Here is a 55,485-nt window from a genome sequence, read left to right as displayed (position 1 = left end):
CGTTCAGCTCGCCCGACAGCGCGTCGTCGATGGCCTTCTTGTCGGCGAGCGTCTTCAGCACGCCCGGCTTGCGCGTCTCGACGAAGCGGTAGAGATCCTCCTCGTAGCGGTGCACGTCGCCGAGGGGCACGCCGTCGAGGTACCCGTTGCCGCCCGCGAAGATGATGAGTACCTGCTTCTCGATGGGCAGCGGCTCGTACTGCGCCTGCTTGAGCACCTCGACCAGCCGGCTGCCGCGGTTCAGCTGCGACTGCGTCGCCTTGTCGAGGTCCGAGCCGAACTGCGCGAAGGCCGCCAGCTCGCGGTACTGCGCCAGGTCCAGCTTCAGCGTACCGGCCACCTGCTTCATGGCCTTGATCTGCGCCGCGCTTCCCACGCGCGACACCGAGAGGCCCACGTTGATGGCGGGACGCACACCGGCGAAGAACAGGTCCGTCTCGAGGAAGATCTGCCCGTCGGTGATGGAGATGACGTTCGTCGGGATGTAGGCCGACACGTCACCGGCCTGCGTCTCGATGATGGGGAGCGCGGTCAGCGAGCCGGCGCCCTCCTCGTCGGACAGCTTCGCGGCGCGCTCCAGCAGGCGGCTGTGGATGAAGAACACGTCGCCCGGGTACGCCTCGCGGCCCGGCGGACGGCGCAGCAGCAGCGAGAGCTGACGGTACGCCACGGCCTGCTTGGACAGGTCGTCGTACACGATGAGCGCGTGCATCTTGTTGTCGCGGAAGTACTCGCCGATGGCCACGCCGGCGTACGGGGCGAAGAACTGCATCGGCGCGGGGTCCGAGGCGTTCGCCGTCACCACCACCGTGTACTCCATGGCGCCCGCGCGCGTCAGCTTCTCCACCACCTGGGCCACCGTGGACTGCTTCTGGCCGATGGCCACGTACACGCAGTAAACGTTCAGGCCCTTCTGGTTGATGATGGCGTCGATGGCCACCGCCGTCTTGCCCGTCTGACGGTCACCGATGATGAGCTCGCGCTGACCGCGGCCGATCGGCACCAGCGCGTCCAGGGCCTTGATGCCCGTCTGCAGCGGCTCGTGCACGCTCTTGCGCTTCACGATACCGGGCGCCTTCACCTCCAGGCGGCGCACCTCGGTGGACGTGATGGGGCCCTTGCCGTCCAGCGGCTCGCCCAGGGGGCTCACCACGCGGCCCAGCAGCCCCTTGCCCACGGGCACGGAGGCGATCTGCGAGGTGCGCTTGACCAGGTCACCCTCGCGGATGTCCTTGAAGTCACCCATGATGGCGACACCGACGTTGTCCTCCTCGAGGTTGAGCACCAGGCCCTTCACCCCGTTGGAGAACTCCACCAGCTCGCCGGACAGCACGCCCTCGAGGCCGTAGACACGGGCGATACCGTCGCCCACGGAGAGCACGGTCCCGGTCTCGGCGACGGTGACCTTCTTGCCGTAGTCCTTGATCTGCTCGCGGATGATTCTGCTGATCTCGTCGGCGCGGATTTCCATCTTGCGTCCTTGCACAGGGGCGGCCGGTGGGAATGCCGCCAGAGAAACCTATATGGCGGGGCCCCCTTACCACGCGCACCCCCCCACCGCAACGCGCAAGGGCCCACCCGGGCACCGGTTGTCATCGGCGCTGTAAGCGACACTGGAGGGAGGGGGTTTCCCTCTCAGGAGCCCGGGGCGTGCCGCGGCAGCCACACGATGAAGCGCGTGCCCAGGCCCACTCCGGACTCGACCGAGATGCGGCCTCCATGGGCCACCACGATCTGCCGGGCGATGTAGAGGCCCAGTCCCAGCCCATCGCCACTGGCGCGCTTGCCCCGCTTGAAGGGCTCGAACAAGGTCGCCCGCTCCTCCAGCGGCACCGGCGGGCCCTCGTTGCGCACCGTCAGGGTGATGCCGTCCGGCACCCCCACCGCCTTCACCTCCACCGGCGTGTCCTCGGGGCTGTGCTGCACGGCGTTGCCCACCAGGTTGTCCAGCAGCTGGCCGAGCCTCGACTCGTCCCAGCTCCCCCGCACGTCCCCCTCCACCTTGGAGACGATCAGCCGCGCGGGGTGCGACACCTGGAACTCCTCCACCACCCGCTCCAGCAGCTTGTCGAGCGACAGCGGCACCGGCTTCACCGGAATCCCCCCGGCCAGCCGCGCCCGCGTGAAGTCCAGCAGCTCGTGGATCATCCGCTCCATGCGCCGCGTCGCCGTGGCCACGTGCGTCACCTGCCGGGCCTGGGTCTCGTTCAACCCCCCGCCGCGCTGGAGCGCGCCCGTGCTGAGCTGGATGGCGTAGAGCGGGGTGCGCAGATCATGACCCACCACGCCCAGGAGCTGCTCGCGGAAGGCATCGGCCCGGGACGCGGCCTCCTCGGAGGCCTTGCGCGCGCTGATGTCCCAGACGGCCGTCATCCGCACGGTGCGTCCGCAGAACTCCACCGGCCGTCCCAGCACCTCCAGGAAGAGGCGCTTGCCGTCGGCGCGCAGGCCCGTCAGCTCATACGGGGACTCCACCTGCCGGGACACCGCCCGCTGCACCGCCTCGCGGGACTCGGGCGCCACCCAGCGCGCCAGCGGCTGGCCCACCATCTCCTCCGGCGGGCTGCCGAAGAGGTTGGCCAGCGGACGGCTCACCTCGAGGATGAGGCCCGCGTCATGCAGGAAGTAGCCGTCACACGACACGGCGACGAGGCCACTGAGCCGCTCCTCGCTCTCGCGCAGGGCCAGCTCCCGCTCCACGCGCTCCGTCTCGTCCTCCAGCATCACCCCCACGCCCGTGCGCAGTCCGCCCGAGGACGCCGGCAGCACGGTGAGCCGGAAGTGCCGCACGTGGGCATTCGCGGCGAAGCTCCCCAACTGGCCCGACACCCGCGCCCCCGACACCTGCTCACCAGCCAGGGCGCGCTGCAGCAGCGGCGTCAGCTCCTTGGTCAGCCCGGGCCAGACCTCGCCCGTGGTGCGGCCCTCGTACGCGCTGCCGGGCAGCCCGCTCAGGGTCATCAACGCGGTGCTGACGAAGCGAAAGCGCAGCTCCCGGTCCAGGAAGGCCAATCCGAGGCCCGACGCATGGAGTAGCGCCCCGAAACACTGCTGGGCCTCCTCGGAAAAAGAAGGGGCCATAAGGGCTGCGTGTGAGCGTTGGAGGACGGGCTGCGCCATGGTGATGGACCACGGGCCTGGGACCCGTGTGGTCACACCATAGCCTTTCCCCGGCCCGCTGGGAATACCGGGCTTGCCGGGAAGTGGGGAGGAACCGACAGGACGGGTTCCTCGGGAGTCCAGCGAGCGAGACGGCTAGCGCTGCTTCAGCTCGCGGCGCAGCTGCTCGAGCTGGGTGCGCAGGGTGCCGTCATAGAGGGTGCTGCCGACCTGGGCGGCGACACCGCCGAGGACGGAGGGGTCCACGCGGGACTCCAGCACCACGTTGCGCTGGGTGAGCTGCTTGAGGGTGCCGGCCAGGGACTGGAGGGTGTCGGCGGCCAGGGGGACGGCGCTGGTGACGTGGCCGCGCACGCGGCCGGCCTGGGCGTCCACCATGTCCCGGTAGAGGCGGGCGATGTCCGGCAGGTAGCCCAGCCGGTTGCGGTCCACCAGCAGACGCATGCTGTTGGCCAGCACGGGCTCCACCTGGCCGAGCGCCTTGAGGAGCGACTCCACCACGCGGGCGCGCTGCTCGCGGGTGTAGGCCGGGTTGAACAGGACGTCCGCCAGCTCGCGGTTCTGGCCGACGGCGCTGGAGAAGGAAGTGAGCTGCTCCGACACGGCATCGGCGCGGCCAGCTTCAGTGGCGACGTCGAGGAGCGCGCGGGCGTAACGGCGGGCGATTGACACGTTCACCATGGCGCGGCGGCCCTTAGCACGCCCCCCGGCCGGGGGCAACGCCGCGCCGTGTTCCCCGTCCGGGGTCTCCAATAAGTTCCCCTGGGGCTGTACCCGTCAGGAGGGGTGCACGGGGGGCCTCCGGAACCTCGCATCTCCGGCGTATCATGCACTTCCTTCAATGCGCGACCCCGTCATCGGCATCGATCTGGGCACCACCAACAGCGCCGTGGCCTCCGTGGAGGAGGGACGGCCCCGCATCATCCCCTCACGCTCGGGAGGCCGGCTGACACCCTCCGTGGTGGGACTCACCCCCAAGCTGGCCGAGCGCGTGGTGGGCACCAAGGCCCAGGAGCTCGCGAAGGAGCACCCCGACTGCGTGGTGTGGGCCACCAAGCGCTTCATCGGGCGGCGCTTCACCCCGGAGCTGGTGCAGCAGGCCAAGGCGGTGGTGCCCTACCCGCTGGCGGGCGGCAACACCGGGGACGTGCGCGTGAAGATGGCCGGGCGCACCGTGCCCGTCACCCAGGTGTCGGCGATGATTCTGGGTGAGCTCAAGCTGGACGCCGAGGCCTTCTTCGGGCGCGGGGTGAGCCAATGCGTCATCACCGTCCCCGCCAACTTCGATGACAGCCAGCGCCAGGCCACCCGCGAGGCGGCCACCATCGCCGGGCTGGACGCCATCCGCCTCATCAACGAGCCCACCGCCGCGGCGCTCGCCTATGGGTTGTCTCGCGGCTTCCAGGGCCATGCGCTCGTGTTCGACCTGGGCGGCGGCACCTTCGATGTCACCGTCCTGGAGATTACCGACGGCGTCTACGAGGTGAAGGCCACCGGGGGAGATCCGGCGCTGGGCGGCGAGGACTTCGACCTGAAGATTGTGGAGTGGCTGCTGGCGCAGGTGGACGACAACCACCGCGAGCTGGTGCACCGGGACGTGGTGTCCATGCACAAGCTGAAGGTGGCGGCCGAGCAGGCCAAGCGCGAGCTGACGGAGTACGAGGAGACGCTCATCTCCCTGGAGGGGCTGGGAGACCATACCCAGCCGGCGCGCAAGCTGACGGGCCTGGAGACGGCGCTGACGCGCCACTTCTTCGAGCAGCTGTGCGAGCCGCTGTCCAAGCGCTGCATCGCGGTGTGCGAGTCGGTGATGAAGGAAGCGGGGATGGACCCGCACGCGGTGGACACGGTGCTGCTGGTGGGCGGCATGACGCGGGTGCCGTTGATCCGCCGGCTGGTGACGGACTTCTTCGGCAAGGCGCCCTCCACGGACGTGAACCCGGACGAGGCGGTGGCGCTGGGCGCGGCCATCCACGCGGACGAGCTGGCGCGCCAGTCGGGCGCCGCGCTGCTGCTGGACGTGGTGGGCAACTCGCTGGGCGTGGGGGTGATGGGCGGACGGGTGAAGCACCTCATCCCCCGGAACAGCTCGGTGCCGGTGGTGGCCAAGGACGTCTTCCACCCGGGCCGCCATGGGCAGACGGAGGCTCGCATCCCCATCTACCAGGGCGAGAGCGAGATGCAGGACGAGAACCGCAAGCTGGGCGAGGTGGTGCTGCGCAACCTCCAGGGCGCCTCGCGCGCGGACACGCCGCTGGAGGTGACGTTCGAGCTGTCCAACGAGGGCACGCTGTCGGTGCGCGCCACGGACTTGAAGACGGGACTGAGCGAGGCGGTGAAGCTCGAGGCCCGCCCCCACCTGCCGGGCCAGGAGGCCGAGCGGCTCGTGAAGGAGCAGGCCGCGTACGCGCAGCGGCAGGCCCAGGCGGACGCGAAGAAGACGGAGGAGACGTTCCGCAAGCTGCTGGAGCGCGGCGAGAAGCTGGCGAAGCTGCTGCAGCGCACCGCCGAGGAGAACCCCAGCGACGAGGCGGACGCGGCGATGATCAACGTGCGCTCGCTGCTGGCCACCGGCTACTCCGCCCTGGAGGGCCGCGACGCCGAGCAGTGCGCCCAGGTGGCGCGCCAGCTCACCCAGCTGCTCTCCGGCCGCCGGGACTGAGCTCCTACCGCGCCTGTTTCCCCTCGCCCGAGGGGAGAGGGGATATTGGGCTCAAGGGACGGCTGGGATGCGCACCATCCGGCCCACGGAGGGCACGCCCGCGTCGTTCACCAGGAAGAGCTGGTAGTAGCTCGCCGGCGCCAGGTTGTTGTTGGCCGGCGCGGTGACGGTGAGGACGCCACTGCCTCGCGTGAAGGGCAGGGTGATCAACCGCTGGTTCTGGTCGAAGGCATGCGTCACCGCCCCCAGGGCAATCAGCGTCACCTTCGTCACCCGGCCCGCGTCCGGCGTCGAGATGGTGAACGTCGTGCCCGGTGACACCACGTCCGGCACCGAGCTCACCACCGGCCGTGCCCCCTTGAAGAGGTAGGGCGGCGAGAAGACCTCCGCGGTGTTGGCGTTGCGGCCTCCCGCGCTCAGCACCCGCCCGTCCGGCAGCAGCACCGCCGTGGCGTGATAGCCGCGATAGACCGTGTTGCTGGCGAGCCGCGTCCAGCGGTTGGTCGCGGGGTCATACACCTCGGCCTGGAAGACGGGGCGGGTCTTGTCGTCGAAGCCACTGCCCCGGCTGCCCCCCGTCACCAACACCGTCCCATCCGGCAGCAGCGTCGCGTTGTGCTGCCGCCGCGGCGTGCTCATGGGCGCCATGTACCGCCAGACCGGCGAGGCCACGTTCAGGTCGATCTGCTCCACGGTGGCCGTTGGCGGATCTCCTCCTCCGATGAGGAACACCCGGCCATCCAGGTACACCGCGGGCCCGTAGCTCCGGGTGCCGTAGTTGCTCGAGGGCCCGGAGCTCCAGGCGCCCGTCCCTCCCGGATCCATGAAGCGGCTCAGCCGCTGCGGCCCCGCCAGGAAGAGCCGGCCATTGGGCGCCAGGAACATCCGCGGGTAGTACGGCAGCTTCAGCCGCGCCGTCGTCATGTCCCGCCACGTCCCGGTGGCCGCCAGGTAGCGTTGGGGAATCTCGTTCATGATGCCGGTGCCCACCGTCTCGCCGGAGATCACCATCACGTCTCCGTTGGCCAGCGTCACGTTGGTGGGGTACCAGCGCCCATCGTTCATGTCCGGCAGGCGCGTCCACCGCGAGGTGAACGGGTCCCACAGGCTCGCGTCCTCAAGCCCCACGTGGCTCTCGATGTGTCCGCCCGTGATGAGCAGCCGGCCATCCGCGAGGTAGGAGTGGCCCGCGCAGAAGATGTTGTAGCCCGGCGCGGGCAGCCGGCTGAGGCCTCCCGTGGCGGGATCCCACAGCCCCGGCGGGTCATCGCCCTGGGCGAACTCGCCGAAGAACATCACCCTGCCCGTGGGCAGCAGGCTCGCGTGGGTGGCGGAGAGTGGCCAGGCCATGACGCTCGACCACTGTCCCACCTCCGCGGGAGTCTGCGCCCGGGCCGGGCCCGCCCACATCGCGCATCCCACGAGCCAGAGCGCGAGCACTCGTGGCTGGGAAAGAGTTCTCATGGACATCGCCGCCTCCCCGGATTCCCGCTGTTTCAAGGTAAGAACCTAGGGGGTCGAGGCTGCACGCCAAGCCGGACCCAAGGTGCAAGGCACTGGTGGGTGGTGGGCTGTTCGAGACTGTCGGGTGCGTACTGCTCACCCCGGACTCGCGTGCGGATGGACGTGGGGCCGAGCGCCCCCACCTTGGGGGCCGTCCCACCCTGCCCGGGAGGTTCCCATGAGGTGCTGGCGTCCGTTCGCCGTGCTGCTGGCCCTGTTCTCCGCTCCCGCCCTGGCCCAGGCCGGCGAGCCCCTCCTGGACGCGGGAGGCTGGAAGCCGTGTGGGCGCGCCGCCACTCCCCTGGCGGAGCTCGCTCCCGGCGCGGGCGACTCGGAGCCGGGGAGAGGGGTTCGCGGCGAGCGTGTCCTCTTCTTCGCCTCCGATGATGGCGTGCACGGCCGCGAGCCCTGGGTGAGCACCGGCACCGGAGGCCGTGGCACCTCGCTCCTGCTGGATGTGCGTCCCGGGCCGGAAGGAGCCGAGCCCTCGGGCCTCACCCGCGTGGGAGAGCGGGTCTTCTTCGTCGCCGACGACGGCGAGCACGGGCGCGAGCTGTGGGTGAGCGATGGCTCCTCCCGGGGCACGCACCTGGTGAAGGACATCTGGCCCGGCCCGGATGGCTCGTACCCGCAGTCGCTCGTCGAGCTCGGCGGGGTGCTCTACTTCGCCGCCGGAGACCCCGAGCACGGGCGCGAGCTGTGGCGCAGCGACGGGACGGCCGAGGGCACCTGGCTCGTCGAGGACCTGGATCCCGGCTTCGAGGGCACCAGCCCCTACCTGCTGACGCGCGGGGGAGATGGGGCGCTCTATTTCATCAGCCACTTCCAGGGCTTCTACATGCGGCTGATGCGCAGCGATGGGCGCTCCCGCGCCGTCGAGCTGTTCCGCCGCTCCAGCGAGGGAGGTGATCTGGAGTCGCTGACGGCGGTGGGCAACAAGCTGTTCTTCGTGTCCACCAGCGTCCACGATGACGTCATGGCGGAGCTGCGGGTGACGAGCGGAGGCGCCCCCGTGCTCGTGGGCTCGTTCCCCAGGATTCATGACCTGGTGGCGATGGGCGGGCGGCTGTACTTCAGCGCCAGCGGGGAGGGCGACTCCACCAACGAGGAGCTGTGGCGCAGTGATGGCACCCGGAAGGGGACGCTGCGCGTGAAGGACCTCCGGCCCGGCGCCGAGGGCTCGTCCCCGGGTGGATTCGCCGTCCTGGGCCGCCGGCTCTTCTTCTCCGCGGACGATGGGGTGAACGGGCGCGAGCTGTGGGTGAGCGATGGCACGGCCTCCGGCACGCTCCTCTTCGCGGACCTCGTTCCGGGCTCCGGGGGTTCGTCTCCCGAGGCGCTGACCGCCGTGGATGGGAACCTGTTCTTCAGCGCGGAGACGCCGGGACACGGCCGCGAGCCCTGGGTGAGCAGTGGCTCGAACGGGAGCGCGGCGCCGCTCGATGAGTTGGCCGCCGGCATGGACTCCTCGGACCCGGGTGGCTTCGTGCGCTCGGGCTGGGACGTCTTCTTCCTCGGGCGGGATGCGGCCCATGGCTGGCGGTTGTGGGCCCTGCCGTTCCGTCCCGCCCACGCGTGTGACGACGACGCCCGCTGAGGCCTCTCGGTTTTCCGGCTGCCCGGTGCGAGGGGTCTCGACTTTCCGTGGCCCCTCGCACCACGCGTGCGACTCCAACTCCGCGAAATCCCGGGCGTCCCGTGGGGAGCCCGCCTCCTGGCACACGGGTGGCAGAAGCCCGCCGCATGAACATGAAGACATACAAAGGGCTGGCGCTCGCGCTGCTGGGATTGGCGGCGTGCAGTGACAGGGGCAGCATTCCCGAGAACCAGCCGGTGCAGATGAAGGCGCGGCTGGAGTCCTTCGCGAGCTGCGCGGCGCTCGAGTCCTATATCGAGGACGCCGCGGTGCTCGACATGCGCTCCACCCTGGAGCGCTCCAAGCCCTCCTATTGGAAGGGGCGGGGCGGTTGGTTCGGCGGCCCGGTGGAGTACGCGGACGGCGCGGGCGCTCCGACCCCCACCACGGCGGGCGGCGGCAGCTCCGGCCCGAAGGACCATACCGGCACCAACAACCAGGTGGAGGGTGTGGACGAGGCGGACTTCGTGAAGAACGACGGCACCCGCATCTTCGTCCTCTCCGGACAGAAGCTGTACGTGCACCGCTCCTGGCCGGCCGAGTCGCTGCGCGTGGAGTCCTCGCTGACGCTCGAGGGGTGGCCCCGGCAGATGTTCCTCCACGGGAACAAGGTGGTCGTCTTCTCCTCGGTGAACGCGCCGTATTCGGGCTCAAGCGTGGGCGGCGGCTTCGTGGCGGACTGCGCTTATATGGGCCCCTGCGGCCATGGCGCCTCGACCACCAAGGTGACGACGGTGGACGTGTCCGACCTCGCCGCGCCCCAGGTGACGAGCGAGGTGTACCTGCCGGGCGGCTACCACGACGCGCGCCTGGCGGAGGGCTCGGCGCGGCTGGTGATGCGGGACTCCTTCCGCTGGCCCACGGGCGTGCGCTTCTGGCCCGAGTACTCCCAGGACCTCTGGAACGACCAGGCGCGGCTGGAGAAGGAACTCGACCGGCTGATGGCCCACAACGAGCAGCTCATCCGCGCGGCCGCGCTCACCCAGTGGGTGCCCGAGGGCCGGCGCAAGCTGCCGGATGGCACCGTGGAGACGCTGGGCTACGACTGCCACGACTTCCACAAGACGAACGCGCCCACCCGGCTGGGGCTCGTCACAGTGGCCACGCTGGACCTGGACGCGCAGACGTTCCAGCCGCCGGGCCGCGTCACGCTGGTGACCGAGCCGGGCGAGGTGTACGCCACCGCCGACGCGCTCTACCTGGCCACGCCCCACTGGTGGTGGTGGCCGGAGGCGGGGCAGACGGACCACACCTATGTGCACAAGCTCGACCTGAGCCAGCCGCACCGCGCCTCGTACGTGGCCAGCGCCACGGTGAAGGGCATCCTGCTGGACCAGTTCAGCATGGACGAGCACGAGGGCGTGCTGCGCGTGGCCACCACCATCAGCTCGCGGGTGGCCGAGGCCGGCAACCCGTGGGGCCGCACCGAGACGGCCAACCGCGTCTTCACCTACGGGCAGGAGGGCGGCCAGCTGAAGCTGCTGGGGCAGAGCGAGGAGCTGGCCAGGGGCGAGCGCATCTTCAGCGCGCGCTTCGTGGGCAAGCGGGGCTACGTGGTGACGTTCCGGCAGGTGGATCCGCTCTTCACCTTCGACCTGTCGGACCCCGCGCACCCGCGCAAGGTGGGCGAGCTGAAGGTGCCGGGCTTCTCCTCGTACATCCACCCGGTGGGGGACTCGCACCTGCTGACGGTGGGCCTGCACGTGCCGGAGAACGGCGACTGGCGCACGCGCGCCGTGAAGCTGAGCCTCTTCGATGTGTCGGACATGGCCAACCCGCGCGAGACGTTCACGCAACTGGTGGGCACGGCCTACGGCTGGAGCGAGTCGCTCTACGACCACAAGGCCTTCAACTACTTCCCGGCCAAGGGGCTGCTGGCCATTCCCTTCACGGACTGGACGCCGGTGTACAACGGTGACTACTGGAGCAACTTCGTGAGCGAGCTGCGCGTCTTCCGCGTGGACACGGCCGCGGGCATCACCCCGGTGGGCGCCCTCTCCATGAAGGACGCCTACCAGGTCATCAACTCCAACCAGTGGAGCTGGGTGTACACGCCCTACGTGCGCCGCAGCGTGATGGCGGATGACTACGTGTACGCCATCAGCGACGCGGGCGTGCGCGTGGCCCACGTGAGCAACCTGTCCTCGCCCCTGGCCACCTCGCGCTTCAGTCCCTACACGGCGCAGTGAGGACGAGGGCTGGCCGTCTGCCGGGGGGACAGGCGGCCGGCTGATGGGTCAGGCGAGCGGGGGTTGGCACGTCCGCGAAGGCAGCCGCGCATCCCCGGCGGAAACCCGCTATAGCCCCTCGCGCCCATGTCGCCCGCACCCCTGCCCAACCGCCGCGAAGAGTTCCGAGCGCTCTGGAAGCTCGCCCTGCCCGTCGCCATCGCGCAGGCGGGCCAGTCCATGATGAGCTTCGTGGACACGGCGGTGGTGAGCCGGGCGGGCACCGAGCCCCTGGCGGCCATGGGCGTGGCCACCGCCGTCTACTTCGCCGTCAGCAGCCTCGCCATGGGGTTGATGATGGGGATGGATCCGCTGATGTCGCAGGCCTTCGGGGCGCGCAACGCGACGCGCGCGCGGGCGCTCCTGTGGCAGGGCAGCTACCTGGCGCTGCTCGCGGGCAGCGTGCTGGCGTTGCCGATGGTGGTGGGGGTGCCCTGGCTGTTGCCCCTCTTCGGCGTGGGGGGCGGAGAGCTGCCCCTGGTGCAGGACTACCTCACCTGGCGCGCGCCCAGCCTGCCGTTGATGCTGCTCTTCATCAACACGCGCTCCTATCTGCAGGCGGCGGCGCTCACCCGGCCGCTGGTGGTGGCCACGGTGGTGGCCAACCTCTTCAACCTGGGCGCGGACATCCTCTTCGTCTTCGGCGGCGAGGTGCTGCCCGCGTGGTGCGGACCGCTGCGCCTGATTCCCGCCATGGGCGTGAAGGGCTCGGCCATCGCGACGCTGCTGTGCTGCGTGCTGCAGTGGGCCCTCATCGCGTGGGCGGTGCGCCAGATTCCGGTGTCCGGGGGCAGGCTCTCGGTGCGGCCGGTGCGCGCGGACATCCTCCAGGCCCTGCGGGTGGGCGTCCCCATCGGCCTGCACATCGCGGCGGAGGTGGGGGTGTTCTCGCTGGCGGGCCTGCTGGCGCGGCGGCTGGGGCCGGAGAGCATGAGCGCGCATCAGATCGCCATCTCCTACGCCAGCCTCTCGTTCACGGTGGCGCTGGGCATCGGCAACGCGGGCAGCGTGCGGGTGGGCTGGGCGGTGGGGGCGCGCAACACGCCGCTGGCACGGTTGAGCGGGCTGATGGCCTTCGGCGCGGGCGCGGGCTTCATGTCGGTGTGCGCGCTGGTGTTCGCCTTCTTCCCCGAGACGCTGGCGCACCTCATGGGCACGCCGTCCGAGGTGCTGCCCATGGTGGTGCCGGTGCTGATGGTGTGCGCCGTCTTCCAGATCTCCGATGGCATCCAGGGCGTGGGCGCGGGCGTGCTGCGCGGGGCGGGGGAGACGCGCTTCACCTTCCTGGCCAACGTGGTGGGGCACTACCTGGTGGGCCTGCCCGTGGCGCTGCTGCTGGGCTTCGGGTTGAAGCTGGGCGTGGTGGGCATCTGGTGGGGCCTGTGCGCGGGGCTCACCGCCGTGGCGCTCGCGCTCTTCTGGCGCTTCGAGCGCCAGAGCGCAGGTACCCTCCGGCCCCTGGAGGCGTGAGGGTGCGAAGGCTTCGAGGGTGGGTGTTCGGGCTCCTGCGGGTGGTGTCCAAGCCATGAGTGAGCAAGGTGCTCCACCGGACGCCGCGCCGCGTCCCCATGTCTATCTTCTCGATTATCTGATGCGCTTGCGGCAGCAGAAGACGCGGGGATTGTTGTTGGATATGGGGGAGATCAACGTCATCCGGATGGTGGCCTTCATTGATGGCTATCTTTCTTGCGAAGACGCCAACGGCATCAAGGATGAGGAGTATCGCTGTTTCTTCCAGTGGCTCCGTGAGGTGAAGCACGAATTGCCCACGGAAGGATGGGCCGCGAAGTACCTGCGCGATTGCGAGGGCGACCACGAGCGCGCCATCCGCAAGTTCCTCGACTTCGCCGCCGAGTTCGTCGCCCTGCGCGAGCGCGAGCGTCAGGGCTCCTGAGTCCCGCTCCTCTCCACGGCAGGTCGTGCTGGAGTATCGTGGCGCTGACAGTTGCGCCACGTCCGGCTCTCCTGCGGCTTTCAGGTGTGAAGGACGGACGTGCTACCCTTGCAGCATGCGAAGGCTTCGAGGATGGGTGTTCGGGCTCCTGCTGGTGGTGGGGGCCGCGTCCGGTCCCGTTCAGGCGGCCTCGCCCGCGTCGGTGGCCAGGATGGTCCAGGCCAGTGTGCTGGCCGCGAACACCATCCAGGTCAAGGTGCTGGCGTACCTGGCCCGTGGTGACGTCGCGGGTGCCATCGCGATGTACCAGCTGCAGACAGGGCAGGCGGCACCGGCGTGGTTGATGGACCTGCAGGTGGCCTACAACGTCGCGAATCAGGCGGCCGGTAGGTGCCAGCAGGTGGCCCGCCTCATCCATACCGCGTACAGCAAGCTGGGCCAGACGCCGCAATATGTGGCCATCAGGTCGCTGGGTAGAAAAGACTATATCGCCTTCGACATGGCGAACGGCAAAAGTCCTGGTATCACTTACAATGGCTATCACGTCATCGTCAAAATCGAGGACATGGTCTACGACGCTTATACAGGACCGGCCGGTATGAAATTGACGGAATATCTGTCCCGGCTTCATGCCGAAATGGGAGTCGACTGGAAGGTCGTGTCCTCACCATGAGTGGAGAAGGCATTGCGACGGGCCCGTCCGCGTATCGTCATGTGTATCTGCTCGACTACTTGATGCGCATGCGCGGTGCCATGCAGAAGGGGCTGCTGGCCATGTATCTGGGGGACATCGACGTCACCCGGATGGTGGCGTTTACCGATGGCTACCGCGCCTGCCAGAGCGCCAACGGTGTCGAGGACGAGGAGTACGGTCTCTTCCGTGACTGGCTCCGCGACGTGAAGCAGGAGTTCCCCACGGAGGGCTGGGCCGCGAAGTACCTGCGCGACTGCGACGGCGACCACGAGCGCGCCATCCGCAAGTTCCTCGACTTCGCCGCCGAGTTCGTCGCCCTGCGCGAGCGCGAGCGGCAGGGCTCCTGAGCCCCGCTCCTCACCACGGCAGGTAGTGCTGGAGCATCTCCCGCCACACCGGCCAGTCGTGCGTGCCTCCCCACCAGATGGCCAGGTGGTTGCTGATGTCCTTCGACCACAGCAGCTTCGACAGGTTCTCGTTCGAGGGGCGGCAGAAGTCGTGCTCGCCCACCGCCAGCACCATCTCCACCCGCCGCAGCGCCGCCAGCTGCGCCGCGTCCGACACCCCCGGCAGCCACTGCATGCACGAGTGGTAGTACACGCCGTCGTCCTGGTGGCCGTCGAGGAAGTCCTCCGTCTCGAACTTGCCTCCCATCGACACCAGCCGCCGGAAGGTGTTCGGGTGCCTCAGCCCGATGTTGTACGTGTGGAAGCCTCCGAAGCTGCACCCGCCCAGCGTCAGCCGCCCTCCCGTGCTGCGCGACATCAGCAGCGGCACCACCTCGTGCAACAGGTACTGCTCGTACGCCGCGTGCCTCGCCACCCGCTCTCTCGGGGGGATGGACGTGTTGAACCAGCTCTCCGCGTCCACCGAGTCCGCGCACACCACGACGTAGCGCCCCGCTTGAATCCGGTCGGCGATGGCCCCGATGAGCCCGAAGTCCTCCGCTTGATAGAAACGCCCCTTGCTGGTGGGCAGCAGCAGCACCGGCTCGCCCGAGTGCCCGAAGAGCAGCACCTCCATGTCCCGGCCCAGCCGGGAGCTGTACCAGCGGTGGTATTCGCGATTCATGCGCCTACCTTAGCCACCGTTCCCGGGCCGCGGACGGGCCTCGTGGGCCCGGCACCCGCGCGCCGCGCGACAGTGAACACCTGCGCCCGAGGCTAGAAGCGCAGCGTGGGGCCCAGCAGGATGCTGTGCAGCGGCTTGGCACACGCGTCGAGCGTCGGGCTCGCCGTGCTGTCCACCCGCACGTCACACCACTGCCACGCCGTGGAGGCCGTGATGCCCAGGTGCTCGCCCAGCCACGTGTCCAGCCCCAGGCGCACCGCCGTGCTCAACCCGGCGTGCAGCATCCGCCGCGGAGAGCCCAGGTCATCCAGCGTCAGCGGCGTCGAGCGGCTCTGCGCCACCCTCAGCCCCACCCATGGGTTCACCCCTCCGTCCCGGAGGAAGCGCAGCCGCATCTCCAGTCCCACCGACTGGTAGTCCAGTTGCAACTGCTGGCCATTGATGGTCGCTCCCCACGTCTCGGCACCTTCTCCTACCAGTCCGAGGGACAGCCCGAAGGGCGTCTCCACGCCCACGTAGAGCTGCAACGCACCACCCATGGCCCGGATGCCCGAGGTGTGATCGAGGACGAAGCCGGTGCTGGCCGAGGCGTAACCCCGCCAAGGCCCCGCTGCCGATGTCCCCGCCCACAGCGCCAACACCAGGCCTCCGAGACTCGCAACGTGTCGCATGCGGGGCGGAGTCTAGCGCAGACCCGCCCCGTCAGGTCTACCCATACGGTGGGTACGTTCCGCGGCGGGCGTTCGGCCGTGGACGCGAGCCGGGTAGAGTCCCACTCCATGTCCCTCTCTTTCGACGTGGCTGCTCGCTCGGTTCGCGATGCCCTCACCGGCGCCGGCCAGGGCCTGGTGGAGCGCGAGGCCATGGTGGAGCTCGTGGCGCTGTGCGCCGTGGCGGGCGAGCACCTGCTCGTCATCGGCCCGCCCGGCACCGCCAAGAGCGAGGCCGTGCGCCGCACCGCGCGGGCGCTCGGCGGCGGCTACTTCGAGTACCTCCTGGGCCGCTTCACCGAGCCCTCGGAAATCTTCGGCCCGGTGGACCTGCGCAAGCTGCGCGAGGGCCTCGTGGAGACGGAGACGGCCGGCATGCTGCCCGAGGCCGAGGTGGCCTTCCTCGACGAGGTGTTCCTCGGCTCCACCGCCATCCTCAACACGCTGCTGGGCCTGCTCAACGAGCGCGTCTTCCGACGAGGCCACACCCGCATGCGCTGCCCGCTGCGCGTGTGCGTGGGCGCCTCCAACGCCCTGCCCGAGGACGAGTCCCTCGCCGCCTTCGCGGACCGCTTCCTCGCGCGCACCTTCGTCGCGCCCGTGCCGGACCCGCGGCTGGAGGAACTGCTCGCGGGAGGCGCCTCGCTCTGGAAGGCCGAGGAGGCACGCACCGCGTCACTGGAGGCGCTGGATGTGCTGGCCCAGGCGGCGCGCGAGGCGGACCTCGGGCCGGTGCGCCCCCACCTGGCCCACGCGCTGCGCACCCTGCGCGGCGCGGGCATCGCCCTGAGCGATCGGCGCATGGTGAAGGCCCAGCGGCTGGTGGCCGCCGCCGCCGCGCTCGCCGGGCGCTCCACCCCGGGCCTGGCCGACCTGTGGCCCCTCATCTACGCCGTGCCCACCCAGGAGGCCCAGGCGCTCGCGCGGGATGTGCTGCGGGAGCTGCTCGCGCATTCCGAGAACCCGGCCCTGTCCGCCGCCGCCCTCGAGGCCAGCGCGGGTCCCCTGGCACGGGCCCAGCGAATCGCCCAGGCCGGGCGCACCGTGCTCGCCGCGAGGCCTGGGGATGGTGACGCCGAGGCGCTCGCCTCGTGGCGGCTGAAGCTGGAGGGCGTGGCGCGGGAGATGGACGCGGGCTTCGCCCCCGAGGCCCTCCCCGAGGAGCTGCGCGCCGTGCGCGAGGAGCTGCGTGCGGCCCTCGTGCAGGTGCCACGGACGGAAGCGGCCTGAGGGCCCGCGCTGAGGGCTTCAGGGCAGCGGGTTCTTGCCCGCGAAGGCCTTCAGCCAGGTGTGCTCGTCGTGAATCCGGGGGACGCAGGATTCTTCGTGCAGTGAGGCCAGGGGCCAGCGCTTGAAGCCCGAGCGCTTCAGCGCCTCCTCCCACCTGCCCAGATCCACCCAGAGGTCGATGCTCTCCATCCGCGTCGGGCTGTGACCCGTCAGCTCGGAGCCGTACACCTGCAGCAGCAGCGCCCGCTCCAGCTCCAGGCGCGAGTGCTGCTCGCGCATGCGGGCGCCCACCTCCCACAGCAGCCGACCCATCCACCGCCGCTCGTTCTCGTTGAGGTGGGCCGCGCTGGCCCGCGCGCGCCGCTGCAGCTCCTTGCCCAGCGACACGCCCTGGGCCCACGTGGCCAGCAGGAAGGCATGGTGGCCGGGCAGCAGCAACACGTCCTTCAGTGCCTCACGCATCTCCTGGAAGAAGAGTTCGCTGGCGGGTTGCTTCCACTCCAGGGAGACGAGCGGCTCGAGGGCCTCCAGGTCGCGGCGTTGGAAGGGCGCCTCGGGGGGACGCTCCGCGAGGAATGCGCGCAAGGCCAGTTGGAGGGTGGAGGCCGTGGAGCCGGTGAGCTGAGTGAGCCGCGTTTCCGCCTCGGGCAGCAGTTGCTGGCGCGCGGGTGACTCCGCTCCGAGCAGTGCCAGCCGCTCGCGCAGGGCCATGAGCAGGGGCACGGAGCCGCTGGCGCGCACCTCGCCGGGCCCCCAATCCAGGAAGCCGTCCTGCTCCGGGATGACGGTCAGCAATGGCAATCCCTGGGGACCCTTGAACGGCAGCTTCTCGTCATGCACCAGGGGGAGGAGGTCCGTATCTTCCAGGGGCTCGGGCAGCAGGGGACTCTTGCTGAAATCCGGACGCCCGAGCGCGACCCAGGACTCGAAGAAGGCATGCCGCCAATCCGGGGACTGCGAGCGGCGCTCGGCGAGCGCCAACAACAGGGCCGCCTCCGGCGTGTGCTTCACCTCGGGCCGCCGCAGGTCACGCCGCATCGCGTCCAGCGAGCCGTGCTCCAGGTAGAGACATGCCCGCATCAACCGGGCAGGCGCATTCGTCCTGTAGAGGGGGGGCTGGAGCAGATGGTTCAGGAAGGAGTACGCACCCCTGTAGCCGGCGAAACAGAGCCAGATGCGCTGCTGCGACAGAGCCTCCCAGGGGTTCTCGTCCGCGCTTACCTGTTCTTCCGTACCGAACCCATCCAGGGCGAACTGGCTGCCGGCTGCCGCGGCGGACACCAGCCCCAGGGCTCCCAGCAGCAGACGGCGGCGAGACCAGCGATTGCCTGTCCCTTTCGCTACCATGGAGGGCTGTTCGCTCCCGGGTTCCGCCTCGCCGTCCTCGCGCTTCGTCATGGTGACCTCCATGGTAGCCTCTACACTGCATACCGCAAGAAGTGGGTCCGTGCGGCTGCTGGTACTCCTGGCCGTGCTCCAGGCGGGGTGTCTGTCGGAGACGGAGGAGGCGGTGCTCGGAATTGAGTGCGGCCCACGAGACCTGACTCCGGAGTGCTGTCTCAAGAAGAATCCCGGTCAGTGGGAGCGCTGCACCGGCTCGTCCGAGCTGGCGCGGGTCGCGGAGGCGGCCGCCGGGACGGTGGGGCGCGCTCCCTCGTTGGCGGTCAAGACCGCCGCCGCTGGCATGGCGGGAGTGATGGTGACGGCCGTGCACATCGGCTCCGCCGAGCGCCGGGGCGTGGCGCTGGCGACGGATCTGCTCAAGAAGGTCGAGGAGGAGATCGTGCGGTGCGTGCGCCAGGCGGATCGGGAGGTCAATGCGTACCACTTCGGTGGGAAGAGCCCGACGCGGGAGCAGTGCCAGGAGGTGAAGGTGGGGGAGCGCACGACGTGGGCCGCCTACCTGGGACTCTTCAAGCACGAGACGGCCTGGCCGTGTCTGCGCGAGGCGCTCGATAAGCTGTTGAAGGGGAAATACCTGCTCCACCCGCGCTTCTACGTTGATCCGCGGACGGGCGAGTGGGTGCACATGCCCGAGGACATGATGAGCCAGATCGTGGCGAGGGAGGGCTGGTCGGGTCTGCGCGGAACCATCGAGCCGGACATCGTCCTGCTGGACGCGAACGGCGTCGTCATCCATGCGTACGACCTCAAGTTCCCGTGCCCGGAGAGCAATGGCACTTATTGGGGCAGGTACGTGGATGGACCCTGGAGGTATTGGTCACAGGGCGAGCTTTATGAAAAAGCCCTCCAGGTGCCACTGAGGCTCGTTTCCCCACAAGAGGGAGTTGTCCCGGACATGGAGTAGGATGAACGGCACATTCATGCGCTACCCCAGGTTGCGGTACCACAATGAGCGTAGTTGGCTGAGCGCAAGCGATGCCTTGCTCATCTGCTTCTACATACCTCAGCCCAACGAGCAGATCGCTCCCGCTGTCATCCGCACCGTGGAACTCTTCCGGAACCAGATACGGCCCTATCAGCTCGTCTGGAACGACACGGGGGAAGGACAGGCTGAGCCGCTCGACGACGTTTCCTGGGAAAGAAGCCGTAGGAAAATCCTGGATGCGGAGCCTGGCGAGGGTGGGTTCCTCGGATTGTCGAGCCATACCCATCGGGTGGATGACCTCCTCGTGGACTATCGGGGGCTGTCCCCTGTTCCCCTGCCCTGGCCCGAGCGGAAGGATGACGTCTGTGTCCTGTACCTGCGCCTGCCCACGGCTTATCTGGAGGAGCGGGGACCGGAGCACGTCCATGCGCTCGCCCGCGAGCTGGCGGCCGAGCTTCCCTTCTCCTCGGGCTACGTGGATTTCGTCCTCTGCTCATCCAGTCTTCATGCGGTCGCGGCCCTCGAACTCATCCGCTCGCGCTACCCGGGTGTCCATCTGACCTCGAGCGGCGCCACCATGTACGTGGGCACCCGGGTGGAGGGCGTGCACTGGATGAACTTCCTCGGGCAGCCAGTGCTCGGTGAGCTCGGTGGCGTATCCGGTCTGCGCGAGCGTCTGTCGCTTCCAGACATTTCCCTCCAGGAGATGAGCGGGGACCGGGTGCTCATCACCCTGGGGGAGCGGCCGGAAGTGGGGGATGTGGAGGCGGACCAGCGGCTTGCTCCTCACCGCGCGCTCGCCCGGGTTCTCGAGCCCGTCCTCTACCGGCGCAAGTCCATGTTCGGCCACAAGGTCCCCGAGGAACTGCTGCGCTGGGACCGCCGCTTCCTGGAGTGACGATCCGCCTCCCGGGCGCCATGAGGTAGGCTCCGGCTCGTGGTGAGCCCGTCGTCGACCCCAGACCCGCGCTTCTCTCCCTCCTGGAGTCCCCGGACCTCGCCGCTGCCCGCGCTCGCGGTGGCGGGCGTGGGGCCGGTGGCGCTCGCGCTCGCGCGGCGGGTGCTGGCCGCCGAGGATTCGGAGCTCGCCCGGTGGAGCGGTGTGGCCGGGCCCGGTGTGCTGGTGCTGCTGGGCGACACCGAGTCCCTTCCATGGGTGGAGGGCGTCGTCTACCTCGGGCGCGACACGGCCGCCCCCGCGCTGCTGCTGCCGTGCACGCTCGCTCCGGACGTGGCTCCCGCGCTGCTCGAGCGCGCGCTCGTTGCCCGCGCCCAGGGGAGCACTCCGCTCGCCGTGCTGCCCCGCACCGCGCACCTCGTGCCCGTGGGTGCCGCGCGTCCCGTCTCCCGTGACACCGTGCGCGCCTGGCTCGCGACGCAGGAGGGTGCATGAGCGACCTGCCCGAGTCTCTGCGTCCCTGGGCCGCGCAGCTGTCCCTTTTTCCCGAGGACCTGGCGCTCAGCCTGGGCGCCCACGTGGCGCGGTTGGCCGCGGCGCTCGGCCCGATGCGCGCGCGCAACGAGATGACGGGCGGTGAGCCCCAGGGCTACGACGGCCTCACCCGCCGCGGCTCCCCCGAGCGGCTGCTCATGAGCGAGTGGTTGATGGCCCTGGAGGCCCCGGACGAGTTCGTACGCCGCGCGGCCTTCGGCGAGCAGGCCTTCCTCCGTCCCGCCTTTCGCCAGCCCCAGGGGGGGCGCCGCACCGTGGCCCTGCTGGACGCCGGGCCGGATCAGCTCGGCGCGCCCCGCATCGCGCACATGGCCCTGCTGGTGGCGCTCGCCCGGCGTGCCGAGTCCGTGGGCGCGGCCTTCGCCTGGGGCGTGCTCCAGTCCCCTCCCCGGAAGCAGCCCTTCTCCTCTGTCGACGCCGCCTCCATCGGCCAGTGGTTGAAGGCCGGCACCGCCGCGCCTCCCCTGCCGGCGCAGCTCACCGCGTGGCGCGAGACGCTCGAGTTGGGGCGAGCTCCCGAGGACGTGTGGCTGGTGGGCAGTGCGCGGCTGGCGCGGTTGTCAGGGGCCGAGGGCCTGTCCCTCGTGGCCGTGGACGAGGTGGTGGCGCCCGGTGTCCGGCGGCTCTCCGTGGAGGTGCGGCCCGCGTCCCGGCCGCCGCGTCAGGTGGTGCTGGAGCTGCCTTCCGCGCCCCAGTGCGTGCGGCTGCTGCGCGACCCCTTCGTCACCGCCGTCGCCGCTCCCGTGCGCGACACCCGCACCAGTCCCGTGCACTCCATCCACTTCTCCGCGGATGGCTTGCGACTGCTGATGACGCATGCGAACGGCGCCGCCTCGGCGCAGGTGCTGCCTCAATCCCCGCGCGACACGGTGCCCAGGCCCAAGCGCTTCCATCCTCCCCCCGGCGAGCGGGTGGTGGCCCTGGGCTGGCGCCGCTCCGGCGGGTTGCTCGTGGTGACGTGGCACGGGGAGAAGCGCGTGCTGTGCGTGCATGGCCCTCTGCGCGGGCACTCCACGGGCCGCGACTCGACCATTCTCCTGAGCGCCCTGCCCGAGACGCTGCGCTCCTCGCTGGTCCTCGGAGCCCCGCTGCTGGCCCTGTCCATGGTGCGTGAGGGCCGCGAGGTTCCCCTCGTGCTGGACTCCTCGCGCTCGCTCCATCAGCTCGCCTCGGGCGAGCGCCTCGCCGCGCCGCTCCGCCAGGGTGTCAGCGCGCTCCTCGAGCGCCGGGGCGGCCTCTTCTTCGTGGACCGGGATCGGTGGGAGGACCGGGCCACGTCGGCGCCGCGCACCGGGTGCATCACGCCCAAGACGTTCGATGGATGGTCGCGGACGCTGCCCGTCGAGGGGACGGGCGCGGCGTTCTTCGGCCATATGCGGGACTCCTCGAGGCATACGCCGGGGCCTCCGCTCGCCATCCGTCACAAGCCGGGCCAGTGGTGGGTGACGCGGGACTCCAACGATGAGCAGAAGGGGGAGTGGGTGTCCGTCGCTTCCGGCCTGAGCGTGGTGGGGCTCTGCTGCTGGCCGGTGGATACGCCGCTGCCGGGCCTGGTGGTGCTCGGGGAGGACCAGCGCACCTTCTACCGGGTGACCGGAGACGGGGCCTCCGAGCTCCTGGTGACGGCGTCGGCCCGCGTCACCTCCAGTGGTGTCAGTCCCGCACTGCCCCTGTTGGCCTGGATGACGGACAAAGGCGAGGTCTGCGCCTGGAGCTTCCAGCACCGCGCCCTCGTCTACCGCGCCACGCCGGGAGGAACGACATGAGACCCGCGCGCTCGCCGCGGCCCCGCGTCCATGTCCACCGTGGCTCCGTGGAGGGGGTGGCGCTCTGGTTCGACCCGGTGCTGACAGGCGAGGCCGAGGTGCGCCGGCGCGTGCTGGCCGCGTGGACGCCCGGCGCGGGCGTGTATGCGCTCGAAGGGGGCTTCCTGCTGCGGCTGCCGGCCCCACGCCGCATGGAGTGCGCCGAGGCACCGGGCCTGCCCTTCACCCTGGAGGACGGTGTCCTGCTCTCCGCGCCCCTCTCGCCCTCCGAGCGCGAGCGGCTCGCCCCCTCCTCGGGGAGCGCCGTGCTGGTGCGCGCGGGGACGGCGCGGGTGCATCCGCTCGAGCCCTCGCGGCGGGTGGATGTGTCGGCGTGGCTCGACGTGTCCCACTTCGACGTGGTGCCCATGGAGGGCCTGGGCGCGCCACCGCCGCCCGTGGCCACGCTCGCGCCCGTCGAGGCACCTCCGCGCGACCGCTTCGGCGTCGGACCTCCCGCTTCCGAGGCCGAGGCGATGCGGGCTCGTCTGGAGGGCCGGCCCGTGCCCCAGCGGCCCGGCGCGGCCACCGTGAACGCGGGACCCGCCGCGCGCGCGACGCTGTTCGACCGGCTGCGGTCCTGGTGGAACGAGCCCCCGCCTCCCCAGGGGCCGGGACTGTTCTCCCGGCTCGCCGAGTGGTTCGCCCGCTCCACGCCGTTGGGCTCGCTGCTGGGCCAGCGCAAGGCGGAGTACGTGCGGCGGCTCTTCGACCTCTTCGACGAGGGCAACCTCCAGGAGGCGCTGCGCTACGCCATCCCGCTGGACAAGGGGGCGCCGACGGAGCACACGCGGGTGTCGCTCGGGTTGCCGGGCCCCCGGGAGCACCTCTCCATCCAACCGCGCCGGGGTGGAGCGGCCAGCGTCTTCGGTGGCGGCGCGCAAGTCTACGATGCGTTGCGCGAGCGCTACCGCGAGGCCTTCCGGAAGCTGGAGCGCGAGGGACGCATCGAGGAGGCGTCCTTCGTCCTCGCCGAGCTGCTGCACGAGAACGAGGAGGCCGTCTCCTTCCTGGAGAAGCACGGCCGCCTCCGGCTGGCGGCGGAGCTGGCCGAGGGGCGCAAGCTGGCGCCGGGGCTGGTGGTGCGGCAGTGGCTGCTGGCCAAGGACGTGGCGAGGGCGGTGGACATCGCCCGGCGCGCGGGCGCCTTCGCGGACGCGGTGCTGCGGCTGGAGCGCTCGCACCCGGCGGAGGCCCGGGTCCTGCGGTTGCTCTGGGGCGAGGTGCTCGCGCAGTCGGGCGACTACGCGCGCGCGGTGGAGGTGGTGTGGCCGGTGGAGGACGCGCGGCGGCTCACCCACGCGTGGCTGGAGCGGGGCGTGGAGGCGGGTGGTGTCTCGGGCGCGCGGCTGCTGGCGCGCATGCTGTCGGTGCTTCCCGAGCGCTTCGACACGGTCCGGACGCGGGCGCTCGCGCTGCTCGACTCGGAGGACGCCGAGGGCGCTCCGGCCCGTCAGGCCTTCACCGAGGCGCTGGCGCGCGAGGTGGACAGGGCGAAGGAGGCGGCGATGCCGGGCCAGGTGCTCCTGCGCCCCGCCGTGCGTGCCCTGTTGAGGGACCGGGCGGCCGGCCACCTGCGCCCGACGCCCCGCGAGCTGGAGCGTCTGGTGTTGCTGACGGGAGACACGGCGCTGCGGGCGGACCTGCCCTCGTTGCCGTCCCTGCCCGAGCGCGGGGGCTTCCCGGCGGAAGCGGCGCCCCACGTCTTCGGCGCGGCGGAGGGCGGGCCCTGGCCCATCCACGACGCGGTGCCCTTGTCCGGAGGGCGGCTGCTGGTGGCGCTCGGCGAGGCGGGGGCGCGGCTCGTCACGAGGGACGGCCGGTGCGTGGCGCACTTCGACGTGCCCGCCTTCTCGCTGGTGCTCTCGGTGCACGAGGACCGGGCCCTGGCGCTCGCGCCGCGCGGGGAGCTCAAGCGCCTCTCCCGGTTGGACCTCGTCCAGCGCCGCGCCGAGCCCTGGTGCGACACGCGCGTGGACGCCTTCGCCCCGGTGTACGACGGGAGCCTGTGGTTCTTCGCCGTGGAGCACACGGTGATGGCGGTGGATGCGCTCGCCGCCGAGCCGCGGGCGCTGTGGCGGGTGCCGCAACTGGGCGGGCAGGTGCTGGAGGTGGCGGTGGGCGTGGCCGAGCTGAGCTTCGTCACCTTCAACGCGGCGGGGGAGCTCGAGCGCTGGACCTGCTCGGTGCCGGATCCCACGTTGCGCTCGCGCCAGGTGATGCCTCGCAAGCTGGAGTCGCTGCGTCACCTCTCGCTCGAGGGGGACGGCTCGCTGGTGGCGCTCGACGAGGACGAAATCCGGTGGATGGACTCCTACAGGGCGCCTCCGGTGCGGCCGCCCCTGCTGCCCTGGAATGCGCTGAGGACACTGGTGCTCGGCGGGCCGCACATGGTGGCGGTGGAGCCCACGCCGGTGGGCGAGCGGGTGTGGCTGCTGGAGCGGAAGGAGGGCACGGTGCGCGCGCGGTTCCTCTTCGAGGGGGACGCGCCGGTGTCGGTGCGCTTCCTCCATGCGGAGCTGCTGCTCTTCGACTCCGCGGGCCGGCTGGCCCGGGTGGACCTGTCACGCGGCGAGGTACGGCGGGTGGTGCTGCGCTGAACGCACGCGCGCCGTTCCCCCCACACATACCTGCCCACCAGGTGACAGATTCCGGGCTCGTGAGGCACTCCGCCCACCGCCGTTTCTTGCCGTCTGAGGTTCTTGTGCACACCGTAGGGGCATGGCCCTTCAGTTCACTCTGTCGCAGCAGGTGGCGCGCCTTCTGTCGGGCTGTCCCGCGACCGTGAGGGGCCGCGTCCTGCGCGAGCTGTCCCAGCGGCTCTCGGGCTCCCAGCCGCCCCCGCGCCGGGGGCTGGAGGTGGGAGTGCTGCGCCTGCCCTCGGGCTTCCAGGTCAGCTACCGGCTGGACCGGGAGCGCCAGCGGGTGGAGATGCTCGACCTGGCCGGCGCGCCCGGCTAGCAGCGCCGCGTTGCTTCCTTCAGGAAGTGGCGCAGCGTGTTCAGGTCCACCGGCTTGGGCACGGCACCGAGGATGCCCTCGGGCAGCGGGTGGGCATCCCCCGCGCCGGACACCACCACCACCGGGAGCGAGCGCAGCGCGGGGTCCTCGCGCACGTGCCGCATCAGCTCCCAGCCGCTCATCACCGGCATCATCAAATCCAACACCATCACCGCGGGCCGGGGCTCGCCCCGCAGCCGCTCGAGCGCCTGCAGTCCGTGCTCCGCCACGTCCACCTCATAGCCGAGTGCTTCGAGGAACTCGGCGAGCAACTCCCGGCTGTCCGCATGGTCCTCCACGACGAGGACGCGGTTGCGCACTTCGCTCATTGTCCTCCTGGCCTTCCTTCTCGAGCGCGGGCCATAGCACGACCCCACCCCGAGGGCCGGAAAGACGCTTGCGTCCGGTTCCGCCAGGGTTGGCTCCTGGACCGATGGCGCACCTCCGGGGACCGGAAAAACCGCCCGGCGTGGCGGGTTGGGCCCGAATCGTTCGACGTGGGACATCCAGGGTCCTCGGCGAAGACGAAAACCAGGTCCCATGTCCGGAGCAGGATGTGAATGGTCACCCCGTCACCTGTCGGCTCCAGCGCGGGAGACGACCTGTGGCGTTCGGTTCACCTCTGGGGGCGGTGGCCGGGGGAGCCCTGAGGCGCGCTGCCCCAACCTCTCGTTCCGGCGAGCACTATTAGGGTCCCAGATTTTCGCGACTACCCATCCTGTCCTGTCGCGGGCGGCCTCTCCGGCTCTAAGCAGACGGCCTGATGGGTCGCCTGCGCGAGAGTCAGAAAACCACCATGGGACAACCGTCGACCGGCAAGCTGGCAGCGAACGTGGGAGAGATCGCGCGCGAGGCGCGGATACGTTCGGGGCTGACGCAGGCCGACGTGGCGGAGCGGGTGGGGCTGGCGACGGAGGTGTACGGGCGGCTGGAGCGGGGACGGATGTTGCCCAGCGTGCCCTCGCTGCGGCGGTTGTGCATCGCGTTGCGGACGCCCTCGGACACCTTCCTGGGCCTCAACACGGGCGAGGTGGCCACCTGGGTGGCCGAGTCCTCCCCGCCCGAGTACGAGGAGGTGCCCGAGCTGCGCCGCCTCATGCGCACGCTGCGCAAGCTGGACGCCTCGCAGCTCAAGTTGATTGGCCTCGTGGCCGCGGCGCTGCAGAAACGTTGACCGCTGGCGGGCAGGCGGGCCCCTCCGTGGTTGTCAGGGCTTGTCTTACCCCGGGCGGGCTGGCGTCATGGGCGCCTTCCCCTGCACGGACGGGTGGACATGGCGAGCGAGCAGCGGCGTGTGAAGGCGGAGTGGACGGCCCGTGCGGCCCTGGTCCTGGCGCTGCTGGCGGGGTGGCTTCCGCTCGCGCCGGCTCGGGCGCAGGCGCCCACCACGCCGCCCGGCCTGCAGAGCCTCCCGGACGCGCCCCTGGCCGCCCCCGACGCGGGCCTGGTGCCCACCGAGGTGGACGTGCGGCGCGCCGAGGACGGCTTCGCGCTGCGGGGCACGGACGGAGGCACGCAGCCTGGCTTCGAGGCGCCCACGCTGGTGGCGGACGCGCCCGCGCGCTACCCCGAGGCGCTCGCCGCCCACCCGGTGGCGGGCACGGTGCGGCTGGAGCTGCTGGTGGACGAGGAGGGCGCGGTGGCCGAGGGGCGGCTCCTCCAGGGCCTGCACCCGCTGCTGGACGAGGCCGCCCTGCACGCCGCGCCCGGCCTGCGCTTCCTCCCCGCGAAGGTGGACGGAGCGCCGGTGCCGGTGCGGCTGCACTTCGAGTACCGCTTCGAGGCTCCCCAGCCGGTGGCCGAGGCCGGCACGCCCCAGGCACCCGTCACGTTGCGTGGGTTGATTCGGGCCAAGGGCAACCGCAAGCCGCTGGCGGGGGCCGTGCTCGTGTCGAGCGCCGCGCCGGACATGGCGGTGGAGACGGGGCCGGACGGACGCTTCGAGGCGCGCCTGCCCCCGGGCCGGCAGTCGGTGCGCATCAACGCTCCGGGCCACAAACCCGGCTTCTTCCTGGAGGAGGTGCGCCAGGGCGAGGCGCTCGAGGTGGTGTACGGCCTGGAGCCGCTGGTGGTGAATCCCTACGAGACGGTGGTGCGCGGAGACCGCGAGCGCACCGAGGTGTCCCGCGTCACGCTGCAGGACGCCGAGCTGCGGGAGATTCCCGGCACCATGGGAGACCCCTTCCGGGTGATGATGTTGATGCCCGGCGTGGGCAGCATGCTCTCGGGCATCTCGTACCCGGTGGTGCGCGGCAGCCAGCCGGCCGCCACGGGTTACTTCCTCGACGGCATCCGCGTCCCCATCCTCTTCCACCTCTTCCTCGGGCCGGCCGTCATCCACCCGGACTTCATCGACTCCATCGACTTCTTTCCGGGCAACCCGTCCCCGCAGTACGGACGGCTCACCGGTGGCGCGGTGGAAGGGAGGCTGACGCGGCCTCGCGATGACCGGCTGCACGGCAGCGCCTACGCGGACCTCATCAACGCGGGCCTCTTCCTCGAGTACCCCTTCCAGTCCACCGGCACCCACGTCTCGGTGGCCGGGCGCATCTCGTACACGCCGTGGCTGATTGCCCTGGCGGCCAACGCGGTGCAGCCGCCCGGTGCCAGCAGCTCGAAGCTGGTGCTGGACTTCTACGACTACCAGGCGCGCGTCGAGCAGGAGGTGGGGCCGGGCCGGTTGCGCCTCTTCGCCTTCGGCTCCTCGGACACCTTCGGCACCCAGGCGACGAGCGACGACGGCACCACCGCGCTGCAGTCCGTGCTCTTCCACCGTGTGGACCTGCGCTACCGCCACCCCGTGGGCGGCGGCGAGCTGGAGGGCGGCGTCACCTGGGGGTTGGACCGGTTCGCGCTCGGCAGTGAGAGCGCCTCCACCGGCGGCACCACCCTCGACATCGACCAGAGCAGCGTCACCGCGCGCCTGGGCTACCAGCGCAGGTTCGGCGAGGCCTTCTCGCTGCGCAGCGGGCTGGACGTGGACAACAAGCGCGCGGTCGTCTCGCTGCTGCAGCGCACCGCCTCTCCCACGGGCGGACCGTTCCAGGAGCTGAGCGTGGAGCTGCCGTTGGCGATCGCCACCTTCAGTGGCTTCTGGGCGGAGCTGCAGTGGGAGGAGAAGGACTCGCCATGGACGGTGGTGCCCGGCCTGCGCGTGGACAACTACCACCTGTCCGGCGGCATCAACCATGTCGTGGTGGAGCCTCGCCTCACCGCGCGCCGGAGGCTGGGCGAGCAGCTTACCCTCAAGGGCGGCGTGGGCCTCTACCACCAGGCGCCCACCACGCTCATCAGCCTGCCCGTCGTGGACATCGCGGCGTTGGACCAGGGACTGCAGCAGGCGCTGCAGGTGTCGGCGGGCGTGGAGTACAAGAACCTGTGGGGCTTCGACGTGAGCCTGGATGGGTACGTCAACCCGATGCTGCGCACGGTGGAGCTGACGCCCTTCGGCAACGAGGAGGCGCCCATCCAGACGCCGGACGTGCCCGATGGGATTGGAGACCCGAGGGACCCGAGGAATCCGGTGCCCTCGCCCGGGCCCGGCGGCCGGCGCGTGGTGCGGGGCATGGCGCAGGAGCAGATTCCCGTGCCGGACATCGGGTTGCCGGACGTGAGCAGCCGGGGCCTGTCGTACGGCCTGGAGCTGCTCATCCGCCGGCCACTGGGGGGCAACTGGTTCGGCTGGCTGTCGTACTCGCTGCAGCGCAGCACGCGGCACGTGCGCTTCACCCGCTTCAACGACCAGGACGTGCCAGTGGGCCAGGACGAGGCGGATCTGCCCTACGTCTTCGACCAGACGCACGTGGCCAACCTGGTGCTCAGCTACAAGTTCGCCAACAACTTCACGGTGGGCGGGGTGCTGCACTTCAACACCGGCCGTCCCGAGTCGGGCAACCTCACCAGCCGCACGATGACGGAGGGAACGGACAGCCTCGGCCAGCCGCGCTGGGTGCGGGTGGACCGGGACAAGGTGGACCGGCTGCCACCCTTCTTCCGCTTCGACCTGCGCCTGTCCAAGGCCTGGGCCTACGACACCTTCACGCTCGAGGCCTACCTGGACATGCTCAACGTCACCATCAGCCAGGAGGTCATCGCCTTCGACTACGCGGGGGGCATCGGTTTCCCCCTGGAGAAGCGCCCGACGGGCGTGCCCATCGTGCTGCCCATCCTCGGCCTCAAGGGCCGCTATTGATCCAGCACGTCACCGAGGCGGGTGGCGTTCAGGGCACGATCGAACCACTGGTCGAGGAGTGCCAGGTCCCTGCACATCAGGATGCGCTGCCGGGACTGCTCGTCGAGGGGGATGCCCCGCACGGTGAGAATCCGTACCACGTCCTGGGCGCGCCCCCTCTTCAGTCCCCGCTCAACGAGTTGCTCGCCATAGCTTCGCATCAGCTCCTCCGCTTGCTGCTCATCCATCACGGAATGTAACACCTGCCCCGTGGCCTGACGGCTGCGCTTGTCCCCGATCCAGATGAGGTAACGGATGGCCACGCGCAGATGTTCGGTACCCTCGGGAGCCGCCTGTACTTGCGCCAACAAGGCCGTCCACTCCGGGAGACGGTCCGCCAACTCCCCGGTACGCCCATAGCGCAGGACGAGCCACGCCAGCCGGGCCAGCGGCGGGCCAGGACGCGCCATCAGCGAGTACGCGGAATCCTCTATCCGGACAATGCGCGCCAGGTCATGGCCGACACCGGGAGGGTCATGGCATACTGTTTTTCCGCACCGTCCTCCGGGGCTTCCCAGCGCCTGTCCCAGGTGGAGGTGGAGGTGGGGGGATTTCATGACGTCATCCTGGGTTCCAGAGCCCGAGCTCGCGTGGCAGCTCCATGCCGAGTGTCCGGATGCATGCATCCTCTTCCAGCCCGTGCGGGACGAGGCCGGCGTGCTGCTCGACTTCCAGGGCACGGCCCTCAATCCGGCCGCCGGGGCGTTGGTGAACGGCCTGGGCCCCTCCCTGTCCACATGGAATGGCGTGCTGCGCGGTCTGCCGGAGCGCAGTGCCCTGGGCCGGGTGCTGGAGACGGGCACCCCGCTGTCCTTCGAGGTGTACGGCCCGCTGGACGGCACGGAGCGCTGGTTCCGGGCCCGGGCGCTGAAGCGGGGGGAGGGCTTCTCGCTGTGGCTCACCGACATCACCGAGCTCTCCTCGGAGCGGCATGCGCTGCGCGAGGAGCTGGGGAAGGAGCGGGCCGCGCGCGCCCGGGAGGAGCACCTGCGGTTGGCGCTGGAGACGGCGCGGATGGTGACGTGGGAGTGGTCGGAGGCCCGGCTCACCCTCCACTGGTCCCCCAACGCGGAGGCCTTCTTCGGCCATCCACCCGGAGGGCTGGGCGACACCATGGAGTCCTTCCTGGAGCGGGTGAGCCCCAACGAGCGGACGCGCGTGGCCGAGGCCTTCCTGCGGGGGCTGTGCGACGAGGGCCCCTACACCTTCCAGTTCCGCGCGCCCTGGCCGGACGGCACCCAGCGCTGCTACGAGCTGGTGGGACAGGCGTTCCGCGAGCAGGGCCGGCCCACGCGGATGCTCGGCGTGGTGATGGACTGCACCGAGCGCGAGCAGTCTCAAGCCGCGCTGCGCGAGGCCGAGGAGCGCTACCGGCTGGTCTCCTGGGCCACCAATGACGTGGTGTGGGACTGGAACCCCGACGGCGAGCACATCCACTGGGGGGAGTCGAGCCGCACGGTGCTCGGCTACGCGCCCGAGGAGATGGGCGGCATGTCCTGGTGGGAGCAGCAGCTGCACCCCGATGACCGGGCGCTGGTGCTGCGCAGTCTCGAGCACGTGCTGCGCTCCGGCGGCGAGTCGTGGATGGCCGAGTACCGCTTCCGGCGCAAGGACGGCACCTACGTGCACGTGCTGGACCGGGGGCTGGTGGCCCGGGATGCCCAGGGGCGCCCGTCGCGGATGATCGGCTCGATGATGGACATCACCGAGCGCAAGCGCGCGGTGGAGCGGATGCAGGAGGAGGCGCAGTTCCGCGAGCGCTTCATCGGCATTCTCGGGCATGATCTGCGCAACCCGCTCAACGCCATCATGCTGTCGGCGCGGCAGTTGCGGCGGCGCGGCGCCATGTCCCCGATGCAGCAGCAGCTGGCCCAGCGCATCGAGACGAGCGCGGCGCGCATGGGGAACATGATCTCCGACATCCTCGACCTGACGCGGGCGCGGCTGTCCGGGGGCATCCCCCTGCACCTGTCACCCACGAGCCTGCCCTCGGTGTGCCGGCAGGTGGTGGAGGAGCTATCGGTGGCGCACCCGGGGCGCGACATCCTCGTGCAGGCCGAGGGCGCGGGAGAGGGCATCTGGGATCCGGAGCGGCTGGCCCAGGTGGTGAGCAACCTGGTGGGCAACGCGCTGGAGCATGGCGAGCGCGAGGGGCCCGTCTTCGTGCGCTGCCGGGACGACGCCGACCAGCAGGTGCTGGAGATCTCCAACCCGGGCACGCCCATTCCGGGCCACCTGCTGGCCACGCTGTTCGATCCCTTCCGTCAGGGGGGCACGATGCGGAGCGGGCGGGGCAGCGGACTGGGGCTGGGGCTCTTCATCGTCCGCGAGCTCGTCGAGGCCCATGGAGGCCAGGTGTCGGTGCGCTCCACGGAGGACGAGGGGACGACGTTCACGGTGGTGCTGCCCCGGGACGCGCGAGGCTCGGCCCGGGACACCGGCGGCGACGCCCTCCCGGAGGAGGCGCACACCGGATGAGGCCCGGGCCGGGACTCAGGCGTGGGCGCTGGACGTCTCGACGTGGCGCAGGGTGAAGAAGGCCACCTCGGGGGAGGTGCCGCGGCGCAGGTAGGGCCCGCCGAAGCCGAAGCCCAGCCCCATGTTCACGTACAGCTGGTTGCCGCGCACGTGGTAGTGGCCCTGGATGTAGGGCTGGCCCGCGCGGCGGAAGAGGGCCTCGGTGAGGCCGCGCACCACGAACTGGCCCCCGTGCGTGTGCCCGGAGAACTGCACCAGGTTGCCATTGGGCGGCAGCTTGTCGATGGTGGGCGGCGCGTGCGTGAGCACCAGGCGCGTGCCCGACTCGGGCGCGCCCCGGAACGTCGTCTCCACGTCGTCGCGGTGCGTGCGCCCATCGTCGATGCCCAGCACCGTCAGCGGCGCCCCGCGCAGGTGCACCACCCGGTGCTCGTTCTGCAGCACCGTGTAGCCCAGCCGCTCGAAGCCCGTGCGCAGGTAGTGCGCGTCCACCCAGTGGTCATGGTTGCCCAGCACCGCGAACACCGGGCTGGAGAAGCCGGCCAGCAGCTCGATGACGCGCGGCAGCGGCTTGGGGCTGTGCGTGACGTAGTCGCCCGTGAGGAACACCAGGTCCGGGTTGCGCGCGTTCACCTCGGCCACCGCGCGGCGGATGCGCACCGCCGACGTCGCCTGGCCCACGTGGATGTCCGACAGGTGCGCGATGCGCAGCCCGTCGTGCTCCCGGTGCATCCCCGGCACGTGCAGCACGTTCTCCGACAGCGTGAAGTGGTCCCTCCACCTCAGCCGCGCGTCCGGCCGCAGCGGATCCGGCCCGATGGCCTTCAGCTCGTTCCGCTTCATGTGGTTCCGGTGCGGCCCGGACGCGGGGGCGGAGACCGCCTGGGCGGTCTGGGGAGCGGAACGTCGGCGGGCGAGTCTCAAGGCCATGAATTTCCTTCCGTCGGCGGGGAACGGCTCGAATTGTAGAGGACACCGGCCACGGACGACGAGGCCCTGCCCCGGGTTCGCCTGCCCGGTCTCCAGCCGATGTCAGCGGGCGGAAGGTCAAGGCCGGGACGTCTCCAAAAATTCCGGGCCGCCGGCATCCCGCCCGGCGGCCCGGTGATGGAACGGGCTTCCTCAGTGGCCGCGGAGGACCGTGAGGCCCTTGTTGGTGAGCACGTACAGCATCGCCGGCTTCACGGTGGGGTCATACAGCAACTGCTTCACCACCACACCGTCGATGCCCTCGACGTGCGACACGCCCTTCTGTCCTTCCATGCGCCAGAGCCCGAAGCCCTCGGTGCCGATGAAGAGCGAGCCATCATCCGTGGCCGCCAGCGAGGTGAGCCGGTCGGTGGGCAGCCCCGCGACCTTGGTGCCATGGGCCTCGGAGCGGCGCGCGATGCTCATCTTCCACAGGCCGTATTCCTTGCTCGCCAGGTAGTAGAGCCCGTCCTGGGTCTGCTGGATGCCGCGCCAGGAGTCCATCTCGGGCTCGGCGTTGACCTCGGGGAGGAAGGAGTTGAGCTTCTCCGGGTTGAGCGTCTGGCTGGTCTTGTCCCAATCCGCCAGCAGCTCCGAGGGCGTCACCACGCCGATGCTCCACTCGTTGCCGATGAGCACGTCGCCGTTGGGCGCGATGCCCAGCGCGTACGTGTAGCCGGCCATCTGCGTCAGGCCGCCGTCCGGCTTGGGCTTGAACCACACCGGGTGCCGGTGGCTGTTGTAGACGGTGCCCTGGATGCGCGTCACGCCGTGGTTGGTGCCGATGTACACCTGACCGCGATGCTTGCCGCGCATCACCCTGGTGCAGCTGAGCACCGAACGGTCCTCGTCGAAGTGGTGGTCGTTCGTGTTGCGGATGCCGATGTCCTGCGGCCCGTTGCCGCGCGCCGAGCGGCTCAGGTGCGTCTCCAGCGCCACGCTGCCATCCGGCTGCAGCTTCACCACGTCCAGGTCACCCTTCTGGTACTCCTGGTAGCGCACCGGATCGAACCGCGTGGGGTCCGGATCATTGTAGTTGGGGAAGTTGCTCCCATCCGGGCTGTAGATGAAGGCGCTGTCCAGCTCGTACGTGTGGTAGCCCACGTAGGCGCGGCCCGCGCTGCCTCCGCAGATGACGGTGGAGCCGAGGGCCAGCTTGTCGGGCCCGAAGCCCGGCGCCGCCTGGCCCACGCCGCTCGTCCACCGCGGCGAGCTGTCCCCGGGCCGCAGCACGCCGATGCGGTCCCCGTCGAGCAGCCAGAGGTTGTACGCGTCGTCCACCGCCACCGCCCGCACGTCCCCGAGTCCGTAGCGGCTCGAGTAGTTCACCACCGGCTCGTTGGGCCAGGGCCCCTCCGTCACCACCGGATCCGTGGGACCGGGGTCGAGGGGGCCCGGGTCCACGGGAGGGGGCTCCGTGGGGCCCGGGTCCACGGGAGCGGGCGGCTCGGTGACGGGGGGCTCCGTGACGGGAGGCGGCTGCCCGGCCTGCGGAGGCGGCTCCTCGGACCGCGTCGGGTTCTCATCCCCTCCCGGGGTGCGCGGCTCCTCCGCCGTGTTGCCGCAACCCCACGCCACCATCGCTCCCACCGCCCACGCCCCCAACAGTCTGCGCATGACCTCTCCCGCCTCCTCGGGCCTCGTCTCCGGACGAGTCTCGAAATACTCCGGGGAGAGCAATCGCCGTACCCGCGAGGGTGAGGCGCCGCGGGGGAACGCGCGTGCCGCGGGCGGTGCCACGGAGGGAAGCGGATTCCCCCTCGCGTTCCCCGCCAGGCCAGGGAGGGGGCGGAAAACGGCCGGGCCCGCTTCCCAGCGAGGGAAACGGGCCCGGCTCGTGTCCTGGGGGTGTCCGAGGGGAGTGTCCCAGCGGTTACCCTACTTGTTGCTCTTCTTGACCCCCTTGGGGCTCGTGGCGTGGATCTCCACCGCGACGGGCTCCTGGCCCTCGAGCTGGAACTTCGCGCGCACCTGGGCGCCCTCGGGGATGGCGCCGATCTCCACCTTCTTGCCGTCCAGCATCACCTTCGTCTGGTCACGCACGTCCAGGTTGGCGTCGGGCAGGCCCTGGCGCGCCAGGGTGATGCCCTCCTTCGCCTCGCCCTTGACGGTGCCATTGACGGAGAACGCCTTGTCCGCCTTGAAGGTGCCGTCCTTGTTGGTGTCGAGCCCCACCTTGGCTTCCGCCTTCTTCACGGTGTCCTTGATGGCCGGAGCGACCTCGGTGGCGTCCAGGCCCGTCTTGACGCGGCTCGTGTCGTTCTTCTGGTTCTCCTCCACGGCCTGGGTGTTCTTCTGGGCCTGGGTGTCGTCCGCCTGCGCCAGGGCAGCCGTGCTCAGCGTGAAGACCAGTGCGGCCAGCAGCTTCTTCATGATGACCCCTCCATTGCATGTGGGATACCTGCCGCGAAACGGTGGTACCCGGAGGGGCCGGCGCCAACCCGGCGCCACTCCGGACGAGGCGTGCAGTCCGGAGGGCAGGCAGGCGGGAAGGCGGGGAGGGGCCGGGAGGGGAGGGCGGCGCTAGACGCAGCGGTCACACAGGCCGCGCAGCTGGATGTCCACCGAGCGGGCGGCCACGGACCTGGGTGCTCCCTTGGTCGACGTGAGGCGGACGGACTCGGAGGGCAGGCAGGCCACGGAGCCGCAGTCGGTGCACGTGAAGTGCGGGTGCGTGCCCTGGTGGGTCTTTTCCTCGCGCTTGAGCTCGAAGCGCCAGACGTGGTCCCCGAGGTCCGCCCGCATCACCAGCCCGGCCTCGGTGAGGTCCGTGAGGTTGCGGTAGATGGTGACGCGGTCGTAGCCCTCCTCTCCCAGCGCCTCCACCAGATCGGCGTGGCTCAAGGGGGAGGTGGCGGTTTCCAATTCGCGCAGCACGGCGACTCGGGGCGAGGTGCTGCGCAGCCCCGCGGCGCGCAGACGATCCTGGTACTCGGTCAGCTTCGGCTGGGTTGCGTTCTTCCTGGCAGCCATTTCCATCCGCATAACCCAACTCCTCGAAAGTTGCATCTCACTTGCTACGCATGAGGTGGCGCCGCGTGCATTTTCGCGAGTTCCGGCCGGTGGGGGAACGGCCGGGCGGCCCCGGCATTCCGCGCGCTCCCCCCTTCACGTACGGGAGAATGCGTAGTGCTGGGGGCCATGGTGCAACGGGATTGTAGGTGAAGTACGGTTGCATTGAACTCCCGGTAACAGGGAGCGGCCCTGCTGTCCACCGGGAGCCCGCCGGGCCCGGGGCGAGCGGCGCGTCCGTCAGGAGCCGTGGGTGCAGCGCTTCCCGTGCTCACAGGCGGGCCCGTGGACATGGGCCTGGGGAAGCACGAGGAGCGGGACGGGCGCACCGGGCCCGGCGTGCCCGTGCGTGCAGCCAGGACCGTGGACGTGGGCCCGGGAAGTCAGGACAAGGGATGGACGTGTCCCAGGTGTGGGATGGGCATGGCCGGGGCCGTGGCCGCACGCGGGCCCGTGCACGTGCAACTGGGAGAGCGTGTCGCCGGTGGGGACGGCGCCCTCGCCGGAGTCCGCGCCGGGCAGCAGCTGCGTGAGGAAGCCGCGCGGGCCCTGCCGCAAGAGCGAGGCGAGGAAGAGCGCCCCCAGCAGCACCAGCCCCGCCCACTCCCACGGGCCCTCGTGCTCCGCGTGCCGCGGGACGTGGGCGAGTCCCGTCTGCGCGGGGAGGAGCGCGTTGAGCGCCAGGCCGAGGGCCACGGACGTGACGGCCACCGACGCGCCGAAGGCCAGCGTCACCTTGCGCCCATGCAGCCGGGCCATCACCGCGAAGGTGGTGACGTTGGTGGCGGGGCCGGTGATGAGGAAGGCGAGCGCGGCGCCCGGAGACAGGCCCTTGTGCAGCAGCACCGCCACCAGCGGCGTGGCCCCCGAGGCGCACACGAAGCTGGGCACGCCCAGCAGCGCGAAGAGGGGCACGTCCAGGCCCGGCGGCAGGCGCGAGAGCCACTCGGCCGCCAGCAGCGGCTCCACCAGGGCCGCCATGCCCAGGCCCACGAGAATCCACGGGGCCGTGTGGTCCACCGACTCGACGAGCCCCTCGCGCAGCCCGTGGGCCAGCCGCTGGCGCAGGGGCGGGGGGGGGCCCGCCGCCGCCGGGGACGTCATGGCGGCCACCTGGGAGGCGGGAATCAACCGGCTCACGAGGACGCCGGAGAGCACGGCCACGGTGAAGGCGCCGCCCAGGCGCGCCAGCGTGAGGGGCCAGCCAATCAGCGGCACCGAGACGAGGAAGGCGCTCACGCCGAGCTCCGGCGCGGCCACCAGGAAGGACAGCGCGGCGGCGAGGGGGACGCCCTTGCGGATGAGGCCGCGGTACACGGGCAGCACCCCGCACGAGCACAGCGCGAGGGGCAGGCCCACCACGGTGCCGCGCAGGGCCTGCGACAGCGAGGCGCCCCGCTTGAGCCAGGCCAGCGAGGCCTCGCCGAGGAAGGCCTGGAGGACACCGGTGAGGACGTAGGCGGCCAGCAGCGCGGGCGCCGTCTCCAGCGACAGGTGGAGGAAGGTGGTGCCCGCGCCGAGCTCTCCGGGCTGCGCGCCCAGCACCGGGTGCGCGTGCGAGACGAGCACCAGCAGCGCCACGGCCGCGACGGCCCCCAGCCCCGCGGCGAGCCGCTGCCCGGGCTCCTGCGCGCCGCCCGCGCGTCCCCGGAAGAGGGCCGGGAGGAAGGCGCCCGCGCTGAAGGACTGGACGAGCGCGGCCGCCTGGAGCGGCCCGGGCTCGAGCACCAGGCCCCCCCAACCCAGGCCCGCGCCTCCGACGAGCGCCACGGCCCCCAGCAGCGCGCTCGCGCCTGGCGTGCCCACCACCGGGCGGACGAGCCACCACAGGCCCAGGCCCAGCGGCAACCGGTGCAGCACCACCGCGGCCAGGGCGAGCGAGCCACTCCCGGCGCCGTGCAGGGACAGCGCCCGCCCCTCCAGCGCCGCGTGCACCGCCAGCCCCACCACCGCCAGCACCGGCCCGGCCGTCGCGGGCAGCCGCCGCCCCAGCGCCAGCGCCAGGCCCAGGCCCACCCCCGCGGCGCCCAGCGCTCCCATCCCCGCCAGCGCCAGGCCGTGCGGGAGGATGTGCACCAGCACCATGCCGCCCAGCGCCACGAGGACGAGCCCCTCCAGCGCCGCCGTGGCCGTCCGCCTTCCCCTCACACACCACTCCACCAGGGGGGCCAACACCCACGCCGCCAGACTCAGGGGAAGCGTCATCGGGATATCCTCGCAATTCGGGACAGAGCCGCGACACTAACTCCCCGCCGTTGTATCTGCAATACGATGGCAATGGGGCCGGCGGCGGGGAGGCCGGGCTCAGGGGCTCCGGGGGAGCGCCACCGGGCAGCAGTCCCGGCAGCGGCGGCGGTTGAGCCCGTGCGCCACCACCAGGGTGGTGCCGCCCGCCAGCGTCATCGCCGTCTCGGCCACGCCCTCGGGGAGCACCGTCTGGGCGAGCCCCAGCAGGGCCAGTCCCGCGGTGCCCAGGGCGAGCACGCGCCAGTCCCGGTGTTGGCGGAAGCCCGGCACGAAGCTGACCCCGCCGAGGACGGCCGCCAGCGGCAGCACGGCGAGGTGGAGGGGGGCCTCCTCCAGCGACTGGCTCAGCACCGCGGGCAGCGCGCCCAACGCCAGCGGCAGCAGCGCGCAGTGGGCCATGCACAGCACCGACAGCGCCTGGCCCCACGCATCCCAGCGTCCGGCCCGGAGGGCGCCCTCGTCCACTCGTGCCAGTGTCTCGCGCATCATGGGTCCGGGTTCTTAGATGAGGGTGAAGGGCCGCGGCAACCGTGCTGCTCGCGCCTCCACGAATCAGATGTATCCCCGTTACAAAAGCAAAACAGGAAATCTCATCCCGGGATTCGTGGGGAGGCCCGCTTTCCCGAGCGGAAAAGCGCGGGCTCCGTTGCGTGGAAGATGTTCGTACCGGGCGAGTGCCGGTAGCTTCACTCCAGGTCCGGCCCGCTGGGGGGACCAGGAACGTCACACCACCTGAAGGGAAGAACAGCCATGAGCCACGGTACCCACCACCACGCCTCGCACGATCACCAGCACTCCACCGGCTGCGGCCACAAGGCCGTGCAGCACGGTGACCACGTGGACTACCTGCACGAGGGCCACCTGCACCGCGCGGAGGGCCCGCGGTACAACGAGTGCCGCATCGAGGCGAACACGGCGAACCCCGCGCAGTGCACGCCGGCGCACGCCTGCGCCGACCACGCGAAGGACCACCAGCACGGGGCCCAGTGCGGCCACGAGGCGGTGCCGCACGGCGACCACGTGGACTACCTGGTGGGCGGCCACCTGCACCACCCGCACGGCACGCACTGCGACGACCACGGCGCCCTGCGCGTGGTGGCCTGAGCCGCCGCTTCCCCGCGGAAGGGCGGAACCCCCCGCTCCCCGGGCGCCCCCATCAAGGGGCCTGTCCTAAAATCGTTGCATGTCCTAGCGTCCGCTTGTGACGAGTCCCGGGGCGCCGCACGCTCCGGGCTCCAGCCTGCGTGGAGGGCGGGACGTGTCAAGGGTGCTCGTAATCGAGGACGATGCGGACTTGCGGACCATCCTCTGCGAGCTGCTCTCGCTGTCCGGCGCGCAGGCGTGTGTGAGCGCCGGCTCGCTGGAGGAGGTCCAGCGCAAGCGCGTCGAGGCGCTCGGGTGCGGGCTGGCCCTGCTGGACATCAACCTCGGAGCGGGGGTGCCCAGCGGGCTGGATGCGTACCGCTGGTTGAAGGAGAACGGCTTCACCGGGCGGACCGTCTTCCTCACCGGCCACGCCCGCTCCCACCCGCTGGTGCGCGAGGCCCTGGAGCTGACGAACGCCCAGGTCGTCTCCAAGCCCATCGAGTCGAATGTCCTCCTGGCGCTGGTGAAGGGCGGTTCCCATGGGACCGGAACGCTCTAGGCTGCGCGCGCTCGGGGTGGTGGAGGAGGAACTGCTCGGCCGGGGCTGGCGGGGCGCCTTCTTCGGCAACCTCCTGGTCGCCTTCACGGAGCTGGCCTACGTCTTCATCGACTACCGGGTGTTCCGTGGCGCCCTCCTGCTGCCGGTGCTGCGCGCGCTGCATGTGCTCTGGGTCCTGGGGGTGCTGGGGCTCCTGTTCGCGCGCCGGCGCCGCCTCACCCCGGCGCTGATCAACGGCGGCTTCGTGGGCGGGGTGCTGCCCTTCCTGCCCATCTTCGCCCTGGCCGAGTCCTTCATGACCGGCTCGGGGCTCATCTGGGTGCCCATGACGGGCCACCGGCTGGTGATGTTGGCCATTGGCGTGCTCGCCCCCACCGGGCTGTGGCTGGGAGGAGGGCTGATCGCCGCCTTCGCCCTGGAGGCGGGGGTGCTCTGGTTCGCGCTGGGGCTCGGGAGCCACCCGGGGGTGCGCTCGCCGTGGGAGCCCTGGGTCACCCTCATCTACGGGGGCGTGGCGCTGACCATGCTGGCCTACCGGGTGCGCAGCCACACCATCGAGCTGAAGCTGCGGGAGGTGCGCGCCGAGGCCGAGGCCCTGGAGCGGCTGGCCCGGCTCTTCCTCGCGGTGCGCGACGCCACCAACACCCCGCTGCAGACGCTGGAGCTGAGCATCGCCCTGCTGCGCCAGCGCAGTCCCGAGAGCGAGCCCACCCTCGCCGCCATGGAGCGGGCCGTGCACCGGATACGCTCCCTCACCCAGCGCCTGGGCAGCGTGGATCCGCTGCTGGTGTGGCGCGAGGGCGATGAGTCCTTCGACGCCGATGCCATGCTGCGTCACCTGGAGGAGGACTTGGCGCGGGAGCTCGAGCGGCGGCGTCATTGAGCCGCCCCTTGTCAACCCCGCCACCCATCCCCACTTTTCCGCTCGGCACCCACACGAAAGGGACATCCGATGCCGGAGAAACAGACCCTCCAACGCGCGCGTCAGGCGAAGCGCACGGGCAAGAAGCCCACGACGCAGGCCAGTGAGTTCGTCCGCGAGGAGATGCACCACATGAAGGAGGGCAAGCACGGGCCCGAGTCCCGCCAGCAGGCCATCGCCATCGGCCTCTCCAAGGCGCGCCGGGCCGGTGTGGACCTGAAGCCTCCCTCCGCCGGCCAGGCCTCGCGCAAGACGCGCCAGAGCGCCCGGAGCGCGTACCGCCTGGGACAGGAGGAGGGGGAGCTGAGCGGCACGAAGACCTCCCGCCGCTCCACCACCGGACGCGAGCGCGCCACCGCGCGCAAGAGCACCCCGGCACGCAAGCGCACCACCACCCGGGGCACCAAGACGGGAGGCCGCACCGCCGCCGCGGGCCGCACCGGCCGCGCGAAGACGGCCTCGCGCAAGGGCACCGCCCGCAAGGGTTCGTCCACGTCCCGGAGCCGCTCCTCCTCTCGCACGACGAAGTAGCCGCGTGCGCCTCCGGCGGTGAGCCCACGGGCCGGCCCTCCTTTTCCCGGGGCGCCGGTTCTGCTTTCGTGGCGCTCGCCCCCCATGGCCCGCTCCCCGCGACGCACGACGCCTCCCGCCCCCCCCGTGTCTCCCGCTCCGGGCTCGCGCCTGGACGCACCGCGGGCCCGGATGCCGGCGTGGGCGCTCGTCCTCGCCGTGGCGCTCGGGGTGCGCCTGGCGTACCTGCTCACCGCGCACGGGCCCGCCTTCGACGCGCCGCGGCTCGAGGCCGGACGCGCGAGGCGCTCCAGGCCTACGAGTCGTTGCTGCGCTGGTACCCGCGCGAGGCCCTGCTTCGAGAGCGGCTGGCTCTCTTGCAGGGCACCGCGCGGGACGGCGGGCCCTGAGGGCCTGGCGGGGCACTCTTCGGGGCGGGCCCGCCGTCCCCCACCAGCTTCATTCGCGAAGGCAGGGCACGCATCGCCCCCGGGTGCGTGAACGGGCGGGGAGGGGCTCGGCCGCCTGCCCGCGGGTGTTCCGCTGACCGATTGGGTTCTCCCCGGCCGCGTTCCTAGCTTGCCTGGAGGTGCGCGCAGGAGGCGGATGATGCTGTGTGAGAACTGCCGGGCGAGGCCCGCGGTGGTGTTCTTCAAGCAGCAGTCGGGCGAGGGGCGGGAGGACACCCTGGGCCTGTGCAACCACTGCGCGAGTGCCATGAACGTGGAGCCGGGTTCCCTGCCCTCCGGCTCGTTGGAGAGCCTGTTCGCGCAGATGATGGGGCCGCGCGCGCGGCGGGAGAACATCCTCGCGCAGATGTCGGAGCTGGCGCAGCAGGTGCTGGAGCACGCGGCGCGGCTGACGCTGGAGTGGGGTTATGAGCGCATCCGCACCGAGCACCTGTTGCTGGCGCTCATCCACAAGGTCCCGGACATCCGCGTGGCGCTGGAGATGGAGGGGACGGACGTGGCCGAGTACGAGGCCCGGCTGGAGCATGTGATGGAGCGCCGGGCGCCCCGCCGCGCCGAGGGGGTGGGGTTGTCCTCGGGGATGAAGCGCGTGCTGCAACTGGCCCGGCTCCAGGCGGCGCAGATGGGGCACACCTTCATCGGCCCCGAGCACCTGCTGCTGGCCCTCATGGCCGAGGGCGAGAGCTTCGCCGCCCAGTTCCTCTCCGACATCGACGCGGACGAGCTGCGGCAGTTGTTGAAGGCGCCCGCGGTGCCGGCCAGCGCCGCGAGTGGACGGGGCACGGACGCGCTTCCACCGAACCTCACCCGCTTCACGCGGGACCTCACCGCGCTGGCGAAGGCGGGCGAGTTGGATCCCATCATCGGCCGCGAGAAGGAGATCGCCCGCTGCATCCGCATCCTCAGCCGCAAGACGAAGAACAACCCGGTGCTCATCGGCGAGCCGGGCGTGGGCAAGACGGCCATCGCCGAGGGCCTGGCCCAGCGGATTGTGTCGGGCGAGGTGCCCGATGTGCTCAAGGACAAGAAGGTGCTCTCGCTGGACCTGGCGAGCGTCATCGGCGGCTCGAAGTTCCGCGGTGAGTTCGAGGAGCGCTTCAAGGGGCTGATGGACGAGATTCGCGCCCTCAAGGGCAAGGTCATCCTCTTCATCGACGAGGTGCACACCCTCGTCGGGGCGGGGGCGGGCGAGGGCTCGATGGATGCGGCCAACATGCTCAAGCCCTCCCTGGCGCGGGGCGAGCTCCAGTGCCTGGGCGCCACCACGCTCGACGAGCACCGCAAGCACATCGAGAAGGACGCCGCCCTGGAGCGCCGCTTCCAGCCGGTGATGGTGGCCGAGCCCACCCCCGAGCAGGCCATTGAAATCCTCCGGGGCCTGCGCGACTCGTACGAGGCCCACCACCGGGTGAAGATCACCGACGCCGCGCTCACCGCCGCGGTGGAGCTCTCCGACAAGTACATCAGCGACCGCTTCCTGCCGGACAAGGCGATCGATCTGCTCGACGAGGCGGCGGCGATGGTGCGGCTGGGAGCGCACACCGAGCCGGGCCGGATGAAGGTGCTGGAGGAGCGGCTGGCGCAGAAGGAGAAGGACAAGGAAGCCGCGGTGGCGGGCGAGCGCTACGAGGAGGCCTCGCGGCTGAAGGGCGAGCTGGAGGCGCTGCGCGCGGAGGTGGACGGGCTGCGCACGCAGTGGCAGCAGGCCCGGGGCCTGGCCGAGCCCATCGTCCCGCCGGAGGCGATCGCCACGGTGGTGAGTGAGTGGACGGGGATTCCGGCGAAGAAGCTGCAACAGGAGGAGTCGCAGCGGCTGCTGGAGATGGAGCAGTCATTGCGCCAGCGCGTGGTGGGCCAGGAGGAGGCCCTGCGCGCCATCTCCGAGGCGGTGCGCCGGGCCCGCGCGGGGCTGAAGGATCCGGGGCGGCCCATCGGCTCGTTCATCTTCCTGGGGCCCACGGGGGTGGGAAAGACGGAGACGGCACGGGCGCTCGCCGATTACCTGTTCAACGACGAGAGCGCGATGCTGCGCTTCGACATGTCCGAGTACATGGAGCGGCACACGGTGAGCCGGCTCGTGGGCGCGCCTCCGGGGTACGTGGGCTACGAGGAGGCCGGCCGCCTCACCGAGTCCGTGCGGCGGCGGCCCTACTCGGTGCTGCTCTTCGATGAGATCGAGAAGGCCCACCCGGATGTCTTCAACCTGCTGTTGCAGATATTGGACGACGGGCGGCTCACCGATTCACACGGGCGCACGGTGGACTTCAAGAACACCGTCATCCTCATGACGTCCAACCTGGGGGCCGAGCAGCTGGGTCTGCGAAAGGGAGCGCTGGGATTCCAGCGGCCCTCGGAGGGCGGGGTGAGCCTGGAGGACGAGCGCGTGGCCTCGACGGTGATGGACGCGCTGCGCCAGCACTTCCGGCCGGAGTTCCTCAACCGCATCGATGAGATCATCGTCTTCCACGCGCTGGACCGCGAGCAGCTCAACCGCATCGTGGACGCGATGCTGGCGTCCACGCGGCGCAAGCTGCACGGGCAGAACATCCTGTTGGAAGTGCGGGAGGCGGCGAAGGACGAGCTGGCACGGCGCGGGTTCGACCCGAAGTTCGGTGCCCGGCCGCTGAGGAGGGTCATCCAGCGAGAGCTGGAGACGGAGCTCAGCCGGATGCTGCTGCGAGGGGCCGTGCACGAGGGAGACCGGCTGGTCGTGGACTTCGTGGACGGGCGGTTCACCTTCGGAATCGAGGGACGGGCCGCCGTGCAGGAAGCACCGGTGCACTGAGCCCCCATTTCCCCCCATTTCCTCCAGTGCCCCCAATTTCCCCTCTCCCGGAGGGAGAGGGACTGGAGGCTCAAGCGTGGACCTCTTCGTGCCGTCCACCCCGGGGCCGCTCTTCTCTCACCATGGCCTTCCGTGTGTCCCGCCTGCGCGCGCGCACGCTCACCCCCACCGAGATACCGATACACGTCACGATGATGGCCACCGAGACCAGCGGGGTGACGTGGACCCAATCGGACAGGATCATCTTCAATCCGGCGAAGGCGAGCACGGCGGCCAGTCCCCAGTGCAGGTAGCGCAGCTCGTGCACCGTCTTGGCCAGGGCGATGTACAGCGCGCGCAACCCGAGAATGGCGAAGACGTTGGACGTGTAGACGACGAACAGATTGTGGCTCACGGACAGCGCCGCCGGCACCGAGTCGATGGCGAAGGCCACATCGGACAGCTCGATGGCGATCAGCGCGATGAGGAGGGGAGTGGCCTGCCACTTGCCGTCCACGTGCTTGAAGAACTGCTTGCCCTCGTACTCCGAGGTCACGGGCAGGCGCTTCTCGAGCCAGGCCACCACCTTGTTGTTGCCCGAGGACTCCTCGGAGGGATGGCGGCGGGCCACGCGCCAGGCCGCGACGAGCAGGATGGCACCGAAGATGTAGACCACCCAGTGCCAGCGGGTGAGGGCCTCCAGGCCCAGGAAGATGAACAGGCCCCGGAACACGAGGGCGCCGAAGATGCCCCAGAAGAGCACGCCCCGCTGTTTGTTCTCCGGCACGCTCAGGCTGGCGAAGATGACGAGGAAGACGAACAGGTTGTCCAGGCTGAGGCTCTTCTCGATGAGATAGGCGCCCAGGTACTCCTGGGCGGTGGTGCCTCCGTGCCTGGCCCAGACGAAGAGGCCGAAGGCCAGGCCCACGGCGATCCACATGGCACTCCAGAGATAGGCCGCCTTCTTCGTCTCCCCGCGCTTGGACCGATGGGCCAGCAGGTCGACGAGGATCATCGCCACCACGATGACTCCGAAGATGCCCCACTCCCAGGGGGCGATCCGCTCCGGATTCATGGGCGGACCTCCGGCGGGCGGGGACCCGTGTTGGCCAGGCTGCCGGATGGATGAGCCATGCACACCTCCCGGCCCCGAGCACGGGGCCGTGTGGGGAAGCTGACAATGCAGGGCCCCAGCAACAACCAGGGTTCCTCCCGTTTTGTCATCCCGTGTGCGCTTCCTCCGCGCGGAGGCCGCACACCGTGCGACGAGCATGGCGCCTGTTCGCCCGCCCTCTCTACAGTTCGTGGCTGCCTTCGCCGCCCCCCGGAGCATCCTATGGATGGAGCCGCAACGACGCCGTACCAGTCCTGGTTGGAGTCCTTCGCCTCCGCGCGGGAGGGCATGGCCGGCACCATCCACGTGCGGCGCGGCGAGGTCCTGGAGCTGGTGGCCGCGCACAACATCCCGCCGCCGGTGGTGGAAGCCGTGCGCACGGTGCCTCGCGGCAAGGGGATGGCGGGCCTCGCCCTGTCCACCCGCGAGCCGGTGCAGACCTGCAACCTCCAGACGGACGAGAGCGGCCGCGTGCATCCAGGGGCTCGCCGGGTGCCCGTGCGCGCGTCGGTGGCCCTGCCGGTGTTCGACGCGGCCGGAGAGGTGCGCGCGGTGGTGGGCATCGCCTTCCTCCACGAGGGAGACCTGCCCGCGGAGACGATGCGAGCCCTGATGGCCGCCGCGGCTGGACTGCCGCCCGGCGGCCCGTGACTCCCGCCCCAGCGGCTTCCGTCAGCGACAGGTCCATCACCCGCGAGTAGAAGGTCAGCTCGAAGGAAACTCGCGGGTCGAGTGCGAACAGCTGAGGATGCGACATGTGCCACCGTCCTGAGCCCATACCCGTCGCCGCGCACCACCCACGCAGGCGCGGACATTGCCAGCCGGTGGGCTTCGTACTCGTCATGCTCCTCGCTGGAGCTTCTGCCGCGGCTCCGCCGGAAGCCCGGGATGTCTCCAGCCTCCTCGACTGCCGAGGCACGGACGGTCCCGTGGAGCGGGGCTACAAGGTCCCCGGACGCAACCCCGACTCACAGATGCCTTGGGAGTTCTTCCTCGGCAATGCGTCGCATCGGCTCATCGCGTACATGTACAAGGTTCGCTACCCTACCCGGAGGACCTTCCACAACAAAGAGACCCTCCTGAATGTCATTCGCACGGAGCGGCTCGGAGATTGGACTCTTCTCTCCGAGGCCGAGCGCAAGCTGCGTCCCGACATCATGGACCTGACGATGTGGAGCGTCTTCGAGATCAAACCCTGCCATGAGCGAGGTCTCCAGGAGGGTCTCCAGCAGGTGGGCGCGTACCTCGCGACGCTGAACCGGATTGCGACGCCAGCGGCACGGTTCTCCGGGGGAAGGGATTTCCAGGGGGAAGTCCTCGTCCAGTTCGATCGAGGGGTGCACATCTGGCGGTTGGAGTGGAGAACCACCACGCCCGGTGTCACCTTGTATCGTTGGACCAGGAGCCGGGAGCGTCTCGACTCCGTTACCGCGGCGTATCAAGCGCAGCAGTGGCTCGAGATTTCCGGAGAGGAGTTGAAGCAGTATGGAGGATGGGTGGGTCAGGCCGTGGAAGACATGGTGGAGCGGCGCGAACGGCTCGCCAGCTTCAGCGGCGCCGTCGGAGTCGCCATCGATTTCATCGGGACAGCGGCCGTGCTGATCTTCTCCTCGACCTCCTCGGGGAGTGGAGCGTCATCCCCAAGGGCTGGTCAGCCAACCCAGGCCCCCCCATCTCCAGGTGGCAAGGTGCTCCCCTTTCCCAGCAAGCCTCCCCCCAGCGCCACTCCGGTGCGGCCGGCCGCTGGTGGCATGTAGTGGGTTTGCCCGCATGCAACTTCCTTCCTTCCTGCACGGTTCACGGAGCGAGACCCAGCGCAAGGCCGCGGCCGAGGGGCGTCGCTGTGCCCGGCAGTACCTGAAGAGTGGCTCCTTCACGCTGCCGCGAGAGAGGGTCGAGCTCGCGCCCGGTGACGTGGTGAGCCTCCATGGCGGCTCGGACTTCCAGCAGCACCTTCCGGCGTGGCGTCTGTACCAGCTCTCGGACGTGGAGATGAGTCTGTGCGAGGCCCTGGAGCATGGCGACTGGAGACAGGCGGAGGAGCACTACGAGGTGTTCTTCCGCGAGACCGCCTGGGGCGCGCTGTACTACGCCACCGCCGAGAAGCCCCCCGAGAGCGCCGAACGCACCTCCCTGCGCATCCAGGCGGTGCTGCGCTCGTGGGCGACGCTGGAGACGGCGCGCTACCACTACAAGGAGCCCGGCGTCGTTCTGGACCTGAGTGGGCTCCTGGGCCGTGCCCTGGACTGGGTCCTGGAGGGCTGGTGTCCCGAAGGGGGAGACTCCGTGCGCACCCGCCTGGAAGTCGCGGCTGCTCGCATGGCCAACGCCAACCGCGAGGACTGCGAGGAGGTCATTCTCAGGTGCCTGCCGCGGGTCTTCCCGTTCGCGGAACAGCTCCAGCACCCGGAGACCGTGACCGACATCGCCTTCTGGCGTGAGCGGCTCCCCACTCTCGACGCCGAATCCTTCGAGCGTATCTCCGCGGCGTCCCCCATCCGCGTGACGCAGTTGCTGTATCAGTGGGACAGGCTGCTCTCGGAGCCCTGATGGCCGCCGCGGCTGGACTGCCGCCCGGCGGCTCGTGACTCCCGCTTCCTAGCGGCGCGGACCCTCGGGGAGGGCCGGCTCGAGCGCCACCGGCTCCAGCGGCTCCGCCAGCTTCAGGCCCATCACCTGCGAGTAGAAGGCCAGCTCGGCCTCCAGCGCCTTCTTCGTGTCCGTGGTGATGCGCGGGCCATACGGCTCGCCGTCCACCGGCAGCATCGCCGTCGCCACCCCGTTGGCGCGCAGCTTGCCCATCATCTCCTCCGTCTCCCGCTGCGTCGTCTGCCCATCCAGCCTCGCCTGGATGAAGAGCACCGGGCTGCGCTTGATGTTGTCCAGGTGCAGGCACGGCGAGCGGTCCTGCAACAGCTGCCGCGACTCCGGCTGCGGCCCCAGCACCTGGTCCATGTAGTGCGCCTCGAACTTCTCCGCGTGCTCCACCAGCGTCTCCAGGTTCGCCACCGCGCTGGCGCTCGTGCCGCAGCGCAGGATGTCCCGGAACGCCAGCAGCGACAGCGTCGTGTACCCGCCCGTGCCTCCGCCTCGCGCCACCAGCCGCCGCGCGTCCACCTTGCCCTCCTGCACCAGCCGCAGCGCCGCGTTGGCACAGTCATCCACGTCCATCACGCCCCAGTTGCCATACAGCGACAGCCGGTACTCGCGCCCATACCCCGTGCTGCCCCGGTAGTTCACGTCCACCACCGCGAAGCCCCGGCTCGTGAAGTACTGGATGCTCCAATCCAGCTTCGTCGACGCCGAGGCCGTGGGGCCTCCGTGGCTCATGATGAGCAGCGGCGGCTTCTCGCCCGCGGGCGCCACGTGGTCCGGATTCGTGGGCGGGTAGTACCAGGCATGCGCCTCGCCCAGCTCCGTGGTGGGGAAGTGCAGCGGCTCGCAGCGCGACAGGTAGGGCACCAGCTCCTCGGGCATCCGCGTGGACGCCTTGAGCACCTGCGGCCTGCCCGACTCCATGTCCAGCCGCACCACGCTCGCCGGCTGCTCCGGCCCTCCGCCCACGAAGTACGCCGTGGCGAAGCCTCCGCGCACCTGCGACACGTCCGTGAACGGCGTGGCCAGCTCCGCGAACTGCCCCAGCACCACGTCCAGCCGCCCCAGCTTCCACTGGCCCTGCTCGTTGAAGGCACACACCACGTGCCTCGGCGAGATGAAGGCATACGTGGACATGCCCAGCTGCCACTGCGCCGCGCCGAACTCCGCCTTGCGCTCCAGCACCGGCACCACGCTGCGCCCCTGCAACCGGTACAGGTTCCACCAGTTGTTCCGGTCGCTCACGAAGTACAGCTCGCCCTGCGGGCTCCACTCGGGCTGGAAGATGGACTCCGTGGTGCCGCCCGCCACCAGCCTCGGGTGGTGCGGCACGCCCAGCTCGTCCACGTCCGCCACCCACAGCTCGCACCCGTCCCACGGCATGCACGGGTAGTCCCACGCCAGCCACGCCATGCGCCGGCCATTGGGGCTCAGCGTGGGCGAGGAGTAGAAGTCCCGCCCCTCCGCCAGCACCGTCTGCCTCTGCCCATCCAGGTCCACCGCCACCAGCGCGGCCTTCGGATGCCCGTCCTTGAGGTTGCGCCAGTCCTCGCGCACGCACACCACCCGGTTGCGCGTCCGGTCCATCACCAGGTCCCCGAAGCGGTGCTTGCCGCCCGTGTCCGCCGTGAGCGGCACCGGCGTGCGGCCCGGATTCACCCGGTACAGCCGTTGATCCACGTGCAGCCCGGTGCTCGCGTGGTTGACGAAGATGACCAGCCCCTCGGACACCGCGAACGAGCCGCCGCCATGCCCGTACACCAGGCTCTGCGAGCTGTAGGCCACCCGGCCCTCTCCCGCCGGGGGCAGCACGTCCGTGAGCGCCCCGTCCACCGAGCGCCGGACGATGGCGTGCCGTCCCCGCTCGCTGGGGCGCACCTCCAGCCAGTACACGTCATCGCCATCCACGGCCACCTCGCCCAGCGACAACGTCTGGGGGGCGATCATGCCGGCGGTGATGGGGGACTTCCATGAGCCGTAGGGAGCCTCCCGACTTGCGAGCGTCATGAGCAGGCCTTTCCGTGGGTACGCGTGAGGAGAACGGCCCTGTTTCTACCACCCCGGCCCAACGGGCCGTGCCGGGGGGGCGGAGCCGTTTGCGTGGGGAAGTGTCGCATTTCGCGCACCCGGCGTCGATCACCGCCCCCCCCGGGCCCGGCCGCCCGGGCCGGAAAGTTCCGCCCAGAGCCCCCCGGGGCCGCGCGGGACTACGGGCGCACGTTGTCGCGAATCCACTGGAGGTACGGCGCGTGGCCGTCCGCCACGTCCAGCCGCAGCACCTCCGGGCACTGGTAGGGGTGCATCTGCACCACGCGCTCGCGCAGGGCCTCGAAGTGCGTGGCGCGCGTCTTGAGGAGGAGCAGCGCCTCCGGCTCATCGTGCACCTTCCCCTCCCAGCGGTAGATGGAGCGCAGGCCGGGCACCACGTTGCCGCAGGCCGCCAGTCCCTCCTCCACCAGCACGCGGGCGAGCTCCGCCGCCTTGTCGGCCGTGGGCGCGGTCACCATGACGAGGATGGCATCGGTCATGGGTGCACTCATACCTGGAGCTGGCGCGCTCGGGCCAACTGCCCCCTGACCAGCTGGCACCCTGAGGCGGTGCGGGCTCGAGTGGTAGACGTCTACCACTCGGGTGTGTTGGTGTGTTGAAATATACCCCTTCAATGGTAGACGTCTACCATTGGCAAGGGTGAGGAAGGCTCGGGCCCTGGGCTCTCGTCGGGAGCAGGTGGGCGACGACGGCCCCCGGGGACGGCAAGCCCGGCCCGTGCCGTCCGGCTATGCTCCGGCGGCCGTGGCCGTGAGACGGGAGAAGCTCCGGGAGGAGTGCACATGACGCCGCCGAAGAGGCACCTGGGCCCGAAGCCGGGGCGGCCCGGCAAGGCTCCGCCCCTGCCCATTTCCGGCGAGGCCTTCCAGCTCGTCCCCCACGGGGCGGCGCTGGCCGTCGTCCAGGCCGGGCCCGGCCAGCGCGAGGACGCCTGTGGCGACGTGCTCACCCGGGCCCAGCTCGAGCAGGCGCTGTGCAACCACTGCATCCCCACGGTGCCGGCCTCGGCGCTCTCGGGCTACCTCTCCAGCCTGCACGCGCTGCCCGCCTTCGACAGACATGCCCCGGGCCCCTTCTCCCGGGAGCTGGGCACCAGCACGCTCTCGCGCGGCGACTGGCGCGGCACCCTCGGCGAACTGTCGGCCCGGCACGCCGGCATGCTTCCCCAGCAGGACCTCAACGCCGTGCGCTACAACCACCCCATCTTCGACCTGCGCGACGCCCGGGGACGGCTCAAGTCGGTGAAGACGAGCGTGCGCGCGGCGGACAGCCGGGGGGACGCGTTCGAGACGTACCTGAGCGGACTGAGGGACATGGTGGGCCTGCGGCCTGGCACCTGGGAGCGGGCGCGGGCGGCCTTGTACCCGCAGGTTCCGGCGGCCGAGGGCCGGACGCTGATGCTGCGCCATGGCTACCTGCTGGTGAACGAGGACCATGTGGAGCCGTTCCGGGCCGTGCTGCGGGACCCGGCCACCTACCGCAAGCAGTCCTACCGGGAGGTGGCGGACAAGCTGCTGGAGCTGGAGCCGGTGCGCATCGGCGGCACGGTGTACCGTGCCTACCAGAACCTGGAGAACACGCGCCGGGGCACGACGACTTCGCCCGAGGTGCGGCGGGAGGTGGAGGCCGCGCTCTGGGCCGTGAGGGAGAAGCTGGCCAGCCGCGTGCAGGGCAATGGCCTCACCAGTCCCCATCTGGTGCAACTCGAGCGCTTCCGGCGGCAGGTGGCCGTGGCCAACCCGCACATGACGGCCGCGGAAATCGAGCGCTGGGTCTTCCCCGAGTTGCTGCTGGTGGCGCGCCATGGGGGAGGCGTGCGCGGCAACGCCGTGGCCGCGGGTATCACGGGCGCGCGTGGCGCGGCGGGGGGCGCCGTGGTTTCCGTGGCTTGTGAAGGTGGTTGGCTTCTCTATGAAATATTCAATGATCAAGAGCCCGCCGTCGCACCAAGACTCGGGAAGGCCGCCGCGGCGGGTGGAGTGTCAGGCTTGGTAGGTGGAGCCACCCAGAATCTCGTGACGGCCAACGCAGGCAGTACCGTGTCGCATCAACTCGTCAGACGGGGCGTCAACGTCCATCTGTCGGCAGGTACGGGTCGAGCAGTGGGTGGTTTCGCTGGAGGAGCGCTGGCCGCACCGGTCTTCGCCATCGCCTCACTCGCGTTCGATGACGAGGAGCACGGTCGTACAGACTATGTCGCGACAGGCACGCGGGCCTTTGTTTCTGGCAGTCTGAGTTCCGCTGTTGCGGCGGGTGTGGTGGGAGCCATCTGGGGCTCGGAGGTCCCCCTGCTGGGAAACGTCGTGGGATTCATCATCGGCTTTGGCGGGTATTATCTCGTGGACGCGCTGACCGGCGAGCAGGTGGAGCAGGGCGTCCGACGCAACCTCGACGGCCCGTGAGTGGGTAGACGCAGAGAGGAGGGTGACATGTGAGGAAGACCACCGTGAAGAACCCCTTCCCCCTGTGGCTGCTGGGCTTGCTGGCGTGGCTGTTCATCTTTGCGGCTACGTCGGGTGCTCTTCTCTACCGGAGTGTCAGCAGGGGTCGTTCGGGAAGGATAGACTGGCCGGGCCTGGCGTTGATTGCGATGGGACCCGCCGGATTGGTGGTGATGATCGTCCAGCGCATCCGTGCGGAGCCGACACCCGAGGAGCGGGCGGCGTTCTGGGCCATCTTCCACGCGGAACCGGGGACCATTGGCGCGGTGATGGTGACGCGCAATGGCGTGCCCGAGGTGATTGCCACCGTGCGCAGCACCGAGGAGTACCTGAAGCTGGCGGGCTCGGGCCAACTGCCCCCTGACCACCGCGTCTACCTGCCCAACGACATCATCTGAGCACCGTGCGCCGTGGCGAGGGCCGCCGGCTACGGGAACGTCACCCCGTCGAAGAACTCCGCCGTGCCGCTCTCCTGGCTCCACAGCTTCAGCGTGAAGGTTCCGCGCGCCGCCTCCTCCGTCAGCTCCACCTCCACCAGGACCTGGAGCTTCTTGCCTGGCGCAATGGGCTCCAGCGGCCACACGCCCAGCACCTTCCACTCCTCTCCGTTCTTCCCCACCAGCACCGCTCCGGCAGGAGTCCAGGGCGTGCTCCCGTGGTTGCGTAGTTGCTGCTCCACGGCCAGCCGCACCACCTTGTGCCCGTTCTCCAGGCGTGGGGTGTCGGCGCGGTAGCTGCGGGCCTCCGTGGACTCGAGGGTGTTGCCCCGGCGCGAGGTGACGCTCTTCATGAGGTTCTTGCTGACGATGCCGCCCGCTCCCAGCAGCCCCTGGGCGCGCAGGCCCAGCAGTCCCCGCTGCCCGCCGCACTCCGCCTCCAGGCGCGCCTTGTCCTCCCGGCACTGTTGCACTTCCGCCCGCGCCTGCCCCTCGCCCTCCCGGTAGGACTCGAGCGAGCGCGGCTGGCGCGTCACCTCCACCTGCCGCGCGGCCTCGGAGGGGTGCACCACCAGGGTGAAGCGGACACTCACCGGGGCCGCGCCGTCCTGGAAGTACACCGTCAGCGGCACGCGCTCCCCCTCTCCCAGTGCCACCGTGGGCACGAGCGCCAGGCCCGTCTCGCCCTGCATCACCCGGAACCACTCCCGCCTGGCCAACTCCACCCGCGCCAGCTTCGCGTCGAAGAAGAAGCTGGTGGAGAGCCCCGGGTGGACGCACACCGCGAGTGCCTCGCCGGGAGTGTCCGCGCTCAGCTCCAGGTGGCGCGAGCCCGCCTCACAGTCAAAGGAGGTGGTGGGAGTGGGGGACTCCAGGGGCGCGGCGAGCAGCACGAGCCGCAGCAGGGCGGCGGCGGAGAGCACGGGCATGGGGCGGGCACCTCACGAGGACGAAACCGGAGGGGTGGGGCTCTACCACACCTCCTGCCCGGTCGTGTCCGTCCCACTTCGCGGATGCCCCCTACTTGAAACGGTCCACCACCCGCAGCCGCACGACGGGGTCCACCATCATCCTCCCCGGCCCGCTGCCGGGCTGGAACTCCAGGCCGACGTTGCCATCCGTATCCATCAACTCCATGCACACCGGGTACACCACGCCCAGGGGCGTGCGCGCCTCGGTGAAGCGGCCGTACACCCGCCCCTCGTGGACGTAGAGCGTCCCGGAGACGCGGGTCTGGTCCGGCAGCGCCACCTTGTCGCCCCGGCCCCACGTGTCCCTGTTCGTCTCCCAGTCACCCGCCACGCGCAGGGAGGCGGCCTCGGACACCTCCACGGACCTGCCGCGCACGGCGCTCCAGTCCATGCTGAAGAATTCCCCGAGGCGCAGGCCGAGCGTGGCCGTCATGGTCTCCACGGCTCCCGCGGGACACGCCCGCGGCGGCGGCGGCGGGCGCTCGGACGGCACCTGCTGCGAGGCACCCAGGCAGGCCTGGAGGGCGGCGCCGGTGAGGCCCAGGCACGCGGTGCGCACGGCGGCCTTGCGGCGCGGGGGAGCGGTTTCCGGCGGAGCACCGGGTGTCTTCAGGGGTTGCTGTTGCATGGGGGCACTGTCCTTTCGGGGCGCCTCGGAACGAGGCGCGGCCACGGCCCGCACAGGGTGCGGCGCGGGCGCTCCGGGTGCCACTTCCTGGCGGGAGCCGAGCCACCAGGCCCCCAGCACCACGGCCAACCCCACCCCCAGTGCCGCCAGCCCCCGGCCCCGGCGCCCCCACGGCTTCACCCGGGGCCGCGGCCCGGGGCGCGGCACCTGCGTCCAGTCCACATCCGTGCGCGCCCTCAACTCCTCCAGCGCCTCGCACAACGCCACGGCGCCCGGGTAGCGCGCCTCGGGCGTCTTGGCCAGCAGCCGCAGGCACACCGCCTCCACCGCCCGGGGCACGCGCGGGTTGAGCACGTGCGGCGGCAGGGGCGCCCGGTGCAGCACCGCCTCCACGTCCTCGCCCCCATGCTCGGCCGGCAGGAAGGGGAAGCGCCCCGTCAGCACCCGGTAGAGCACCACCCCCAGCGCGTACAGGTCATCTCCCGGCCCCGCCCGGTAGTGCGCGCCCGGCTCGCCCGCGTGGGCCCGGCCATACGCCCACGCCTCCGGCGCCCGGTAGGGCAGCGTGCCCGGAGGAAACATCCCCTTCGTCAGCGTGGGGCAGGCCGGGTGCCAGGCCACCCCGAAGTCCACCAGCACCGCCTCGCCCGTCTTCTGGCGCACCAGG

47 protein-coding genes are annotated in these 55,485 nt (G+C 70.7%); 27 read left to right on the top strand and 20 right to left on the bottom strand.

The features are described 5' to 3' along the window. The 3 genes from atpA to atpH all read right to left on the bottom strand — a co-directional run. The coding region (atpA, locus tag VFZ09_RS28800) for a F0F1 ATP synthase subunit alpha (RefSeq protein WP_329730899.1) at positions 1-1,471 on the bottom strand (1,471 nt) is incomplete at its 3' end. Positions 1,472-1,635: 164 nt separating this feature from the next. Beyond that, a complete protein-coding gene (locus VFZ09_RS28795; protein WP_329730898.1) occupies positions 1,636-3,081 on the bottom strand; it encodes a PAS domain-containing sensor histidine kinase in 1,446 nt (481 codons plus the stop codon). 174 nt (positions 3,082-3,255) lie between these two features. Continuing rightward, positions 3,256-3,801, bottom strand: a complete 546-nt coding sequence (atpH, locus tag VFZ09_RS28790; RefSeq protein WP_329730897.1) for an ATP synthase F1 subunit delta — start codon at positions 3,799-3,801, stop codon at positions 3,256-3,258. A 160-nt stretch (positions 3,802-3,961) separates the two neighbouring features. Here atpH and VFZ09_RS28785 point away from each other — a divergent pair, with 160 nt between their 5' ends. After that, entirely contained in the window at positions 3,962-5,782 is a 1,821-nt protein-coding gene (locus VFZ09_RS28785) for an Hsp70 family protein (RefSeq protein ID WP_329730896.1), read from the top strand. A gap of 51 nt (positions 5,783-5,833) precedes the next feature. Here the strand turns inward: VFZ09_RS28785 and VFZ09_RS28780 are convergent, their stop codons facing one another. Beyond that, positions 5,834-7,246 carry a galactose oxidase-like domain-containing protein gene (locus VFZ09_RS28780; RefSeq protein WP_329730895.1) on the bottom strand — a complete coding sequence of 471 codons (1,413 nt, stop codon included), beginning with the start codon at positions 7,244-7,246 and terminating at the stop codon, positions 5,834-5,836. Between the two features lie 217 nt (positions 7,247-7,463). Here VFZ09_RS28780 and VFZ09_RS28775 point away from each other — a divergent pair, with 217 nt between their 5' ends. The 6 genes from VFZ09_RS28775 to VFZ09_RS28750 all read left to right on the top strand — a co-directional run bounded on the left by VFZ09_RS28775 (position 7,464) and on the right by VFZ09_RS28750 (position 14,084). After that, positions 7,464-8,882 carry an ELWxxDGT repeat protein gene (locus VFZ09_RS28775; protein WP_329730894.1) on the top strand — a complete coding sequence of 473 codons (1,419 nt, stop codon included), beginning with the start codon at positions 7,464-7,466 and terminating at the stop codon, positions 8,880-8,882. Positions 8,883-9,028: 146 nt separating this feature from the next. Next, positions 9,029-11,110, top strand: a complete 2,082-nt coding sequence (locus VFZ09_RS28770) for a beta-propeller domain-containing protein (protein ID WP_329730893.1) — start codon at positions 9,029-9,031, stop codon at positions 11,108-11,110. Positions 11,111-11,236: 126 nt separating this feature from the next. Continuing rightward, positions 11,237-12,619: an MATE family efflux transporter gene (locus VFZ09_RS28765; RefSeq protein ID WP_329730892.1), complete on the top strand. Its 1,383-nt coding sequence runs from the start codon at positions 11,237-11,239 to the stop codon at positions 12,617-12,619. A gap of 55 nt (positions 12,620-12,674) precedes the next feature. Beyond that, positions 12,675-13,043: a hypothetical protein gene (locus VFZ09_RS28760; protein WP_329730891.1), complete on the top strand. Its 369-nt coding sequence runs from the start codon at positions 12,675-12,677 to the stop codon at positions 13,041-13,043. 136 nt (positions 13,044-13,179) lie between these two features. Beyond that, entirely contained in the window at positions 13,180-13,716 is a 537-nt protein-coding gene (locus VFZ09_RS28755; protein ID WP_329730890.1) for a hypothetical protein, read from the top strand. Next, the gene (locus VFZ09_RS28750) at positions 13,713-14,084 is read left to right on the top strand and encodes a hypothetical protein (protein WP_329730889.1); all 372 of its coding nucleotides are present in this window, start codon (positions 13,713-13,715) and stop codon (positions 14,082-14,084) included. The genes VFZ09_RS28755 and VFZ09_RS28750 overlap by 4 nt, the downstream gene beginning before the upstream one ends. Before the next feature lie 10 nt (positions 14,085-14,094). Here the strand turns inward: VFZ09_RS28750 and VFZ09_RS28745 are convergent, their stop codons facing one another. Further along, a complete protein-coding gene (locus VFZ09_RS28745; protein ID WP_329730888.1) occupies positions 14,095-14,808 on the bottom strand; it encodes an esterase family protein in 714 nt (237 codons plus the stop codon). Positions 14,809-14,900: 92 nt separating this feature from the next. Then, on the bottom strand, positions 14,901-15,479 hold the full coding sequence (locus VFZ09_RS28740) for a hypothetical protein (RefSeq protein WP_329730887.1): 579 nt from the start codon (positions 15,477-15,479) through the stop codon (positions 14,901-14,903). Between the two features lie 108 nt (positions 15,480-15,587). On the opposite strand from VFZ09_RS28740, the gene VFZ09_RS28735 reads away from it, so the two are divergent. Then, positions 15,588-16,748, top strand: coding sequence for an AAA family ATPase (locus tag VFZ09_RS28735; RefSeq protein ID WP_329730886.1), 1,161 nt, complete (start codon positions 15,588-15,590; stop codon positions 16,746-16,748). A gap of 18 nt (positions 16,749-16,766) precedes the next feature. On the opposite strand, the gene VFZ09_RS28730 is transcribed toward VFZ09_RS28735, so the two are convergent. Further along, positions 16,767-18,146 (bottom strand): hypothetical protein, encoded by a 1,380-nt coding sequence (locus VFZ09_RS28730; RefSeq protein ID WP_329730885.1) that lies wholly within the window; start codon positions 18,144-18,146, stop codon positions 16,767-16,769. 49 nt (positions 18,147-18,195) lie between these two features. On the opposite strand from VFZ09_RS28730, the gene VFZ09_RS28725 reads away from it, so the two are divergent. The 6 genes from VFZ09_RS28725 (at position 18,196) to VFZ09_RS28700 (ending at position 25,296) form a co-directional block, all read left to right on the top strand. Then, positions 18,196-19,056 carry a hypothetical protein gene (locus tag VFZ09_RS28725; RefSeq protein ID WP_329730884.1) on the top strand — a complete coding sequence of 287 codons (861 nt, stop codon included), beginning with the start codon at positions 18,196-18,198 and terminating at the stop codon, positions 19,054-19,056. A gap of 1 nt (position 19,057) precedes the next feature. Next, a complete protein-coding gene (locus tag VFZ09_RS28720; protein ID WP_329730883.1) occupies positions 19,058-19,975 on the top strand; it encodes a type VI immunity family protein in 918 nt (305 codons plus the stop codon). A 42-nt stretch (positions 19,976-20,017) separates the two neighbouring features. Then, complete coding sequence (locus VFZ09_RS28715) at positions 20,018-20,470, top strand: hypothetical protein (RefSeq protein ID WP_329730882.1); 453 nt, start codon at positions 20,018-20,020, stop codon at positions 20,468-20,470. Further along, entirely contained in the window at positions 20,467-22,296 is a 1,830-nt protein-coding gene (locus VFZ09_RS28710; RefSeq protein ID WP_329730881.1) for a hypothetical protein, read from the top strand. Before VFZ09_RS28715 ends, VFZ09_RS28710 begins: the two co-directional genes overlap by 4 nt. Beyond that, complete coding sequence (locus tag VFZ09_RS28705; protein ID WP_329730880.1) at positions 22,293-24,935, top strand: bpX6 domain-containing protein; 2,643 nt, start codon at positions 22,293-22,295, stop codon at positions 24,933-24,935. The genes VFZ09_RS28710 and VFZ09_RS28705 overlap by 4 nt, the downstream gene beginning before the upstream one ends. A gap of 121 nt (positions 24,936-25,056) precedes the next feature. Continuing rightward, positions 25,057-25,296, top strand: a complete 240-nt coding sequence (locus tag VFZ09_RS28700) for a hypothetical protein (RefSeq protein WP_329730879.1) — start codon at positions 25,057-25,059, stop codon at positions 25,294-25,296. On the opposite strand, the gene VFZ09_RS28695 is transcribed toward VFZ09_RS28700, so the two are convergent. Beyond that, entirely contained in the window at positions 25,293-25,664 is a 372-nt protein-coding gene (locus tag VFZ09_RS28695) for a response regulator (protein WP_329730878.1), read from the bottom strand. The genes VFZ09_RS28700 and VFZ09_RS28695 overlap by 4 nt on opposite strands. Before the next feature lie 467 nt (positions 25,665-26,131). Between VFZ09_RS28695 and VFZ09_RS28690 the strand changes: the two genes are divergently transcribed. Together VFZ09_RS28690 and VFZ09_RS28685 are read left to right on the top strand one after the other, a co-directional pair. After that, entirely contained in the window at positions 26,132-26,509 is a 378-nt protein-coding gene (locus VFZ09_RS28690) for a helix-turn-helix transcriptional regulator (RefSeq protein WP_329730877.1), read from the top strand. A 99-nt stretch (positions 26,510-26,608) separates the two neighbouring features. Further along, positions 26,609-29,527 carry a TonB family protein gene (locus tag VFZ09_RS28685; RefSeq protein ID WP_329730876.1) on the top strand — a complete coding sequence of 973 codons (2,919 nt, stop codon included), beginning with the start codon at positions 26,609-26,611 and terminating at the stop codon, positions 29,525-29,527. On the opposite strand, the gene VFZ09_RS28680 is transcribed toward VFZ09_RS28685, so the two are convergent. Continuing rightward, positions 29,521-30,123 (bottom strand): hypothetical protein, encoded by a 603-nt coding sequence (locus tag VFZ09_RS28680; RefSeq protein WP_329730875.1) that lies wholly within the window; start codon positions 30,121-30,123, stop codon positions 29,521-29,523. The two genes, VFZ09_RS28685 and VFZ09_RS28680, sit on opposite strands and share 7 nt — an antisense overlap. Here VFZ09_RS28680 and VFZ09_RS28675 point away from each other — a divergent pair. Continuing rightward, entirely contained in the window at positions 30,122-32,044 is a 1,923-nt protein-coding gene (locus VFZ09_RS28675; RefSeq protein WP_329730874.1) for a PAS domain-containing sensor histidine kinase, read from the top strand. The two genes, VFZ09_RS28680 and VFZ09_RS28675, sit on opposite strands and share 2 nt — an antisense overlap. 15 nt (positions 32,045-32,059) lie before the next feature. Here the strand turns inward: VFZ09_RS28675 and VFZ09_RS28670 are convergent, their stop codons facing one another. The 6 genes from VFZ09_RS28670 to VFZ09_RS28645 all read right to left on the bottom strand — a co-directional run bounded on the left by VFZ09_RS28670 (position 32,060) and on the right by VFZ09_RS28645 (position 38,761). Beyond that, positions 32,060-32,974 carry a metallophosphoesterase gene (locus tag VFZ09_RS28670; RefSeq protein WP_329730873.1) on the bottom strand — a complete coding sequence of 305 codons (915 nt, stop codon included), beginning with the start codon at positions 32,972-32,974 and terminating at the stop codon, positions 32,060-32,062. A 192-nt stretch (positions 32,975-33,166) separates the two neighbouring features. Next, complete coding sequence (locus VFZ09_RS28665; RefSeq protein ID WP_329730872.1) at positions 33,167-34,630, bottom strand: hypothetical protein; 1,464 nt, start codon at positions 34,628-34,630, stop codon at positions 33,167-33,169. A 261-nt stretch (positions 34,631-34,891) separates the two neighbouring features. Further along, positions 34,892-35,386 carry a hypothetical protein gene (locus tag VFZ09_RS28660; RefSeq protein WP_329730871.1) on the bottom strand — a complete coding sequence of 165 codons (495 nt, stop codon included), beginning with the start codon at positions 35,384-35,386 and terminating at the stop codon, positions 34,892-34,894. A gap of 150 nt (positions 35,387-35,536) precedes the next feature. After that, positions 35,537-35,986, bottom strand: a complete 450-nt coding sequence (locus VFZ09_RS28655; protein WP_329730900.1) for a Fur family transcriptional regulator — start codon at positions 35,984-35,986, stop codon at positions 35,537-35,539. Between the two features lie 279 nt (positions 35,987-36,265). Next, positions 36,266-38,230, bottom strand: coding sequence for a permease (locus VFZ09_RS28650; protein ID WP_329730870.1), 1,965 nt, complete (start codon positions 38,228-38,230; stop codon positions 36,266-36,268). A gap of 99 nt (positions 38,231-38,329) precedes the next feature. Further along, a complete protein-coding gene (locus VFZ09_RS28645; RefSeq protein ID WP_329730869.1) occupies positions 38,330-38,761 on the bottom strand; it encodes a MerC domain-containing protein in 432 nt (143 codons plus the stop codon). 261 nt (positions 38,762-39,022) lie between these two features. Here VFZ09_RS28645 and VFZ09_RS28640 point away from each other — a divergent pair, with 261 nt between their 5' ends. The 5 genes from VFZ09_RS28640 (at position 39,023) to VFZ09_RS28620 (ending at position 44,604) form a co-directional block, all read left to right on the top strand. Further along, entirely contained in the window at positions 39,023-39,376 is a 354-nt protein-coding gene (locus VFZ09_RS28640) for a hypothetical protein (RefSeq protein WP_329730868.1), read from the top strand. Between the two features lie 154 nt (positions 39,377-39,530). Beyond that, a complete protein-coding gene (locus tag VFZ09_RS28635; RefSeq protein ID WP_329730867.1) occupies positions 39,531-39,917 on the top strand; it encodes a response regulator in 387 nt (128 codons plus the stop codon). Continuing rightward, a complete protein-coding gene (locus VFZ09_RS28630; protein ID WP_329730866.1) occupies positions 39,898-40,800 on the top strand; it encodes a hypothetical protein in 903 nt (300 codons plus the stop codon). Before VFZ09_RS28635 ends, VFZ09_RS28630 begins: the two co-directional genes overlap by 20 nt. A gap of 69 nt (positions 40,801-40,869) precedes the next feature. Continuing rightward, complete coding sequence (locus VFZ09_RS28625) at positions 40,870-41,370, top strand: DUF6496 domain-containing protein (protein ID WP_329730865.1); 501 nt, start codon at positions 40,870-40,872, stop codon at positions 41,368-41,370. 588 nt (positions 41,371-41,958) lie between these two features. Next, on the top strand, positions 41,959-44,604 hold the full coding sequence (locus tag VFZ09_RS28620; protein ID WP_414640756.1) for an ATP-dependent Clp protease ATP-binding subunit: 2,646 nt from the start codon (positions 41,959-41,961) through the stop codon (positions 44,602-44,604). A gap of 70 nt (positions 44,605-44,674) precedes the next feature. Here the strand turns inward: VFZ09_RS28620 and VFZ09_RS28615 are convergent, their stop codons facing one another. Then, positions 44,675-45,658 (bottom strand): TerC/Alx family metal homeostasis membrane protein, encoded by a 984-nt coding sequence (locus tag VFZ09_RS28615; protein ID WP_329730863.1) that lies wholly within the window; start codon positions 45,656-45,658, stop codon positions 44,675-44,677. Between the two features lie 261 nt (positions 45,659-45,919). On the opposite strand from VFZ09_RS28615, the gene VFZ09_RS28610 reads away from it, so the two are divergent. From VFZ09_RS28610 to VFZ09_RS28600, 3 genes are all read left to right on the top strand, one after another. Continuing rightward, a complete protein-coding gene (locus VFZ09_RS28610; RefSeq protein ID WP_329730862.1) occupies positions 45,920-46,348 on the top strand; it encodes a GAF domain-containing protein in 429 nt (142 codons plus the stop codon). 191 nt (positions 46,349-46,539) lie between these two features. After that, positions 46,540-47,454 (top strand): hypothetical protein, encoded by a 915-nt coding sequence (locus tag VFZ09_RS28605; RefSeq protein WP_329730861.1) that lies wholly within the window; start codon positions 46,540-46,542, stop codon positions 47,452-47,454. Between the two features lie 13 nt (positions 47,455-47,467). After that, the gene (locus tag VFZ09_RS28600; protein WP_329730860.1) at positions 47,468-48,247 is read left to right on the top strand and encodes a hypothetical protein; all 780 of its coding nucleotides are present in this window, start codon (positions 47,468-47,470) and stop codon (positions 48,245-48,247) included. A 48-nt stretch (positions 48,248-48,295) separates the two neighbouring features. Here VFZ09_RS28600 and VFZ09_RS28595 read toward each other — a convergent pair whose 3' ends face one another. Further along, on the bottom strand, positions 48,296-50,299 hold the full coding sequence (locus VFZ09_RS28595) for a S9 family peptidase (RefSeq protein WP_329730859.1): 2,004 nt from the start codon (positions 50,297-50,299) through the stop codon (positions 48,296-48,298). Positions 50,300-50,499: 200 nt separating this feature from the next. After that, positions 50,500-50,820: a divalent-cation tolerance protein CutA gene (gene cutA, locus VFZ09_RS28590; RefSeq protein WP_329730858.1), complete on the bottom strand. Its 321-nt coding sequence runs from the start codon at positions 50,818-50,820 to the stop codon at positions 50,500-50,502. A gap of 303 nt (positions 50,821-51,123) precedes the next feature. Here cutA and VFZ09_RS28585 point away from each other — a divergent pair, with 303 nt between their 5' ends. Next, a complete protein-coding gene (locus VFZ09_RS28585) occupies positions 51,124-52,743 on the top strand; it encodes a hypothetical protein (protein ID WP_329730857.1) in 1,620 nt (539 codons plus the stop codon). 44 nt (positions 52,744-52,787) lie between these two features. Next, positions 52,788-53,180: a hypothetical protein gene (locus tag VFZ09_RS28580; RefSeq protein WP_329730856.1), complete on the top strand. Its 393-nt coding sequence runs from the start codon at positions 52,788-52,790 to the stop codon at positions 53,178-53,180. A 29-nt stretch (positions 53,181-53,209) separates the two neighbouring features. Here VFZ09_RS28580 and VFZ09_RS28575 read toward each other — a convergent pair whose 3' ends face one another. Then, positions 53,210-54,148, bottom strand: a complete 939-nt coding sequence (locus VFZ09_RS28575) for a DUF2381 family protein (RefSeq protein ID WP_329730855.1) — start codon at positions 54,146-54,148, stop codon at positions 53,210-53,212. 91 nt (positions 54,149-54,239) lie between these two features. Further along, the coding region (locus VFZ09_RS28570; protein ID WP_414640755.1) for a serine/threonine protein kinase at positions 54,240-55,485 on the bottom strand (1,246 nt) is incomplete at its 5' end.

It is taken from the genome of Archangium sp. (assembly GCF_036277355.1).
Taxonomy (GTDB): domain Bacteria; phylum Myxococcota; class Myxococcia; order Myxococcales; family Myxococcaceae; genus Archangium.
Note: the sequence above shows the minus strand (reverse complement) of the source record. Positions and strands in the feature narration are given on the sequence as shown.

Excerpts from the sequence above, each read along its gene's own strand:
- VFZ09_RS28650 (WP_329730870.1), bottom strand. The coding sequence starts at position 38,230 with ATGACGCTTCCCCTGAGTCTGGCGGCGTGGGTGTTGGCCCCCCTGGTG.
- VFZ09_RS28605 (WP_329730861.1), top strand. The coding sequence starts at position 46,540 with ATGCTCCTCGCTGGAGCTTCTGCCGCGGCTCCGCCGGAAGCCCGGGAT.
- VFZ09_RS28750 (WP_329730889.1), top strand. The coding sequence starts at position 13,713 with ATGAGTGGAGAAGGCATTGCGACGGGCCCGTCCGCGTATCGTCATGTG.
- VFZ09_RS28775 (WP_329730894.1), top strand. The coding sequence starts at position 7,464 with ATGAGGTGCTGGCGTCCGTTCGCCGTGCTGCTGGCCCTGTTCTCCGCT.
- VFZ09_RS28770 (WP_329730893.1), top strand. The coding sequence starts at position 9,029 with ATGAACATGAAGACATACAAAGGGCTGGCGCTCGCGCTGCTGGGATTG.
- VFZ09_RS28785 (WP_329730896.1), top strand. The coding sequence starts at position 3,962 with ATGCGCGACCCCGTCATCGGCATCGATCTGGGCACCACCAACAGCGCC.
- VFZ09_RS28735 (WP_329730886.1), top strand. The coding sequence starts at position 15,588 with ATGTCCCTCTCTTTCGACGTGGCTGCTCGCTCGGTTCGCGATGCCCTC.
- VFZ09_RS28585 (WP_329730857.1), top strand. The coding sequence starts at position 51,124 with ATGACGCCGCCGAAGAGGCACCTGGGCCCGAAGCCGGGGCGGCCCGGC.
- VFZ09_RS28720 (WP_329730883.1), top strand. The coding sequence starts at position 19,058 with ATGAACGGCACATTCATGCGCTACCCCAGGTTGCGGTACCACAATGAG.
- VFZ09_RS28745 (WP_329730888.1), bottom strand. The coding sequence starts at position 14,808 with ATGAATCGCGAATACCACCGCTGGTACAGCTCCCGGCTGGGCCGGGAC.
- VFZ09_RS28710 (WP_329730881.1), top strand. The coding sequence starts at position 20,467 with ATGAGCGACCTGCCCGAGTCTCTGCGTCCCTGGGCCGCGCAGCTGTCC.
- VFZ09_RS28780 (WP_329730895.1), bottom strand. The coding sequence starts at position 7,246 with ATGAGAACTCTTTCCCAGCCACGAGTGCTCGCGCTCTGGCTCGTGGGA.
- atpH (WP_329730897.1), bottom strand. The coding sequence starts at position 3,801 with ATGGTGAACGTGTCAATCGCCCGCCGTTACGCCCGCGCGCTCCTCGAC.
- VFZ09_RS28670 (WP_329730873.1), bottom strand. The coding sequence starts at position 32,974 with ATGGCCTTGAGACTCGCCCGCCGACGTTCCGCTCCCCAGACCGCCCAG.
- VFZ09_RS28640 (WP_329730868.1), top strand. The coding sequence starts at position 39,023 with ATGAGCCACGGTACCCACCACCACGCCTCGCACGATCACCAGCACTCC.
- VFZ09_RS28610 (WP_329730862.1), top strand. The coding sequence starts at position 45,920 with ATGGATGGAGCCGCAACGACGCCGTACCAGTCCTGGTTGGAGTCCTTC.
- VFZ09_RS28740 (WP_329730887.1), bottom strand. The coding sequence starts at position 15,479 with ATGCGACACGTTGCGAGTCTCGGAGGCCTGGTGTTGGCGCTGTGGGCG.
- VFZ09_RS28700 (WP_329730879.1), top strand. The coding sequence starts at position 25,057 with ATGGCCCTTCAGTTCACTCTGTCGCAGCAGGTGGCGCGCCTTCTGTCG.
- VFZ09_RS28630 (WP_329730866.1), top strand. The coding sequence starts at position 39,898 with ATGGGACCGGAACGCTCTAGGCTGCGCGCGCTCGGGGTGGTGGAGGAG.
- VFZ09_RS28655 (WP_329730900.1), bottom strand. The coding sequence starts at position 35,986 with ATGGCTGCCAGGAAGAACGCAACCCAGCCGAAGCTGACCGAGTACCAG.
- VFZ09_RS28620 (WP_414640756.1), top strand. The coding sequence starts at position 41,959 with ATGCTGTGTGAGAACTGCCGGGCGAGGCCCGCGGTGGTGTTCTTCAAG.
- VFZ09_RS28600 (WP_329730860.1), top strand. The coding sequence starts at position 47,468 with ATGCAACTTCCTTCCTTCCTGCACGGTTCACGGAGCGAGACCCAGCGC.
- VFZ09_RS28615 (WP_329730863.1), bottom strand. The coding sequence starts at position 45,658 with ATGAATCCGGAGCGGATCGCCCCCTGGGAGTGGGGCATCTTCGGAGTC.
- VFZ09_RS28760 (WP_329730891.1), top strand. The coding sequence starts at position 12,675 with ATGAGTGAGCAAGGTGCTCCACCGGACGCCGCGCCGCGTCCCCATGTC.
- VFZ09_RS28765 (WP_329730892.1), top strand. The coding sequence starts at position 11,237 with ATGTCGCCCGCACCCCTGCCCAACCGCCGCGAAGAGTTCCGAGCGCTC.
- VFZ09_RS28730 (WP_329730885.1), bottom strand. The coding sequence starts at position 18,146 with ATGACGAAGCGCGAGGACGGCGAGGCGGAACCCGGGAGCGAACAGCCC.
- VFZ09_RS28690 (WP_329730877.1), top strand. The coding sequence starts at position 26,132 with ATGGGACAACCGTCGACCGGCAAGCTGGCAGCGAACGTGGGAGAGATC.
- VFZ09_RS28695 (WP_329730878.1), bottom strand. The coding sequence starts at position 25,664 with ATGAGCGAAGTGCGCAACCGCGTCCTCGTCGTGGAGGACCATGCGGAC.
- VFZ09_RS28595 (WP_329730859.1), bottom strand. The coding sequence starts at position 50,299 with ATGACGCTCGCAAGTCGGGAGGCTCCCTACGGCTCATGGAAGTCCCCC.
- VFZ09_RS28705 (WP_329730880.1), top strand. The coding sequence starts at position 22,293 with ATGAGACCCGCGCGCTCGCCGCGGCCCCGCGTCCATGTCCACCGTGGC.
- VFZ09_RS28660 (WP_329730871.1), bottom strand. The coding sequence starts at position 35,386 with ATGAAGAAGCTGCTGGCCGCACTGGTCTTCACGCTGAGCACGGCTGCC.
- VFZ09_RS28625 (WP_329730865.1), top strand. The coding sequence starts at position 40,870 with ATGCCGGAGAAACAGACCCTCCAACGCGCGCGTCAGGCGAAGCGCACG.
- VFZ09_RS28645 (WP_329730869.1), bottom strand. The coding sequence starts at position 38,761 with ATGATGCGCGAGACACTGGCACGAGTGGACGAGGGCGCCCTCCGGGCC.
- VFZ09_RS28675 (WP_329730874.1), top strand. The coding sequence starts at position 30,122 with ATGACGTCATCCTGGGTTCCAGAGCCCGAGCTCGCGTGGCAGCTCCAT.
- VFZ09_RS28795 (WP_329730898.1), bottom strand. The coding sequence starts at position 3,081 with ATGGCCCCTTCTTTTTCCGAGGAGGCCCAGCAGTGTTTCGGGGCGCTA.
- VFZ09_RS28665 (WP_329730872.1), bottom strand. The coding sequence starts at position 34,630 with ATGCGCAGACTGTTGGGGGCGTGGGCGGTGGGAGCGATGGTGGCGTGG.
- VFZ09_RS28680 (WP_329730875.1), bottom strand. The coding sequence starts at position 30,123 with ATGAAATCCCCCCACCTCCACCTCCACCTGGGACAGGCGCTGGGAAGC.
- cutA (WP_329730858.1), bottom strand. The coding sequence starts at position 50,820 with ATGACCGATGCCATCCTCGTCATGGTGACCGCGCCCACGGCCGACAAG.
- VFZ09_RS28685 (WP_329730876.1), top strand. The coding sequence starts at position 26,609 with ATGGCGAGCGAGCAGCGGCGTGTGAAGGCGGAGTGGACGGCCCGTGCG.
- VFZ09_RS28575 (WP_329730855.1), bottom strand. The coding sequence starts at position 54,148 with ATGCCCGTGCTCTCCGCCGCCGCCCTGCTGCGGCTCGTGCTGCTCGCC.